This is a genomic window from Arthrobacter sp. NPDC092385, assembly GCF_044755105.1.
GTDB lineage: Bacteria > Actinomycetota > Actinomycetes > Actinomycetales > Micrococcaceae > Arthrobacter_D.
The window spans coordinates 1-57,671 of the sequence record NZ_JBIVQL010000008.1 but is presented as its reverse complement, the minus strand read 5'-3'; the positions used below and the strand labels follow the sequence as shown (position 1 = coordinate 57,671).

Annotated in this window: 46 protein-coding genes and 1 pseudogene (1 of these 47 running past the window's edge); 35 read left to right on the top strand and 12 right to left on the bottom strand. The window is 67.9% G+C overall.

Features of this window, described 5'->3' with window-relative positions:
- Positions 1–566: the 5' portion of an aldo/keto reductase gene (locus tag ACIQCY_RS11645; protein ID WP_400484050.1), read on the bottom strand. The gene continues 370 nt to the left of window position 1, outside the view; 566 of the gene's 936 nt are visible here — the first part of the coding sequence; it begins with the start codon at positions 564–566; the stop codon falls past the left edge of the window.
- A gap of 50 nt (positions 567–616) precedes the next feature.
- Here ACIQCY_RS11645 and ACIQCY_RS11640 point away from each other — a divergent pair, with 50 nt between their 5' ends.
- Positions 617–1,441, top strand: a complete 825-nt coding sequence (locus tag ACIQCY_RS11640; protein WP_400484049.1) for an undecaprenyl-diphosphate phosphatase — start codon at positions 617–619, stop codon at positions 1,439–1,441.
- Positions 1,442–1,464: 23 nt separating this feature from the next.
- Positions 1,465–2,739, top strand: coding sequence for a cysteine--1-D-myo-inosityl 2-amino-2-deoxy-alpha-D-glucopyranoside ligase (mshC, locus tag ACIQCY_RS11635; protein WP_400484048.1), 1,275 nt, complete (start codon positions 1,465–1,467; stop codon positions 2,737–2,739).
- A gap of 15 nt (positions 2,740–2,754) precedes the next feature.
- Here the strand turns inward: mshC and ACIQCY_RS11630 are convergent, their stop codons facing one another.
- Complete coding sequence (locus ACIQCY_RS11630) at positions 2,755–3,645, bottom strand: PAC2 family protein (protein ID WP_400484047.1); 891 nt, start codon at positions 3,643–3,645, stop codon at positions 2,755–2,757.
- Positions 3,646–3,750: 105 nt separating this feature from the next.
- Between ACIQCY_RS11630 and ACIQCY_RS11625 the strand changes: the two genes are divergently transcribed.
- From ACIQCY_RS11625 to ACIQCY_RS11540, 18 genes and pseudogenes are all read left to right on the top strand, one after another.
- Positions 3,751–4,575 carry an HAD family hydrolase gene (locus ACIQCY_RS11625; RefSeq protein WP_400484046.1) on the top strand — a complete coding sequence of 275 codons (825 nt, stop codon included), beginning with the start codon at positions 3,751–3,753 and terminating at the stop codon, positions 4,573–4,575.
- On the top strand, positions 4,572–5,726 hold the full coding sequence (locus ACIQCY_RS11620; protein ID WP_400484045.1) for a site-2 protease family protein: 1,155 nt from the start codon (positions 4,572–4,574) through the stop codon (positions 5,724–5,726). The genes ACIQCY_RS11625 and ACIQCY_RS11620 overlap by 4 nt, the downstream gene beginning before the upstream one ends.
- Before the next feature lie 156 nt (positions 5,727–5,882).
- Positions 5,883–6,968 (top strand): tRNA (adenine-N1)-methyltransferase, encoded by a 1,086-nt coding sequence (locus tag ACIQCY_RS11615; protein ID WP_400484044.1) that lies wholly within the window; start codon positions 5,883–5,885, stop codon positions 6,966–6,968.
- A gap of 240 nt (positions 6,969–7,208) precedes the next feature.
- Positions 7,209–8,894: pseudogene (gene arc, locus ACIQCY_RS11610) on the top strand (proteasome ATPase); the annotation flags it as partial.
- Entirely contained in the window at positions 8,894–10,537 is a 1,644-nt protein-coding gene (dop, locus tag ACIQCY_RS11605) for a depupylase/deamidase Dop (protein WP_400484043.1), read from the top strand. The pseudogene arc and the gene dop, both read left to right, overlap by 1 nt.
- 46 nt (positions 10,538–10,583) lie before the next feature.
- Positions 10,584–10,787 (top strand): ubiquitin-like protein Pup, encoded by a 204-nt coding sequence (locus tag ACIQCY_RS11600; RefSeq protein WP_400484042.1) that lies wholly within the window; start codon positions 10,584–10,586, stop codon positions 10,785–10,787.
- Positions 10,788–10,790: 3 nt separating this feature from the next.
- Complete coding sequence (prcB, locus tag ACIQCY_RS11595) at positions 10,791–11,618, top strand: proteasome subunit beta (protein ID WP_400484041.1); 828 nt, start codon at positions 10,791–10,793, stop codon at positions 11,616–11,618.
- A gap of 3 nt (positions 11,619–11,621) precedes the next feature.
- Positions 11,622–12,383 carry a proteasome subunit alpha gene (prcA, locus tag ACIQCY_RS11590; RefSeq protein ID WP_400484040.1) on the top strand — a complete coding sequence of 254 codons (762 nt, stop codon included), beginning with the start codon at positions 11,622–11,624 and terminating at the stop codon, positions 12,381–12,383.
- Positions 12,383–13,744, top strand: a complete 1,362-nt coding sequence (gene pafA, locus ACIQCY_RS11585) for a Pup--protein ligase (RefSeq protein ID WP_400484039.1) — start codon at positions 12,383–12,385, stop codon at positions 13,742–13,744. The genes prcA and pafA overlap by 1 nt, the downstream gene beginning before the upstream one ends.
- Positions 13,745–13,928: 184 nt before the next feature.
- A complete protein-coding gene (locus ACIQCY_RS11580; protein WP_400484038.1) occupies positions 13,929–14,825 on the top strand; it encodes an FKBP-type peptidyl-prolyl cis-trans isomerase in 897 nt (298 codons plus the stop codon).
- A gap of 46 nt (positions 14,826–14,871) precedes the next feature.
- On the top strand, positions 14,872–15,267 hold the full coding sequence (locus ACIQCY_RS11575; RefSeq protein ID WP_400484037.1) for an FKBP-type peptidyl-prolyl cis-trans isomerase: 396 nt from the start codon (positions 14,872–14,874) through the stop codon (positions 15,265–15,267).
- A 121-nt stretch (positions 15,268–15,388) separates the two neighbouring features.
- Complete coding sequence (locus tag ACIQCY_RS11570; RefSeq protein ID WP_400484036.1) at positions 15,389–17,377, top strand: helix-turn-helix transcriptional regulator; 1,989 nt, start codon at positions 15,389–15,391, stop codon at positions 17,375–17,377.
- A gap of 9 nt (positions 17,378–17,386) precedes the next feature.
- Positions 17,387–17,737 (top strand): hypothetical protein, encoded by a 351-nt coding sequence (locus ACIQCY_RS11565; RefSeq protein ID WP_400484035.1) that lies wholly within the window; start codon positions 17,387–17,389, stop codon positions 17,735–17,737.
- A gap of 37 nt (positions 17,738–17,774) precedes the next feature.
- A complete protein-coding gene (gene tatA, locus ACIQCY_RS11560; RefSeq protein ID WP_400484034.1) occupies positions 17,775–18,137 on the top strand; it encodes a Sec-independent protein translocase subunit TatA in 363 nt (120 codons plus the stop codon).
- Positions 18,138–18,200: 63 nt separating this feature from the next.
- Positions 18,201–18,986 (top strand): twin-arginine translocase subunit TatC, encoded by a 786-nt coding sequence (gene tatC / locus ACIQCY_RS11555; RefSeq protein WP_400484033.1) that lies wholly within the window; start codon positions 18,201–18,203, stop codon positions 18,984–18,986.
- Positions 18,987–19,108: 122 nt separating this feature from the next.
- Positions 19,109–21,934, top strand: coding sequence for a DEAD/DEAH box helicase (locus ACIQCY_RS11550; RefSeq protein WP_400484032.1), 2,826 nt, complete (start codon positions 19,109–19,111; stop codon positions 21,932–21,934).
- 47 nt (positions 21,935–21,981) lie between these two features.
- Complete coding sequence (locus ACIQCY_RS11545) at positions 21,982–23,622, top strand: amidohydrolase (protein ID WP_400484031.1); 1,641 nt, start codon at positions 21,982–21,984, stop codon at positions 23,620–23,622.
- 444 nt (positions 23,623–24,066) lie between these two features.
- Positions 24,067–24,789, top strand: a complete 723-nt coding sequence (locus tag ACIQCY_RS11540; RefSeq protein ID WP_400484030.1) for a polyprenol monophosphomannose synthase — start codon at positions 24,067–24,069, stop codon at positions 24,787–24,789.
- A 71-nt stretch (positions 24,790–24,860) separates the two neighbouring features.
- On the opposite strand, the gene ACIQCY_RS11535 is transcribed toward ACIQCY_RS11540, so the two are convergent.
- The 4 genes from ACIQCY_RS11535 to ACIQCY_RS11520 all read right to left on the bottom strand — a co-directional run bounded on the left by ACIQCY_RS11535 (position 24,861) and on the right by ACIQCY_RS11520 (position 27,895).
- Positions 24,861–25,208: an RNA polymerase-binding protein RbpA gene (locus ACIQCY_RS11535; RefSeq protein WP_043445375.1), complete on the bottom strand. Its 348-nt coding sequence runs from the start codon at positions 25,206–25,208 to the stop codon at positions 24,861–24,863.
- Positions 25,209–25,424: 216 nt separating this feature from the next.
- Positions 25,425–26,357 carry an SPFH domain-containing protein gene (locus tag ACIQCY_RS11530; RefSeq protein WP_400484029.1) on the bottom strand — a complete coding sequence of 311 codons (933 nt, stop codon included), beginning with the start codon at positions 26,355–26,357 and terminating at the stop codon, positions 25,425–25,427.
- Positions 26,358–26,430: 73 nt separating this feature from the next.
- Positions 26,431–26,919, bottom strand: a complete 489-nt coding sequence (locus ACIQCY_RS11525; protein WP_400484028.1) for an NfeD family protein — start codon at positions 26,917–26,919, stop codon at positions 26,431–26,433.
- A gap of 136 nt (positions 26,920–27,055) precedes the next feature.
- Positions 27,056–27,895, bottom strand: a complete 840-nt coding sequence (locus ACIQCY_RS11520) for a putative RNA methyltransferase (RefSeq protein ID WP_400484027.1) — start codon at positions 27,893–27,895, stop codon at positions 27,056–27,058.
- A 68-nt stretch (positions 27,896–27,963) separates the two neighbouring features.
- Between ACIQCY_RS11520 and ACIQCY_RS11515 the strand changes: the two genes are divergently transcribed.
- Positions 27,964–30,021: a S9 family peptidase gene (locus ACIQCY_RS11515; RefSeq protein WP_400484026.1), complete on the top strand. Its 2,058-nt coding sequence runs from the start codon at positions 27,964–27,966 to the stop codon at positions 30,019–30,021.
- 19 nt (positions 30,022–30,040) lie between these two features.
- Here ACIQCY_RS11515 and ACIQCY_RS11510 read toward each other — a convergent pair whose 3' ends face one another.
- Complete coding sequence (locus ACIQCY_RS11510) at positions 30,041–30,697, bottom strand: peptide deformylase (RefSeq protein ID WP_400484025.1); 657 nt, start codon at positions 30,695–30,697, stop codon at positions 30,041–30,043.
- A 164-nt stretch (positions 30,698–30,861) separates the two neighbouring features.
- On the opposite strand from ACIQCY_RS11510, the gene ACIQCY_RS11505 reads away from it, so the two are divergent.
- The 5 genes from ACIQCY_RS11505 to ACIQCY_RS11485 all read left to right on the top strand — a co-directional run bounded on the left by ACIQCY_RS11505 (position 30,862) and on the right by ACIQCY_RS11485 (position 37,586).
- Positions 30,862–33,249, top strand: a complete 2,388-nt coding sequence (locus tag ACIQCY_RS11505; protein ID WP_400484024.1) for an ATP-binding cassette domain-containing protein — start codon at positions 30,862–30,864, stop codon at positions 33,247–33,249.
- Positions 33,250–33,391: 142 nt separating this feature from the next.
- Positions 33,392–34,222, top strand: a complete 831-nt coding sequence (locus tag ACIQCY_RS11500) for an oxidoreductase (RefSeq protein ID WP_400484023.1) — start codon at positions 33,392–33,394, stop codon at positions 34,220–34,222.
- An 82-nt stretch (positions 34,223–34,304) separates the two neighbouring features.
- Positions 34,305–35,189, top strand: a complete 885-nt coding sequence (locus ACIQCY_RS11495; RefSeq protein ID WP_400484022.1) for an NAD-dependent epimerase/dehydratase family protein — start codon at positions 34,305–34,307, stop codon at positions 35,187–35,189.
- A gap of 85 nt (positions 35,190–35,274) precedes the next feature.
- On the top strand, positions 35,275–36,381 hold the full coding sequence (locus ACIQCY_RS11490; RefSeq protein WP_400484021.1) for a Gfo/Idh/MocA family protein: 1,107 nt from the start codon (positions 35,275–35,277) through the stop codon (positions 36,379–36,381).
- 647 nt (positions 36,382–37,028) lie between these two features.
- Positions 37,029–37,586 carry a PadR family transcriptional regulator gene (locus ACIQCY_RS11485; protein ID WP_400484020.1) on the top strand — a complete coding sequence of 186 codons (558 nt, stop codon included), beginning with the start codon at positions 37,029–37,031 and terminating at the stop codon, positions 37,584–37,586.
- A 231-nt stretch (positions 37,587–37,817) separates the two neighbouring features.
- Here ACIQCY_RS11485 and ACIQCY_RS11480 read toward each other — a convergent pair whose 3' ends face one another.
- Together ACIQCY_RS11480 and ACIQCY_RS11475 are read right to left on the bottom strand one after the other, a co-directional pair.
- Positions 37,818–39,155 (bottom strand): ferredoxin reductase, encoded by a 1,338-nt coding sequence (locus ACIQCY_RS11480; RefSeq protein WP_400484019.1) that lies wholly within the window; start codon positions 39,153–39,155, stop codon positions 37,818–37,820.
- Positions 39,156–39,229: 74 nt separating this feature from the next.
- A complete protein-coding gene (locus tag ACIQCY_RS11475; protein WP_400484018.1) occupies positions 39,230–40,534 on the bottom strand; it encodes an SRPBCC family protein in 1,305 nt (434 codons plus the stop codon).
- Between the two features lie 159 nt (positions 40,535–40,693).
- Between ACIQCY_RS11475 and ACIQCY_RS11470 the strand changes: the two genes are divergently transcribed.
- Positions 40,694–41,626, top strand: a complete 933-nt coding sequence (locus ACIQCY_RS11470; RefSeq protein ID WP_400484017.1) for a LysR family transcriptional regulator — start codon at positions 40,694–40,696, stop codon at positions 41,624–41,626.
- Between the two features lie 184 nt (positions 41,627–41,810).
- On the opposite strand, the gene ACIQCY_RS11465 is transcribed toward ACIQCY_RS11470, so the two are convergent.
- Positions 41,811–43,646, bottom strand: a complete 1,836-nt coding sequence (locus ACIQCY_RS11465) for a BCCT family transporter (RefSeq protein ID WP_400484191.1) — start codon at positions 43,644–43,646, stop codon at positions 41,811–41,813.
- Between the two features lie 527 nt (positions 43,647–44,173).
- Between ACIQCY_RS11465 and ACIQCY_RS11460 the strand changes: the two genes are divergently transcribed.
- Complete coding sequence (locus ACIQCY_RS11460) at positions 44,174–44,869, top strand: GntR family transcriptional regulator (RefSeq protein ID WP_400484016.1); 696 nt, start codon at positions 44,174–44,176, stop codon at positions 44,867–44,869.
- Between the two features lie 130 nt (positions 44,870–44,999).
- Here ACIQCY_RS11460 and ACIQCY_RS11455 read toward each other — a convergent pair whose 3' ends face one another.
- Both ACIQCY_RS11455 and purU read right to left on the bottom strand, forming a co-directional pair.
- On the bottom strand, positions 45,000–47,492 hold the full coding sequence (locus ACIQCY_RS11455; protein WP_400484015.1) for an FAD-dependent oxidoreductase: 2,493 nt from the start codon (positions 47,490–47,492) through the stop codon (positions 45,000–45,002).
- A gap of 54 nt (positions 47,493–47,546) precedes the next feature.
- Complete coding sequence (gene purU / locus ACIQCY_RS11450; protein ID WP_400484014.1) at positions 47,547–48,461, bottom strand: formyltetrahydrofolate deformylase; 915 nt, start codon at positions 48,459–48,461, stop codon at positions 47,547–47,549.
- Positions 48,462–48,585: 124 nt separating this feature from the next.
- Here purU and ACIQCY_RS11445 point away from each other — a divergent pair, with 124 nt between their 5' ends.
- The 7 genes from ACIQCY_RS11445 to ACIQCY_RS11415 all read left to right on the top strand — a co-directional run bounded on the left by ACIQCY_RS11445 (position 48,586) and on the right by ACIQCY_RS11415 (position 57,407).
- A complete protein-coding gene (locus ACIQCY_RS11445; RefSeq protein WP_400484013.1) occupies positions 48,586–49,263 on the top strand; it encodes a GntR family transcriptional regulator in 678 nt (225 codons plus the stop codon).
- A gap of 112 nt (positions 49,264–49,375) precedes the next feature.
- On the top strand, positions 49,376–50,674 hold the full coding sequence (gene glyA / locus ACIQCY_RS11440) for a serine hydroxymethyltransferase (protein WP_400484190.1): 1,299 nt from the start codon (positions 49,376–49,378) through the stop codon (positions 50,672–50,674).
- Positions 50,671–51,891 (top strand): sarcosine oxidase subunit beta family protein, encoded by a 1,221-nt coding sequence (locus tag ACIQCY_RS11435; protein WP_400484012.1) that lies wholly within the window; start codon positions 50,671–50,673, stop codon positions 51,889–51,891. Before glyA ends, ACIQCY_RS11435 begins: the two co-directional genes overlap by 4 nt.
- A gap of 14 nt (positions 51,892–51,905) precedes the next feature.
- A complete protein-coding gene (locus ACIQCY_RS11430) occupies positions 51,906–52,325 on the top strand; it encodes a sarcosine oxidase subunit delta (RefSeq protein ID WP_400484011.1) in 420 nt (139 codons plus the stop codon).
- Positions 52,322–55,264 (top strand): sarcosine oxidase subunit alpha family protein, encoded by a 2,943-nt coding sequence (locus ACIQCY_RS11425; protein ID WP_400484010.1) that lies wholly within the window; start codon positions 52,322–52,324, stop codon positions 55,262–55,264. The genes ACIQCY_RS11430 and ACIQCY_RS11425 overlap by 4 nt, the downstream gene beginning before the upstream one ends.
- The gene (locus tag ACIQCY_RS11420) at positions 55,257–55,892 is read left to right on the top strand and encodes a sarcosine oxidase subunit gamma (RefSeq protein ID WP_400484009.1); all 636 of its coding nucleotides are present in this window, start codon (positions 55,257–55,259) and stop codon (positions 55,890–55,892) included. The genes ACIQCY_RS11425 and ACIQCY_RS11420 overlap by 8 nt, the downstream gene beginning before the upstream one ends.
- Positions 55,893–56,009: 117 nt before the next feature.
- The gene (locus tag ACIQCY_RS11415) at positions 56,010–57,407 is read left to right on the top strand and encodes an L-serine ammonia-lyase (protein WP_400484008.1); all 1,398 of its coding nucleotides are present in this window, start codon (positions 56,010–56,012) and stop codon (positions 57,405–57,407) included.
- The last annotated feature ends 264 nt before the right edge of the window (positions 57,408–57,671 follow it).

The window sequence follows — 57,671 nt, the reverse complement described above, 5'->3', positions numbered from 1 at the left end:
GCCGGCAGGACGTCGCGCTCGGCGCCGCGGTTGACGAGGGAGTACTCGACGTCGTTGACGAGGAGCGGGAAGGACGCCGTCGCCGCGGCGCGTGCGAACTCCCACCCGGAGTAGTTGGACACGCCCACGTAGCGCGCCCGCCCGGTGGCATACGCGGACTCGAGGGCGCTGAGGGTCTCGTGGAGGGGCACGGCGGCATCGGGAGAGGGCGCGAGCCACACGTCCACGTGGTCGGTGCCGAGCAGCGACAGCGACGCGTCCAGCGAATCGAGCAGGCCACGCCGGGAACAGTCGAGCCGTCGGCTGCCGGACCGGGTGGTGCCGCCCTGCACCACGAGAACGAGCTCGGAGCGTGCCACGGTGTCGCCGATGAAGCTGCCGAGCATGGCCTCGGCCTGGCCCTCGCCGTAGCGGGCGGCGGTCTCGATGAGAGTTCCTCCGGCGTCGGCGAAGAGGCGGAGCTGCTCGCGTGCGGCCTCCTCGTTGACCTCCTGGCCCCAGTTCATGGTGCCGAGTCCCAGAGCCGAGACGGTCAGGCCGCTCGCTCCCACATTTCGCCGTTGCATACCGCCAAGCCTAAAGCCTGCCCCCGGCCGTATGGCTTAGGGTCAGAAGCGTGAATTGGATAGAAGCGATCATCCTGGGATTCGTCCAGGGCCTTACCGAGTTCCTACCCATTTCATCGAGCGCACACCTGCGCATCGTGGGTGAGCTCCTGCCGAATGCGCAGGATCCGGGTGCGGCGTTCACCGCCATCACCCAGCTGGGCACGGAGACCGCCGTCGTCGTCTTCTTCTGGCGTGACATCGTGCGCATCGTGAAGGCGTGGTTCGGCGCGTTACGGGGCAGGGTCCCGCGGAACGACCCGGACGCCCGCATGGGGTGGCTGGTCATTCTCGGCAGCGTGCCGATCGTCCTGCTCGGACTCCTGTTCCAGGACCAGATCGAGGGCACGTTCCGGAGCATGTGGATCGTCGCCACGATGCTGATCGTCTTCGGCCTGATCCTCGCGGTCGCCGACCACGTCGGACGGCAGGCACGGGACCTCCAGAGCCTCACCTACCGGCACGGCATCCTGTTCGGACTCGCGCAGGCGTTGGCCCTGGTCCCGGGCGTGTCGCGCTCCGGCGGCACCATCACGGCCGGCCTGCTGATGGGGTACACCCGCGAGGCTGCCGCACGGTACTCGTTCCTCCTGGCCATTCCCGCGGTGTTCGGCAGCGGCGTGTTCCAGCTCGCGAAGAGCTACGACGAGACCGGCCCCTACGCACTTCCGGAGACCGCCCTGGCCACGGTCGTCGCCTTCGTGGTCGGCTTCGCGATCATCGGCTGGTTCCTCAAGTTCGTCACGACGCGCGGGTACGGGCTCTTCGTGTGGTACCGCATCCTGCTCGGCCTCGCGCTCTACGTGCTTCTCGGCTTCGGGGTCATCAGCGCCTGACGCAGGGCCGTAAGGTAGAACGTGTGATTGCGTGGAATTCGACTCCTGTCCCAGAACTCGACGGCACCCAGTCGGGCATCAAGCTGTTCGACACGGCGCTCCAGGAGCCGGCACCGCTCGAGGCGCATTCCGAGCGCAGCCTCTACGTCTGCGGCATCACGCCCTACGACGCCACACACCTCGGCCATGCCTCCACCTACGTGGCCTTCGACCTCCTGAACCGCACCTGGCGCGACGCCGGATCGGCGGTGTCCTACGTGCAGAACGTCACCGACGTCGACGACCCCCTGCTCGAGCGGGCGACGGCGACCGGCGTGCGGTGGCAGGACCTCGCCGCCGAACAGATCGCACTGTTCCGCGAGGACATGGAAGCACTGAACGTCCTGCCGCCGGACCATTACATCGGGGCCGTGGAGGCCGTCGACTGGATCGTCCCCGCGGTGGAGGACCTGCTGGGCCGTGGCCTCGCCTACGTGGTGCCCGGTGAGGGGGAGGAGCCCGACGGCGACGTCTACTTCTCCCTGGACGCGGCCGCCGCCCTGCACGAGGACGACCCCGCGCGCTGGTTCCTGGGGCAGGTATCGCATCTGGACGTCGACGTGATGCTCGAGCTCTCGGCGGAACGCGGCGGGGACCCGGCACGGCCCCACAAACGCAACCCCCTCGACCCGCTGCTCTGGCGGGCGGCCAGGGTGGGGGAGCCCAGCTGGTCCGGAGCCTCGCTCGGGGACGGCCGTCCCGGCTGGCACATCGAATGCGCCGTGATCGCGCAGCGCTTCCTGCCGTCCCCGTTCACGGTGCAGGGTGGTGGCTCCGACCTCGTGTTCCCCCATCACGAGATGAGTGCCTCCCACGCCTGGGCGGCCGGCGGCACACCGCTGGCGCAGCACTACGCCCATGCGGGGATGGTGGGGTACGACGGCGAGAAGATGAGCAAGTCCCGGGGGAACCTGGTGCTGGTCTCCGCGCTGCGTGCCTCGGGCGTCGATCCTGCGGCGATCCGCCTCGCCATCCTGGCCCACCACTACCGCTCGGACTGGTCCTGGACGGACGGCGTGCTCGCGCAGGCGGTAGACCGCCTGGGTGCGTGGCGCCGGGCGGCGGAGCATGCGACGGCGGACGACGTCGTCAGGGTACGGGAGCGGATCCGCGCCTGCCTCGCCGAGGACCTCGACGCGCCGTCCGCACTCGCGGCCGTCGATGCCTGGGCTTCCGGGGTGCAGGATCGTGACGGAGATTCGACCGCGCGGCAGGGTATGGTCGACGTCCTCGACGCGCTGCTCGGCGTCAGGCTCTAGGACCCGCCCCCGGGCCTACTGCTCGCGCCGCCGCTTCTTGAGGTAGCGCTCGAACTCGCGGGCGATGGACTCACCGCTCGCCTCGGGCAGGTCCACCGTGTCCTTGGCCTCCTCGAGCTGGCGCACATAGGCCGCGACCTCGGGGTCCTCGGTGGCGAGCTCGTCGACGCCGCGCTCCCAGGCTTCCGATTCCTCCGTCAGGACGTGCGTGTCGACGGCGATCTGCAGGATCTCCTCGAGCTTGTTCAGCAGGGCGAGCTGCGCTTTGGGAGACGGCGACTGTCCCACGTAGTGGGGCACGGCGGCCCAGAGCGACATCGTGGGGATGTCCGCGAGCAGGCCCATCTCGGCCAGCACGCCCACGATGCCGATGGGCCCCTCGTAGGTCGAAGGCTCGACGTCGAGGCTCTCGCGGACGAGATCGTCGTCCGAGGTCACCGTCACGGGGATGGGGCGCGAGTGCGGGACGTCGGCGAGGAGTGCGCCGACCAGGACGATGCAGTCGACGCTGAGCTCCTTCGCCAGCGCGACGAGTTCGGCGGTGTAGGCCCGCCACTTGTAGGACGGCTCCACGCCGTTCACGAGGATCAGGTCGACGTTCGAGTTCGGCACCACGGCCTTGCTGATGCGGGTATTGGGCCACTTGATACGCCTCTGGCCCGAGGAGTTCCGCTTGATCATCGGGCGGGTGAACTGGAAGTCGTAGAACTCGTCGGCGTCGATGGTCGAGATCCGCTCGCTGCCGAAGAACCGGCCCATGTACTTCAGCGCGTCGCTCGCTGCCTCGCCGGCGTCGTTCCAGCCCTCGAAGGCCGCGAGCAGAATCGTGATGCGTCGCTCGGGCTCGGCGGCGTCCTGGAAAAGGTCCTGTACGCCGGTCGGCTGGTTCTCTTCGAAGCTATCCACGTTCTCACCCTAAACCCCGGCGCGCGGCGATGTCAGGCGAGGTTCCGGCGCTACGCGCAGAGCAGACGTGCGGGCGTGTCAAGGGGTCACCGTAGACTTGGAAGCATGGCCAACCACCCCACCGGCACCGTCCAAACCCTCTCCGATCCCGCATCCAGCCGCGACGCCTCCGCCCAGGGCGGGAACCTCCACGGGCTGCAGGGCGTGCTCTGGGACATGGACGGGACGATCGTGGACACCGAGCCCTACTGGATCCGCGCGGAGAAGGAACTGGTCGGGTCCCATGGCGGGACGTGGACCACGGAGCAGGCCACCGGCCTCGTGGGCCAGGCCCTCGAGTACTCCGCGGGGCAGCTCCAGCAGGCCGGTGTCGGCCTGAGCATCCGCGACATCATCGACCACCTCATCGATCGCGTCGCGGCGGACGTCCGGGCAGCGGTGCCCTGGCGCCCGGGAGCCCGGGAATTGCTTGCGGCACTGCGTGCGGCGGGCATCCCCTGCGCGATGGTCACCATGTCCGAGGGCCTCCTCGCCGGCGCGGTCGCCGCGCAGCTGCCGGACGGCACGTTCTCCCACCTCGTGACCGGTGACCGCGTGAGTGCCGGGAAGCCGGACCCCGAGGCCTACCAGTTGGGCTTCGACCTCCTCGCCGCCGACCACCCGGGCATCAGCAAGGACCGCGTGGTGGCCGTGGAGGACTCGCTGCCCGGGGTCACGTCGGCGCTGGCCGCCGGCCTCGTCACGCTCGCCGTGCCCCACTTCGTCCCGCTGCCGCCCGACGAGCGCCGCACCGACTGGCACACCCTCGAGGGCCGGACGCCCGCCGACCTCGCGGCGCTCCTGCCGACCCCGGGGCAGGACGCGTGGCAGGACCCGTGGCAGGACGCCGAGCAGGACGCCGGCTACGACCTGGTGCGTGACACGGCGTGAGCAACAGCCCGAAGCCTGCCCGCGCGGAGGCGAGCCCTGGCCTGTCCCTCGGCCGGATCGCCGGGATACCGGTCGTCCTCGCGTGGTCGTGGTTCGTCATCACCCTGTTCATCGTGGTGGTCTTCGGACCACGCGTGGGGGCCGCCTTCCCGGGCATCGGCCTGGGCGCCTACGCCGTCGCCCTCGGCTACGCACTGCTCCTGGCCGTATCCGTGCTGATCCACGAACTCGCGCACGCCCTGACGGCGCGGGCCTTCCGATGGCCCACCACCCGGATCGTCCTGAACCTCTGGGGCGGCCATACCCAGTTCGCGAGCTTCAACGCCTCACCGGGGAGGTCGCTCCTCGTCGCTCTGGCCGGACCTGCAGCGAACTTCGTGCTCGCGGGACTCGGCTGGGGCATCCTGCAGGTCCTGGCGCCCGGCACGGTCTCCTACCTCCTCACGACCATCCTCGTCTGGGCCAACCTGCTCGTCGCGCTGTTCAACGTGCTGCCGGGCCTGCCCCTCGACGGCGGACGCCTCGTGGAGAGCGCGGTCTGGAAGGCGACCGGCAGCCAGGAGAAGGGCACCGTGGCGGCCGGCTGGGCAGGCCGCATCATCGTGATCCTGCTGCTCGGGGTCGTCGTCGGCCTGCCGCTGCTCCAGGGCCGGGGTCCGGACCTCGCCGTCATCCTCATCGCCGTGGTCATGGGGGCCTTCCTGTGGATGGGCGCGACAACGGCCATCGAGAACGCGAGGATGCGCCTGCGCCTCCCCGCCATCAGCGCGGGCCGGTTGCAGCAGCGCGCCATCGGCCTGCCCGCGGGCACCACCGTCCTCGCGGCCCGCCGCCTGCTCCGCGAGAACCAGGGCGCCGCCGTCGTCGTGACCGGCGCCGCCGGAGTGCCCGAGGCCGTCGTCGACGAGGGCGCACTCCTCGCCGTCCCGGAGGAGGCGGCCGGGACGACGTCGGTCAATGCGACCGCACGGCGCCTCGCCGCGGGAGCGTACGTCCCCGAATGGGCGGAGGGCCAGGAGCTGGTGCAGTTCCTCGCGCGCCTCGAAGGCAGCGAGTACGCCGTCATCGACCGCCAGGGCGCCGTCACCGGCCTGCTCCACCAGCGGACGGTCGTCCAGGCCATCACGGGCAAGGGCACGCCCGAGTCCTGACGTGCCGTCGACCCCTCCTGCCAGGGCAGGCTCTCCCGACGGCGGCGACGCGGCGGATGCCGCGCCGTCTCGAACCTCCCCCCGACCGATCCGCCTCCCACCCCAGCTCCAGCCCCATCCATGCCGGTTCCGCCGGCCCGTGCCGAAGGACCACCCATGAGTACCCTCCCCACCCCCGACCCCACCACCTCCGCTACGGCTTCCGCCCCCCACGGCGCCGCCGCGCGCCGAGGGCCGTTCCGGCCCGGCGAGCGCGTCCAGCTGACGGACGAGAAGGGCCGGATGAACACCATCACCCTGACGCCCGGCGGAGCGTTCCACACGCACAAGGGCTTCCTGCAGCACGACTCCCTGATCGGCGCGACCGAGGGCACCATCCTCGAGAACACCAGCGGGCAGCTCTACCAGGCCCTGCGGCCGCTGCTGTCCGATTTCGTGCTGTCCATGCCCCGCGGGGCCGCCGTCGTGTACCCGAAGGACGCCGGGCAGATCGTGACCATGGCGGACATCTTCCCCGGTGCCCGCGTCGTCGAGGCCGGAGTGGGCTCGGGCGCCCTCTCCATCTCGCTCCTGCGGGCCGTGGGTGACGCCGGGTACCTCCACTCCTTCGAGCGCCGCGAGGAGTTCGCCGACATAGCCCGCGGCAACGTCGAGACGATCTTCGGCGGTCCGCACCCGGCCTGGCAGATCACCCTCGGCGACTTCCAGGAGCAGGTGGTGGAGCAGGAGGAGCCCGGATCGGTGGACCGCGTCGTCCTCGACATGCTTGCGCCGTGGGAGTGCCTGGACGCCGTCGCGACCGTGCTGGCCCCCGGAGGCGTCTGGATCAGCTACGTGGCCACCGTGACGCAGCTGTCCCGCACCGCCGAGGCCATCCGGGCGGACGGCCGGTTCACCGAGCCCGAGGCCTGGGAATCCATGGTGCGCGGCTGGCACCTCGAGGGGCTCGCGGTCCGGCCCGACCACCGCATGGTCGCCCATACCGGATTCCTGCTCACGGCCCGCAGGCTGGCCGACGGCGCCGTCGGGTTCACCCCCAAGCGGCGTCCGTCGAAGACGGGATTCAGCGAGGAGGACCTGAACGCCTGGACGCCGCAGGCCGTCGGCGAACGCGACGTGTCCGACAAGCGCCTCCGTCGAGTGGCGCGCGACGCCGCATCGACGATCCAGCGCGGTTCCCTCCCTCCGGAAGAGGCACAGGAGCGCCGCGATGCCATCGCGGACGGCGGCACGGTCGAATAGGTCGCGCCGGAAGAGTGGAGGCGGACGAGCCGTCGGCGGTGTGCGAAGAACGGCGCAGGGTACGGGGGAGAAGTCCGCGCACCGTGGGCGTTAAGACTGCACACCGCGGACGTGCGTCTGCGCTAAGGTCGAAAGACAGCTGACGGAAAGAACCTAAGGTGGCGAACCGACATGCCGGAATCCGAAGACAACGCTTCTTCCGCTGATCCGAGGGGCTTCACCCCGCCGGCCGCCGACCCCGTGGCCCAGCGCCAACTGAACGTGCTGCGCGACAAGCTCCGCCATATCGACCGCCAGCTGGCGTCGGCGACGCAGAACAACGGGAAGCTCGTCTCCGCCCTGGAATCCGCCCGCACGGAGATCGTGCGGCTCAAGGCGGCCCTCGAGAAGGAGGGCGCCGCGCCGTTCAGCTTCGCCACCGTGATGCAGGTGAACCCGAAGCGGCCGTCCGAGCCGGGCACCACCACCGAGGCGACGGTGCAGGACACCGCCGACATCCTGCAGTCGGGGCGGAAGCTCCGCGTGACCGTCAGCCCCCTCATCAATGTCCGCCAGCTCGCCCCGGGCCAGGAGGTGCTGCTCAACGAATCGCTCACGATCGTCGCGGCCCTCGGCTTCGAACGGGCAGGGGAGATCGTCACCGTCAAGGAGCTCATGGGCACCGACCGTGCGCTCGTCGTGGGACGCACGGACGACGAACGCGTCATCAAGCTCAGCGGACCGCTCCAGGCCGAGAGGATCCGTGTGGGTGACGCCCTCGCCGTCGACACGCGGTCGGGCTACGGCCTGGAGAAGGTGCCCCGGAGCGAGGTGGAGAACCTCGTGCTCGAAGAGGTGCCGGACATCGCGTACGGCGACATCGGCGGTCTCGGCCCCCAGATCGAGCAGATCCGGGACGCCGTCGAACTGCCGTTCCTGCACCCGGATCTCTACCGCGAGCACGGGCTCAAGCCGCCCAAGGGGATCCTCCTCTACGGCCCTCCCGGCTGCGGCAAGACCCTGATCGCGAAGGCCGTCGCCAACTCGCTCGCAGCCCGTGCCGCCGAGCGCGCGGGCCTCGAGCAGATCCGCAGCTACTTCCTCAACATCAAGGGCCCCGAACTGCTGGACAAGTACGTCGGTGAGACCGAACGCCACATCCGGCTGATCTTCGCCCGGGCCCGCGAGAAGGCGTCCGACGGCAGTCCCGTGGTCGTGTTCTTCGACGAGATGGACTCGCTGTTCCGCACGCGCGGGACGGGTGTCTCGTCCGACGTCGAGACCACCATCGTGCCGCAGCTGCTCAGCGAGATCGACGGCGTCGAGAAGCTCGAGAACGTGATCGTGATCGGGGCCTCGAACCGCGAGGACATGATCGACCCCGCCATCCTGCGGCCCGGGCGGCTGGACGTGAAGATCAAGATCCAGCGGCCCGACGCCGAGGGTGCCGCCGAGATCTTCGCGAAGTACATCACCGCGGACCTGCCGCTCCACGCGGAGGACCTCGCCGAGAACGGCAACGATCCCCAGGCCACCATCTCCGAGATGATCCGCCGCACCGTCGAGCAGATGTACTCGACCGACAAGTCCAACGAGTACCTCGAGGTCACCTACGCCAACGGGGACACCGAGATGCTCTACTTCAAGGACTTCAACTCCGGAGCGGTCATCCAGAACGTGGTGGACCGGGCGAAGAAGTACGCCATCAAGGACCTCCTGCTCGACGGCTCCAAGGGCCTGCGCATCGAACACCTGATGCGGGCCGTGGTGGACGAGTTCCGCGAACACGAGGACATGCCGAACACCACCAATCCCGACGACTGGGCACGCATCTCCGGCAAGAAGGGCGAGCGCATCACGTACATCCGCACCATCGTGCAGGGCAAGGCGGGCCAGGAGCCCGGCAAGTCGATCGAGACCACGGCGAATACGGGCCAGTATCTGTGATGGACACGGGCGGACGACGGACCGGCCCGCCGGGCGGGACACCGCCGGTCGGTGAGGGCATCTCCGTCCACCGCGTGATGGGCACGGAGACGGAGTACGGCATCATCGCGCCCGCCCTGCCGTCCGCGAATCCCACGCTGCTGTCCTCGCAGGTGGTCAACGCCTACGCCGCCACGCTGCGCGAAGGGCTCGGCAACCTCGCCGGGACGCGGTGGGACTACACCGACGAGACGCCGCTGACGGACGCGCGAGGCTTCCGCATGGACCGCGCCAGCGCCCATCCGAGCCAGCTGACGGACGAGCCGGCCGAGCTCAGCGCGGAACAGATCGCCCTCGAACGGGGCGAGCCCGCCGAAGCCGCCGTGCTCATGAACCTCGTGCTCAACAACGGTGCCCGGCTCTACGTGGACCACGCCCACCCGGAGTACTCGTCGCCCGAGGTGACCAACCCCCTCGACGCCGTCCTCTGGGACCGGGCGGGGGACCACGTGGCCGTCGCCGCGATGCACCGGATCGGTGCCACGCCCGGCTTCTCACCCGTGATCCTGTACAAGAACAACACCGACAACAAGAGCGTCTCCTACGGCTCCCACGAGAACTACCTCGTTCCCCGGAGCGTCCCCTTCTCGAAGCTCGCCGAGGCCCTGATCCCCTTCTTCGTCTCCCGCCAGGTCATCTGCGGCGCGGGCCGTGTCGGCATCGGCCCGCTGAACCAGGGATCCGGCTTCCAGATCAGCCAGCGCGCCGACTTCTTCGAGAACGAGGTCGGCCTGGAGACGACGGTCCGACGCCCCATCATCAACACCCGGGACGAGCCGCACGCCGTCGCCGAGAAGTACCGGCGGCTGCACGTCATCATCGGCGACGCCAACCTGAACGAGGTGTCGAACTACCTGAAGGTGGGAACCACCGCCCTCGTCCTCGCGCTCATCGAGCAGGGCCTGGCTCCGGTACCCGTGCTCGAGGACCCGGTCGAGGCGCTGCGCACCGTCAGCCACGATCCCTCCCTGAAAGCCACCGTCCGGCTGACGGACGGCCGGAGCCTGACGGGGCTCGAACTGCAGGAGCTGTACTGCGACGCCGTCTCCGCCGCACTCCCTGCGGATGCGGACCAGCAGACGCGCGACGTCGTCGAGCGCTGGCAGTCCCTGCTGGGCACGCTGCGCGAGGATCCGATGGGCGCCTCGCGCCAGGTGGACTGGATCGCCAAGCTGAAGGTCCTGGAGGCCTACCGAGCCCGGGACGGGCTCGCCTGGACGGACCCGCGCCTCGCGCTCGTCGACCTGCAGTACGCCGACCTCCGGCCGGACAAGGGCATCTACCAGCGGCTGGCCCGCCGAGGGGATGTCGAGCTGCTCGTGCCCGACGCCGAGGTGGCGCGTGCCGCCGTCGAACCCCCGCGCGACACCCGCGCCTACTTCCGTGGACGCTGCATCGCCGAGTACCCCGCGGAGGTGGTCGGAGCGAGCTGGGACTCGCTCATCTTCGAGCTCGCGGGGGAGCGGCGCCTGCAGCGCGTCCAGACACGCGAACCGCTCCGCGGCACGGCCGTGCTCACCGAGGAATTGTTCGACCTCGCAGCCGACGCCGGCGATTTCCTCGGCCGATTGTTGAGCGGGCCGGATCGCCGCGTGGCACCATAGGAACCAGATCACCGAAGTGGTCACGAACACGGAAAGGGCGGCCATCATGGCGACACAGGACCGCATCAACACCAGCGGGTCCTCCTCGAAATCAGAGGAGGAGATCCCCGAGCCCGCTCCCGCAGCTCCCGCGGCCCAGGACTCCACGCAGACGCAGGGAGTCGACGGCCTGCTCGACGAGATCGACGGCGTCCTCGAATCCAATGCCGAGGAATTCGTCCGTGGGTTCGTGCAGAAGGGCGGCCAGTAGCGGATGCTCCCGGACGATGCAGCAGCAGCGGTTCCGCGGGCGGCCTCCACGTCCTTCACCGACTACCTGGGCGCGCACCATCCCGGGTTGCTGCCGTCGAACCGGACGCTCGGCCCGGTGACCGCGTCCACCGACGCCTCGCACCTGGCACCGCATGCCACGACCATCGTCTCGCTGACCTTTCCCGGCGGCGTCCTGATGGCCGGGGACCGGCGTGCCACGATGGGCAACGTGATCGCGAGCCGGCACATCGAGAAGGTGTTCCCGGCTGACGTCTACTCGGTCCTCGGGATCGCCGGGAGCGCCGGCATCGGGCTCGACCTGACCCGCCTGTTCCAGGTGGAGCTCGAGCACTACGAGAAGATCGAGGCGACGATGATGAGCCTCGACGGCAAGGCCAACCGGCTCGCCGCGATGGTCCGGCAGAACCTCCCCATGGCGATGCAGGGCCTCGCCGTCGTGCCGCTCTTCGCCGGTTTCGACACGGACCGCCACGTCGGGCGGCTGTTCTCCTTCGACGTCACCGGCGGTCGGTACGAGGAGCACGAACACCACTCGGTCGGTTCCGGTTCGGTCTTCGCGCGCGGAGCTCTCAAGAAGCTCTGGAACCCGCGACTGGACGAAGCCTCCGCGGTGCGGGTCGCCGTCGAAGCGCTGTACGACGCCGCCGACGACGACTCCGCGACCGGCGGGCCGGACACGGTGCGCGGGCTGTGGCCCGTGGTCTACGTCGTGGACGGTGCAGGCGCGCGCCGGATCCCGGAGCGCGAACTCGAAGCCGCAGCGCACACCATCATCGATGCCCGCTCCGCGGCAGGCCGGGAGGCATAGGCCATGACACAGCAGTTCTACGTCTCGCCCGAACAGCTGATGAAGGACCGCGCGGATTTCGCGCGGAAGGGCATCGGCCGGGGCCGGTCCGTCGTGGTGATGAGCTGCAGGGACGGGATCGCGCTCGTCGCCGAGAACCCCTCGCCCTCGCTGCACAAGCTCGGCGAGATCTACGACCGCATCGCCTTCGCGGCGGTGGGCAAGTACAACGAGTTCGAGAGCCTGCGGCAGGCCGGCGTGCGCTACGCGGACGTCCGCGGGTACTCCTACGCCCGCGAGGACGTGACCGCCCGCGGACTGGCGAGCGTCTACGCGCAGAGCCTGGGCGCCGTGTTCACGGCCGAGAGCAAGCCCTTCGAGGTGGAACTCGTGGTGGCCGAGGTGGGCCGGACCCGGGACGCCGACCACCTGTACCGGCTGACCTTCGACGGCTCGATCGCGGACGAGTCCGGCTTCGTCGTCATGGGCGGCGCCGCGGACGCCGTCGTCGACGCGCTGCAGGGCACCTGGTCCGCCGACCTCAGCCTCCCCGAAGCAGTCCGCGCCTCGGCACGGGCCCTCAGGAGCGACGGGGGCGCAGCACCGGCACAGGCTTCCGCCGGTGCGAACGGGAAGCGTCCCGCAGCAGCGCCCCTGGATCCGTCCCTCCTCGAAGTCGCCTTCCTCGAACGGGACCCCGACACGCTGCGCGGGAGCCGACGAGCCTTCCGCCGGATCGGCGGCCCAGAACTCGAGAACCTGCTGCAGCACGAACAGGACACCTGATGGACCGCCGCATCTTCGGAGTCGAGACCGAATTCGGCATCTCCTACTCCGGTCCGAACTCCCGGCCGCTCTCCCCGGAGGAGGTTGCCCGCTACCTCTTCCGCAAGGTCGTCAGCTGGGGGAGGTCCTCCAACGTCTTCCTGACCAACGGCTCACGCCTCTACCTCGACGTCGGCTCGCACCCCGAATACGCGACGGCGGAGTGCGACGACCTCGCGCAGCTCATCGCCCACGACCGCGCCGGGGAACTGATCCTGGAGGACCTCGTGGCCGAGGCGCAGCGCAAGCTGGCGCAGGAGGGCTACGACGGCAAGATCTTCCTCTTCAAGAACAACACCGATTCCGCGGGCAACTCCTACGGCAGCCACGAGAACTACCTCATTCCCCGGAAGCTGGAGTTCGCGCGGCTCGCGGACATCCTCATCCCCTTCCTCGTCACGCGGCAGCTCCTCGTCGGGGCGGGCAAGGTCCTCAAGACGCAGACGGGCTCCATCTACGCGTTCTCGCAGCGGGCGGACCACCTGTGGGAAGGCATTTCCTCGGCCACCACCCGCTCGCGGCCCATCATCAACACCCGCGACGAGCCGCACGCCGACGCCGAGCACTACCGCCGGCTGCACGTGATCGCCGGGGACTCGAACATGTCCGAGACCACCACGCTCCTGAAGATCGGCTCGGTGGACCTGCTGCTGCGCATGGTCGAGGCAGGCGAGCTGATGCGGGACTTCCGCCTGGAGAACCCCATCCGCAGCATCCGGGAGATCTCGCACGACCTCACGGGGCAGCAGCTCCTCAAGCTCGCCAACGGCCGGCACATGACGGCCCTCGAGATGCAGCGCGAATACCTCGCCCGTGCCACGGCCTTCGTGGAGCAGCGCGGCGCGCACAACGCGCACGTCCCCGCGGTCCTCGGGCTGTGGGAGCGTGTGCTCGACGCCGTCGAGACCGGGGACACCAAGAGCATCGACACGGAGGTGGACTGGGCGATCAAGAAGAAACTGATCGACCGCTACCTCGCCCGCTCCGGCGGGGACCTCGATTCGGCCCGGGCAGCCCAACTCGACCTCACCTACCACGACATCTCACGGTCCCGCGGCCTGTTCTTCCTGCTGCAGGCCCGCGGGGAGGCTGCGCGCGTCGTCGACGACACCGCGGTGAAGGAAGCGGTCGACGTACCGCCGCAGACCACGCGGGCCCGCCTGCGCGGCGAGTTCGTCCGCCGGGCGAAGGAGGCGAACCGCGACTACACCGTGGACTGGGTGCACCTGAAACTCAACGACCGGGCGCAGCAGACCATCCTCTGCAAGGACCCCTTCACCTCGGTGGACGAGCGCGTGGAGGCACTCCTCCAGCAGCTGTGAGGCCGGAGGGTTCCGCCTCCGAGGCGGTGTGCCGGCGGTCAACAGGGTATTCCCAGGAGGAACCGCGGCTCCGCAGCCGTTAGGCTTGTCAGGGCCCTTTGTTCTGCGGGCAGCCTGGACTGGTCATCAATCTGAAAGAAGTTCTGTGCGAAAAGTACTAGCAATCCTCCTTCCGCTCCTGCTGTTGCTGACAGCATGCGGCGGCACGACGACGGGGAATTCGGCCGGTGCCGCCGAGGTCTTCGACACGGTCGAGGTGAGCGGCGGATCCGACGAGGAAGCACCGACCGTCGAATTCGAATCACCCCTGGACATCACCGACGTGGCCGCGAAGACGGTCGCCGAAGGCGAAGGCGACGAGGTTCAGGCAGGGCAGCAGATCCGCTACCAGCTCGTCTCGCTCAACGCCGAGGACGGGGAAGTCCTCGGTGACACCTACAGCCAGGGCGAGCCCCAGGTGCTGCCGGTCGACGACATGCTCAAGGAGCAGGACAGCGAACTCTACGAGGTCCTGGTCGGCACGAAGGTCGGCGCCCAGGTGGCCTACACGCGTCCCTCGCCCGAGCCCGCGGAGGGCCAGACCGCCGCACCGCAGCAGCTGATCGTCCTGAAGGTCATCTCGGCCGAGCAGCCTCCGCCGGAGCCGGAGGTCCTCTCGCCCGAGGACGTCAATAAGCTCGACGACGAGGGCCAGCTGCCCACCTTCACCTTCGGTGAGAACGGCGCCCCCGAGGTCACCATCCCCGAGAACGAGCCCTCCGACGACCTCGTCGTCAAGGTACTCGAGGAGGGCACCGGCGAAGTGGTCGGCGAGACCGACAGCATCACCGCGAACTACACCGGCTGGACCTACAGCGACGGCGAGAAGTTCGACTCGAGCTACGATCGCGGCGAGCCCGCCACGTTCCCGCTGAACCAGGTCATCACCGGATGGACCAAGGGCCTCGCCGGGCAGAAGGTCGGATCCAAGGTCCTGCTCGTCATCCCGGAGCCCTGGGCCTACCCCAACGCCTCGCAGGGACAGCCCTCCGGCACCCTCGTGTTCTACGTCGAGATCGTCAGCAAGGAAGCGGCCCAGTAGTTCCGGGCTCCTCCACCAGCCAACGAAAGCACCAGGAAAGGAAACCATGTCCTTCGGACAGCGCAACTTCGACCGGCAGAAGCCGGAGATCGACTTCCCCGCCCACGACGTCCCGGCCGACCTGGTCATCGAGGACATCATCGAGGGGACCGGCGACGAGGCGAAACCCGGCAACACCGTGTCCACGCACTATGTCGGTGTCGCCTTCTCCACGGGCGAGGAATTCGACGCCTCCTGGAACCGCGGCGCACCGCTCGATTTCAAGGTCGGCGTCGGGCAGGTCATCCAGGGCTGGGACCAGGGCCTCCTCGGCATGAAGGTGGGCGGTCGTCGCCGCCTCGAGATCCCGTCCCACCTCGCCTACGGACCCAGCGGCGCCGGGTCGGCCATCGGCCCCAACGAGGCGCTGATCTTCGTGGTGGACCTGCTCGGCGTCCGCTAGCACTACCTCCCGGACCCGCAGGGTCCGCGCGGTTCCCCGCACCATCGTCCGGAAGGGACGCAGGCCGACCACCGGTTGGCGTGCGTCCCTTCTGCCGCTTCCGTGAAGGTAGGGTTTTCCCGTGTCCGCAAAACGTACCGAACGCCTCCTCACCCTCGTGATCATGCTCCTTTCGAGCCGCCGTGGGTACACGAAGGAGGAACTGTTCGAGGAGATCGACCTGTACCGCGAGGCGACCTCTGTAGCCGCACGCGAGAAGCTCTTCGACCGGGACAAGGCGGCACTGCGCGAGCAGGGCATCCCCCTGGAATCCTTCAGCGAGGACACGCTCTTCGACAACGACAACACGGTGCAGCGGTACCGCATCAATGCCGAGAACTATCGCCTCGGCGGCGTGAGGTTCCAGCCGGAGGAGTACGCGGTCCTCAACCTGGCCGCCGGTGTCTGGGACCAGGGGTCCCTCGACGCCGCCGCCTCGCGGGCCCTGCGGAAGCTCAGTTCGCGCAGCACCGACGGCGGTATCGAACTGACACCGCTGATCCAGCCCCGTATCACCACGGATGCGCCGTACTGGGACATCGTGTGGCAGGCCCTGACCACCCGCACCCCCCTCCGTTTTCCCTACCGAGCGGCCAGCACGGGGCGCGAGGAGGTCCGGACCGTGCATCCGTGGGGAATGGGTGCCCGCTTCGGCCACTGGTACGTCGTCGGATACGACACCACCCGCAAGGCAGAACGCTTCTTCCGGCTGTCCCGCATGACGGGCGAGCCCGTGCTGGTGCGCGGCACCTTCGATGTCCCTGCGTCCTTCGACATGAACCGGACGCTCTCCTCGCTGTCGCGGAGCGAGCCCGACCGCACCGCCGTCGTCGCCGCCCGTCCCGGATCCTGCCAGGTGCTGCGGGTCCGGAAGGACGCCGAGGTCCTCGAGACAGGGGAGGAGTGGGACATCCTGCGGGTGCCGTATGCGGCGTCGAGCCCCATGGCGGCGACGATCGCTGGGCTGGGGACCAATGCGAGGGTCGAGGAGCCGGCAGAGCTGGCAGCCCAGGTGGCGCGCCTGCTGGAGGGGGCCTACGCCGCGGCCGTCGCGGCGCCGCAGGGCCTCGAGATCACCGGTGCGGTGCGGCCCGCGCCGCGCCGGAAATCCTCCTCGCAGGATCATCTCCTGCGCCTGCTCGACCTCGTGCCCTATCTCCTGGCCAACCCCGGGGCGGAAGTGGGGGAGACGGCGCGGAAGTTCGAGGTGACGGAGAGCCAGCTCACCAAGGACCTCGACCTGCTCTTCGTCAGCGGCCCCCGGCACTATCCCGATGCGCTCATGGATGTGAATATCGAGGACGGCAGGATCTACCTGACCAACGCCCGCGACCTCGCAGAGCCGGTCAAGCTGAGCATGGACGAGGCGTGCTCCCTGATCGTGGGGCTCCAGGCCCTCCGGGAACTGCCCGGCATGAGGAACAACGAGGCGATCGTCAGCGCCCAGACCAAGCTGACCGCTGCTGCCGGCGACGCGGCCCGGATCGGGGCCGCCGTGGCCACGAAGCTCACGGAGGACGACATCGATCCGACCCTCGAGGTGCTGCAGGCCGCCCTGCAGTCGGGAGTGCGGGTGGCAGTGGACTACTTCGTGCCGACGCGGGACGAGATCACGCACCGCCTGCTCGAGCCGCTGCGCATCTTCCTGCACCAGGACACGTGGTACCTGGAGGCATGGAGCGTCGACTCCGACGGGCTGCGCAACTTCCGCCTCGACCGCATCCAGAGCGCCACCCTGACGGACCAGCCGGCCACGGCCGCCGTCGACGAGGAATCCCTCGCCCGCGACCGGCGGACCGCGGCCCCCTACCGCTCCGGTGAGGCGGACCAGGCCGTCACGCTCCTGCTGGAACCCCGGGCGCGGTGGATCGCCGCACAGTACAACGCCGACGCCGTGCAGGAGCTCGGCGAGGACCGCCTGGCCGCGCGCCTGAGGGTCGCCTCGAGCTCCTGGATCCCCGGCCTCGTCGCCGGCCTCGGAGGATCCGCCGCCGTCGTCGCCCCCGCCCAGGTGCGCGAGGAGACCCTCCGCTGGCTCGAGGCAGCCCGCGCGCACCAGGCGCTGGCCTAGACTGGCACCATGCTCTGGTGGATGTGGATCGTGCTGTGGGTTGCGCTGGTGGCCGTCAGCGTGATCTTCCTCGTCGCGGTCGGATTCGGCGTGTTCCGACGGGGAATGCGAACTCTCGGTGAATTCGGGGAAGCGATGGACCGCTTCGACGTGAACGTCCGGGCCGACGGCGACAGCGCTCCGGCGGCCGTGGGCGTGCCCGGAATCCCCGTGCCGGCCGTATTCTCCGCGCCCGTGGATGTCCGCGCGGCACGTGAAGCGGCGAAGCTCCGACGGATCGCCGACCGGCGCGGCAGGCGGGTCGCCCGGCGTGACCGCCGCGGGCAGCCCCAACTCCTGCAGGACATGCCCCACCTGTGACCTAAACTGGTGGAGGGATCAACGAGAGGAATTGGGCATGAGGCTCGAAGGCTGGCATATCGTCATCATCATCGTTCTTGCGATCGTTCTGTTCGGCGCTCCGAAGCTTCCCGGGCTGGCGCGCAGCGTGGGCCAGTCGCTGCGGATCTTCAAGTCCGAGGTGAAGCAGATGAAGGACGAGAACAATACCGGCGAGCCCGGCACGGATCCCGTGGAGGGCCGCGTTGTCAACAACCCGGGCCCGCAGACCTACACTCCCACCCATCAGGTCCCGGGTCAGCCGGGCCACCAGCAGGGGACCCCGGTGAGTCATGTGCAGGGCGACGCGCGGGCCGACGTCCGTGGCGAGGGCCAGGCGGGGCCGTCGCAGCAGAGCGGTTCCTCGCACACCAGCCAGTAGGGCCTGCCGGTGTCACCCGCGAAGGTCCGCCAGCGTGGCAGGAAAGCGAACCCCGAAGGGCGTATGGCCCTGAAGGAGCACCTGCGTGAGGCCCGCAACCGCCTGTCCAAGTCCGCGATCGCCGTCATCCTCGGCACCGTGGCCGGGTTCTTCGTGTACGAGCCGGTGCTGCGGGCCCTGGCCGCGCCGATCATCGCGATCAACGCCCAGGACGGCCGGACGGCGTCGCTGAACTTCGACAGCGCCGCGTCCCCGTTCGACCTGCTCATCCAGGTCTCGGTGTTCCTGGGCCTGGTCCTCTCCAGCCCCGTGTGGCTGTACCAGCTGTGGGCATTCATCACCCCGGGGCTGAAGTCGAAGGAGCGCCGGATCGCCCTGGCGTTCATCGCGGTCGCGTTCCCGCTGTTCCTGGCCGGTATCGCCCTGGCGTGGCTGATCCTGCCCAACGCTGTGCGGGTCCTGACGGAATTCACACCCGAGGACTTCTCCAACTACATCAGCGTGTCCGTGTACTTCACGTTCGTGCTCCGCCTGATGCTCGCGTTCGGCATCGCGTTCCTGCTCCCGGTGGTCCTGGTCGGGCTGAACATGGTGGGCCTGGTCTCGGGGAAGCAGATCCTCAAGGCGTGGCGTATCACGGTGTTCCTGGTGTGCCTGTTCGCGGCGATGGCCGCCCCGGGCGGGGACGCGCTGAGCATGTTCTACCTCGCGGTGCCCCTGCTGCTGCTGTTCTTCCTCGCGATCGGACTGTGCCTGCTCAACGACAAGCGGCGGGCCCGCCGCACCGCGGCCCGCGAAGCCGCCGTCGAGGCCACCGCGGACACGGCAACGCCCCTCGACGCCCTCTGACAGCTGCCGCGCGACCGGCAGGATCAGCACGATCACGACCCGTCCCGCAAGCACCACCGATGACCGGAGGCCGTGCGCCGGGACGGCGTGCCCGGCCCGGGCGGAGCGTCTAGGGTGGAAAGATGAGCACCCCCGCCGAGAGATACGCAGCTGCAAAGGCACGCACCGAACACTCGCGGACGCAGCTGTCCCATTTCGAGCAGACGCTGGACTTCGAACTCGATCCGTTCCAGCGCGAGGCGTGCACTGCGCTCGAGGCCGGCAGGGGCGTGCTCGTCGCGGCACCCACCGGCGCCGGGAAGACGGTGGTCGGCGAGTTCGCCGTCTTCATGGCGCTGCAGAACGGCCTCAAGGCCTTCTACACCACGCCCATCAAGGCGCTGAGCAACCAGAAGTACTCCGAGTTGGCTGCCGTGCACGGCAACGACCGCGTCGGCCTCCTCACCGGCGACACGAACATCAACGCCGACGCCGACGTGATCGTGATGACCACCGAGGTCCTGCGCAACATGCTGTACGCCAATTCGGACGCCCTCGACAACCTGGGCTACGTGGTGATGGACGAGGTGCACTACCTGGCCGACCGGTTCCGCGGGGCGGTGTGGGAGGAAGTCATCATCCACCTGCCCACCGAGGTCAGGCTCGTGTCCCTCAGCGCCACGGTGTCCAACGCCGAGGAGTTCGGTGCGTGGCTGGACACCGTGCGCGGAGACACCGACGTCGTCGTGTCCGAGCACCGCCCGGTCCCGCTCTGGCAGCACGTGATGGTCGGACAGAGCCTCATCGACCTGTTCGCCGGCGATGTCGCGTTCGACGAGGCGGCGCCGGACGGGGCCGGAAGCGGCGCCCGGAACCAGTACGACGTCAATCCCGAGCTGCTCGAACTGGCGAGCAACGAGATCCGGCTCAACCAGCGCGCCAACTGGGGCGGTCCCGGCGGGCGGCGCGGCAAGCCCCGCAACGGGCGCGGAGGACCCCCGCAGACCACGGCGGTGCGCCGCGCCACGCGCCCCCAGGTGATCAGCGCACTCGACCGCTCCGACCTCCTCCCGGCCATCACGTTCATCTTCTCCCGGGCGGGCTGCGAAGCGGCCGTCACGCAGTGCCTGCACGCCGGGCTGTGGCTCACCACGGAGGAGGAACGCGATGAGATCAGCGAGACCATCGACGAGGCCACGATGGACATCCCGCGCGACGACCTCGAGATCCTCGGATTCTGGACGTGGCGGGAGGGCCTCATCCGCGGCTTCACGGCGCATCACGCCGGAATGCTGCCGACCTTCAAGGAGATCGTCGAACGGCTGTTCGCGGCAGGACTCGTCAAGGCGGTCTTCGCGACCGAGACGCTGGCCCTCGGCGTCAACATGCCCGCCCGGACGGTCGTCCTCGAGAAGCTCGACAAGTTCAACGGCGAGGCGCACGTCGACGTGACGGCGGGGGAGTACACCCAGCTCACGGGCCGTGCCGGGCGTCGCGGCATCGACGTCGAGGGGCACGCCGTCGTCCTCTGGCAGCCGGGCACCGATCCCGGCGCCGTGGCCGGCCTCGCCTCCCGACGCACCTACCCGTTGAACTCGAGCTTCCGGCCGACCTACAACATGAGCATCAACCTGATGGCGCAGTTCGGCCAGGAGCGTTCACGGGAGATCCTCGAGACGTCCTTCGCCCAGTTCCAGGCGGATCGTTCCGTCGTCGGGCTCGCGAAGCAGGTGCGCAGCCGCGAGGAATCCCTCAAGGGATACGAGAGGTCGATGACGTGCCACCTCGGGGACTTCCGCGAGTATGCGAACCTGAGGCGCGAGCTGTCCGAGCTCGAGTCGCGGGCGTCCCGGGACCGGTCCCGCACCCTGAGGTCGGCCGCCGAATCCTCCCTGGAATCGCTGCGGCCCGGTGACGTGATCGACGTTCCCGGCGGGAGGAGCCAGGGTTATGCCGTCGTCCTGGACAGCGACACCTCCCGGGAGCCCCGGCCCACGGTGCTCACCCTCGAGACGCAGATCCGCCGGGTCGGCGTGCAGGACCTCGACGGTCCCGTGGAGGTCCTCTCCCGCATACGGATCCCGAAGCACTTCAGTGCCCGCAGCCCGAAGGACCGCCGGGACCTGACGTCCTCGTTGCGCAACGCACTGCAGGAGAAGCGGCCGCCGCGGCGCGGGGCCGACCGGGTGGCGGCCGGCTACTCGGCGTCGGCGGCCGAAGAGGAACGTGCCATCACCGAGGTCCGTCGCCGCCTCCGTGCGCACCCCTGCCACGGGTGCAGCGAACGCGAGCAGCACGCGCGCTGGGCCGAGCGGTGGTTCAAGCTGCGCCGGGAGACCGATCAGCTGGGGGGCCAGATCCGCGGGCGGACCAACACGATCGCCAAGACCTTCGACCGCGTCTCCGAGGTCCTCGGGCACTACGGGTACCTCGAGTACACGGACGACGGCGTGTCCGTCAGCGCCGCCGGGCAGAAGCTGCGCCGGATCTACGGCGAGAAGGACCTCCTGATCGCCCTGTGCGTCGAGGAGGGCGCCTTCAGCGACCTCGACGCGGCGGAGCTCGCAGCCGTCGCCACGGTGCTCGTCTACCAGGCCAAGCGCGAGGAGCGCGGGGTGCGCCCGGTGATGCCGAGCGTGTCCCTCGAGGGCTCTGTGGAGACGATCATCCGGCAGTGGTCCCAGCTCAACGACGTCGAGGAGCAGCATCGGCTTCCCGTCACCGGTGAACCGGAGCTCTCGCTCGTCTGGCCGATGTTCAAGTGGGCCCAGGGCCGGTCCCTCCAGGCGGCCCTCAGCGGGACCGAACTCGCAGCGGGAGACTTCGTGCGCTGGTCGAAGCAGGTCATCGACCTCCTCGACCAACTGGCCAAGGTGCCGGACCTCCCGGGCAGCCTGCAGCAGACGTGCATCCGGGCGATCAGACTGATTCGTCGTGGCGTGGTGGCATACTCGAACATCAGTGAATAGTCCCCGTTCGGGGACACACCGGCCACAGAAAGTCTCCCAGCCTCGCCATGCCCAGCACTGAACGCCCCCAGCCCGTCCTGTACCGCAACGGCTCCGTCTACAGCCCTGCCGATCCCTTCGCAACCGCCCTGCTCATCGACGGCGGTACCGTGGCATGGGTGGGCACGGAGCACGCCGCGGCCAACCTCACCGGACCGGGCGTGCGCACCGTGGACCTGGACGGCGCGCTGGTCACGCCCGGCTTCGTGGACGCCCACACGCACACCACCGAGACGGGTATCGCCCTCGGCTCGATCGACCTGACGGCGTGCCGCTCACTGGGAGAACTCCTGGATTCCGTCGCGGCTGCGGCGTCCTCGGGGGCTTCCACCGTCCTCGGGTTCGGCTGGGACGAGTCGTCCTGGCCGGAGCAGCGCGTGCCGACGGCCTCGGAGCTCGACCAGGCCGGCAACGGCGCGCTCGTCTACCTCGTCCGGGCCGATATCCACTCCGCGGTGGTCTCGGGTAGCCTGGCGGCCGGCCTCGGCCTCGCGGGCATCGACGGCTGGGACGACGGCTTCGTGGTCCGCGCGGCGCACGAGGCGGCCCGACAGGCCACCCGCAACCTCAGCCCGGGCCAGCGACGCAGCTACCAGCAGGCGGCCCTGCTCCACGCCGCATCACGGGGTTATGTCGCGCTGACCGAGATGGCTGCCCCCCATATCGCGCCGCGGGAGGACCTCGAGGCCCTGCTGTCCATCGACGGTCCGCAGTCCGGGCTGCCATTGCCGGAGGTCATCCCGTACTGGGCGCAGCTCACGGCATCGCGGGAGGACGTGCGCTCCGCCATGCGGGGCTTCGGAGGGCGGCTCGCGGGTCTCGCCGGTGACCTGAACGTCGACGGATCCATCGGGTCCCGCACAGCGGCCCTCCGCGAGCCGTACAGCGACGATCCGGGCAACCGCGGGAGCCTCTACCTGAGCGAGGACGACGTCGCCGCCCATCTCCTCGCCACGACCGCGGAGACGGTCCAGGCCGGGTTCCATGTCATCGGCGACGCCGGTCTCGACGTCGTTCTGAGCGGTCTCGAGGCCGCGGCCAGGGAGCTGGGTGTGGACGAGGTGCGCCGCTCACGCCACCGCCTCGAACACGTAGAGCTCGCCGACGACGCCGCCATCGCGGCGCTCGTGCACTACGGCGTGGCCGTCAGCGGACAACCTGCTTTCGATGCCCTGTGGGGCGCCGAAGGCGGCCTGTACGACCAGCGGCTGGGGGAGCGGAGCACCGGGATGAACCGCTTCGCCTCGTTCCTGTCCGCGGGGGTCCTCGTGGCGCTCGGATCGGACAGCCCCGTGACGCCGCTCGATCCCTGGGCCTCCGTCCGTGCGTGCCTCCAGCACAGCAACGCGGCGGAGAACATCTCCGCGCGGGCTGCCTTCATAGCGCACACCAGGGCGAGCTGGCGGCTCTCGGGCCGTAGCCCCATGATGGGGCAGCTGGCGCCGGGTACCCCCGCGTCGTTCGCCATCTGGAAGGTCGACGAACTGATGGTCCAGACGCCCGACAACCGGGTCCAGTCCTGGAGTACGGACCCCCGTGCCGGTACGCCCCTGCTGCCCGCACTCGATACCGAGAACGCCCCCCTGTGCCTCGAGACGGTGCACGACGGCCACCGGCTGTACGTCGCCGACGGCTTCGCCGCAGCGTAGGCCGCGGCCCTGCCCGGCTGGATCTTCTTGGCAGAAATCGACAGCACCCTGACCTGCACCGAAGCACGTTTCCGCAGGTCAGAGCGCTGTTGACACCTCCTCCACAGCACGTAAGCTTTTGCCCTACGGGTTAGAGGAACTCCTGAGGGAGCAAACCTGGCTGGTCTCCGAAAGCGCAACGCATCGGCCTTACGAATGGCGCGTGTTGCCCATCCACAGGGAGTCAGTACTCATCAAGGGCAGGTCCACACATCAGTAGAAAACGATGTCGGCACGCGTGCGGGCATCGGTACGAAGATGTGTGGATCTGCCCGAGTGCCCGTCCGCCGCCGTCCCGGCGGGCCCTCCCGCGCGGCACCCTGACCGTTCGCCTATACTGCAGACTGGCTCCGCGTGCGGAGCAGTCCCTGCGCTATGCGCTCCCTGACGGAAAGGTCCCCCTGCGTGCGAGTCGTCACGATCATCCCCACCTACAACGAGATCGAGTCACTCCCGCTGACCCTTGCCCGGTTGCGGGCTGCCGTACCGGCCTCGGACGTCCTCATCGTCGATGACAACAGCCCCGACGGCACGGGCGACTTCGCCGATCGGGCCGCTGCTGCCGACGGCCAGGTGCACGTACTGCACCGGACCGGCAAGGAAGGGCTGGGAGCGGCGTACATCGCCGGGTTCCGGTGGGCCCTCGAGCGCGACTACGACGTGCTGGTGGAGATGGACGCCGACGGCTCCCACAAGCCGGAGCAGCTGCAGGGCCTGCTGGACGCCGTGGACCGGGCCGACCTCGTGATCGGCAGCCGCTGGGTTCCCGGTGGCGGCGTGGTGAACTGGCCCGCGCATCGCAAGTTGCTCTCCCGCGGGGGCAGCACCTATTCACGGCTCATGCTCGGACTGCCGGTGAGAGACATCACCGCCGGCTACCGTGCCTTCCGCCGCTCCACCCTGGAAGCACTCGATCTCTCGGCGGTCGAGTCCGTCGGCTACGGCTTCCAGGTCGACATGACCTTTCGGGTCGCCCGCCTCGGGCTGACGATCGTCGAGGTGCCCATCACCTTCGTGGAGCGTGAACTCGGGGTGTCGAAGATGAGCGGGAACATCGTCCTCGAGGCGATCGGCAATGTGACCCGCTGGGGTCTGGCTGCACGCTGGAAGAAGCTGGCCGGGCGCTGACCCTTTCCGCCGCAGCATGAGAAAGGCACCCGCCGCGGCGGGTGCCTTTCTTCTTACGGCCTGGGTCTGGTTCAGGCCGAGCGGCGCTCTCCGCGGCGCTCACGCAGGATGGTCAGGCGGTCCTGCAGAATCTGCTCGAGTTCCTCGACGGAGCGGCGCTCGAGGAGCATGTCCCAGTGCGTACGCACGGGCTTGTCGTTCGAGGTGTCGGGCTTCTCGCCGTCGACGAGGAGAGCTTCCTTGCCGGTCTTCGAGACCCAGGTCGCCGGGATGTCGGCCTCGGACGAGAAGGTCACGAAGACCCGCTCGCCGTCCTCGCAACGGTACTCGACCCGCTGCCGGGGAGCCGGCTCGACGCCGGATTCCGTTTCCATCGACTGCGCACCGAGGCGCATGCCCCGCAGGCTGCGATCGCTCATGTTCTTCTCCTAGTCACCGTGGCCCCTCGTCTGCCGGGGGACCGTTGCCGCTGTTCTTCACCGAGAGTGCCAGGCGTGCCGCCGACACACCCTGTATCTGTCACCCGAGGGCGAGAGGAAGGCTCTGTGTGTAACACCGCACGCTGCAGGGATGTTCCTGCGGACGGGTAAACACCTAAGTATACAGACCGGCCGGGGCGACGATTGCGGGCGTGGTCAGGTGCGCGTGACCATCTCGGGACCATCGGACGGGGAGTCCGGGGTCGTGGTGCCGAGCACGTTCCCGATGCCTTTCAGTGCCTCGCCGACCTCGCTGGGGATGATCCACAGTTTGTTCGCCGAGCCCTCCGCAAGCTTGGGAAGGGTCTGCAGGTACTGGTAGGCGAGGAGTTTCTGCGTCGGATTGCCCTTGTGGATGGCATCGAACACCTTGTGGATGGCCTGGGCCTCACCGTCCGCGCGGAGGATCGCCGCCTTGGCATCACCTTCGGCGGCGAGGATGGCGGCCTGGCGCTGGCCTTCCGCGGTGAGGATCTGCGACTGCTTGGTGCCCTCGGCGGTGAGGATGGCCGCACGGCGATCCCGCTCCGCGCGCATCTGCTTCTCCATGGAGTCCTGGATGGAGTGGGGAGGATCGATGGCCTTGAGCTCCACCCGGCCCACCCTGATGCCCCAGCGGCCCGTGGCTTCGTCGAGGACCCCCCGGAGCTGGCCGTTGATCTGGTCGCGCGAGGTCAGCGCCTCCTCCAGGTTCAATCCACCGACCACGTTCCGCAGCGTGGTCGTGGTGAGCTGCTCGACGGCCTGGATGTAGTTGGCGATCTCGTAGGTCGCGGCGCGGGGGTCGGTGACCTGGAAGTAGACCACCGTGTCGATCGACACCACGAGGTTGTCCTCCGTGATGACGGGCTGGGGCGGGAAGGAGACGACCTGCTCGCGCAGGTCGAGCAAGGGCAGGAGCCTGTCGACGAACGGGATCAGGATCGTCAGGCCGGGGTTCAGAGTCCGCTGGTACTTGCCGAGCCGTTCGACGACCCCTGCGCGCGCCTGCGGGATGATCCTGACGGACTTCACGAGTACGACCAGGACGAAGATGATCAGGACTATCAGGACCAGGGTGAGCCCGATCGTTCCAGCAGAGCCGTTCATGGATCCCCTTTGGGTGTGGTGGGTGCGCCCCGCCGATGTGCGGCCGGGGCGCGGGAAAGCTGTGGATGCGCGGCTACGGCTCCTGAGGAGGAGGAACGGGCCGGTCGCCGGGAAGTGCTGCGACGGGTCCGACGAGGGCGGTCGCGCCGTCGATCCTCGTGACGGACAGGCGGGCGCCGGCGGGCAGCGCCGCACCGTCGGCAGAGCGCGCGGTCCAGGTGTCGCCGCCGATCTTGACCGTCCCGGAGTGCGCCGTGACGGGCTCCAGGGCGAGGGCTGCCGCTCCGACGAGGCGGTCGATGTTGTTCAGCTGATCCGCCGGTCCCTTCTGCAGGTGCCGGACGGCCACGGGCCGGATGAGCAGGATCATGAGCAGGGACACCACCGCGAAGACGACGATCTGGACGGCCGGCCCCGCGCCGGCGAGTGTCGCCACCAGGGCGGCCAGCGCTCCGACCGAGAGCATGATGAAGAACAGGTCGAGGGTGAGGGTCTCCACGGCGGCCAACCCGAGGAACAGGACGAGCCACAGGACCCAGCCGTTCGCAAGCAACCAATCCATCGGGCATCCCCTCCGTGTCCGCGCCGCATGCAGAGGCGCTTGCTCCCCATGATGGCAAACGGCACCGACATAACCTAGGGCAGTGCGGCCGCCAGGCCCGAGTTGTTATCCTTCCGTGCCGTTCGACGGTCCCTGGCTAGGCTCGCGCCGACAGCACCTGCACGGTGAAGCGCGCAGCCACCTCCAGCGGCGCGAGGGACCGGTCTTCCGCCGTCGCGCCGACGGGCGCAGGTGTGTGGCGCGCTGCGGGGCCCATGACCAGGGCCGAGCGGGCGAGGCCGGGTGGCAGGACCATGGCATAGTCGAGCTCCTCGCGCGCGGTCTCCACCAGCCGGCCGCCGAAAGCCGCCAGGACGTCGTCGGCCTTCTGCGCCGGTACGGACAGCAGGGGTCCCACCGCCTCGAGGCCGGAGAGGTGCCCGGGGCGGGGGGTCACGGCGACGATGCATCCACCGGGTGCGAGCACCCGCAGGAATTCCTCGGGATTCCTGGGTGCGAACACGTTCAGGAGGACGTCCACCGAGCCGTCGGCGAGAGGGAGCGGACGCCAGAGGTCCCAGACGAGGCTGATTCCGCCCGGTAACCTCCGCGCGGCGCGCCGCAGCGCCACTTTGGAGACGTCGATCGCGAGGGGGAGGACCTCCGGGAGCCGCGCGACCAGTCCCTGCAGGTAGTAGCCCGTGCCTGCCCCGGCGTCGAGCACCACGGCCGGTGCTCCGGCGTGCCGCAGTACGGCGTCGACCACCGCCTCCCGCAGGGGCTCGTAGTGTCCCGATCCGAGGAAGGACTCCCGCGCGTCCACCATCTCGGCCGAATCGCCGTCGAAGGGCGACCCCTTCCCGGTCAGCAGGTTGAAGTAACCCTGGCGCGCGGCGTCGAAGCGGTGCCCGCGCTCGCATGCCAGTGTTCGGCCGGTGTGGTCCAGGGGTTGCCCGCAGACAGGACAGAGCAGGAGCTGGCGGGGGAGGGCGGGCATCCACCCATCCTAGGGAGTGTTTGCCGCGCACCGTTGACTCAGGCCACTATTTCGGGTCTAGTCGGAGGGTGAAACCAGACCAGATCGAACTCCTGACCACCACGGGCGCCCCGACACTCCACCCGGACGGCTCCCGTCTCGTCGTCGCCGCGACCCGGCCCGACCTCCGCGCCGACTCGTATGTCGGCCAACTGTGGGAGGTCACGCTCGACGGCGGACGACGTCGCCTCACGCGCGGCTTCCGGGACACCGCTCCTCGGTATTCGCCCGACGGCGAGCTGCTCCTGTTCCTCCGGGCGGCCCCGGGCGGCAAGCCCCAGCTGTTCGCGGTGCGCGCTTCGGGCGGTGAGCCGGTGCAGGTGACCGACCAGCCGCTCGGCGTCGCGGGCTTCGACATCTCGCCCGACGCGCGGACGATCGTCTTCGCGGCCCGGGTGCCCGAGCACGGCCGCTACGGGACGCTCGACGGCGTCGGTGCCGGCCTCGAGGATCCGCGCCTCATCACGCAGTACAAGTACCGGATGAACGGCCTCGGCTACACGACGGACAAGCGCTCGCAGCTGTTCACGGTGGCCGTGCCGGACCTCGAGGCGGAGCCCTACATCACGGCCGTCGGCCGCCTCAAGCAGGAGCAACCGGAGGGCCCGGGTGCCCTCGAGGAGCAGGGCGCCGTGCCGGCGGCGGTGCAGCTGACGACGGCGGACGCCGACCACCTCGAGCCGGTCTTCTCCACGGACGGCCGCCGCATCCTCTTCACCGCCGCCCTCGGGCCCGACGCGGACGCGACCCTCGTGTCCGACATCCACTCGATCGCCCTGGACGGCAGCGACAGCCGCCGGCTGACGAACCAGGGCGGGGACACCCGGCTGGGCTGCGAGGCGCCACGGCCGAGTGCCGACGGAGCCTGGCTGTTCTTCCTGGCCTCGGACCTCTCGCCCTCGGGCCTCGATTTCGTCGCCCGCAACACAGCCCTGTACGCGCTCCCGCTGAACGACCCGCAGGACGTACGGCGCCTGAGCGACCCGGAGACCGTGGACTTCGGCGACGTCCAGGAGATCGTCGCCGACGGCCCTGATTCCGTCCTCGTCTTCAACCGCGCCCGCGGCATGGGTGAGCTGCTCCGTGTCTCGGCGGCGGGGGAGACCGACACGCTGGTCACGGGTCCCACCGTGGTGACGGGTGCCGCGTCGTCGGGAGGCGCGTCGTCGGGAGGCGCCGTCGTCGTGTCCTACACGGATCCCACGACGTCGGGGGATGTCGCCGTCGTCGACGGCGCCTCGCTGCGTCCGCTGTCCGACTTCTCCGCCGCCCTGCGCACGGAGACACGCATCGGCGACCTGCAGGAGCGCACGTACACGGCCCCGGACGGCACGCCCGTGCACGGCTGGGTCGTCCTGCCCGAGGGCAGCGGACCGCACCCGGTCCTGCTCGTCATCCACGGCGGGCCCTTCGCCCAGTACGGCTGGGGGTATTTCGACGAGGCCCAGGTGTACGCCGCGGCGGGGTACGCAGTGCTGCTGTGCAATCCGCGCGGAGCCGCCGGCTACGGGCAGGCCCACGGACGGGTCATCAAGGAGGCGATGGGAACCGTCGACCTCGACGACGTCCTCGCCTTCCTCGAGGGCGCGCTCGCCGACTTCGGCGGCATGGACAGCGAGCGGCTCGGAGTGATGGGCGGCTCCTACGGCGGGTACCTGACGGCCTGGACGATCGCCCACGACCACCGCTTCCAGGCGGCGATCGTCGAGCGGGGCTACCTGGACCCGCCGTCGTTCGTGGGCTCGTCCGATATCGGCTGGTTCTTCTCCGAGCAGTACACGGGGACGGATCCGGCGCACGTCCAGGAACAGAACCCCTTCGCGAAGATCGGGAGCGTGCGGACCCCGGCGTTCGTCATCCACTCGGAGGAGGACCTCCGCTGCCCCATCGAGCAGGCGCAGCGGTACTACACGGCCCTGAAGAAGCAGGGCGTGGAGACGGAGATGCTCGTCTTCCCCGGCGAGACGCACGAACTGTCGAGGTCGGGCTCTCCGTGGCACCGCAGGCAGCGCTTCGACCACATCCTGCGCTGGTGGGCGAAGTACCTGCCGACCGAGGCGAACCCGTCCGGCACCGCCGTCGAGTAGGAGCGCCGCGCGGCGGGGCTCAGAAGCCGAGGCCCCGCCGCGCTTCGTCGACGGTCGGTTGCGCCCACCGCCCGTGCTCCGCGTCGGAGGCCAGGGAGCGCAGGATCGCCCGGTCCAGATACAGCCTGCCGTTCAGGTGGTCGGTCTCGTGTTGGACGATCCGGGCAGGCCAGCCCTCGAAGCCTGCCGTGACGGCGATGCCGTTCGGCTGCGTGTAGGTCGCCGTGATGCTGTGGTGGCGTTCGACGACGGCCTGGTAGCCGGGCACGGAGAGGCAGCCCTCGTAGAACGCGTCGACGGCGTCGGTGGCGGCTTCGTAGCGGGGGTTGATGATCACGGTGAAGGGTAGCGGAGTGCGGAAACGGGCTTCGGCCACCGCCGGATCGGGAACGCCCTGGTCCTCGAGGACGGCGATCCGGAGGGGGATACCGATCTGCGGCGCGGCGAGGCCGACGCCCGGGGCCCCGTGCATGACCCGACGCATCGCCGCGATGAGCCGCCCCAGGGTGTCGTCGTCGAGCTGTCCGTCGACATCCTGTGCGGGCCGGCGGAGGACGGGATCACCGGCGGTCACGATCGCCGGCAGGTCCGCGGAGAGAATGCCCTCCACCCGTTCCACGATGGCGCCTGGCGTCAGCGCTGCCCGGTCATTGTTGCTTGAAGCATCGGCACTCATCCGTACAGGAAACCACATCTGCGGACAGGGACGGGTGCGGGTGGCATTGCCGGAGGTACCGGGAGGACGGACAATCAGACGTGCCGTGCGGGCCGTGCCCTTCCGTCGCGGCCCAGGACGAGCGAGACGGGAGCCTCAGTGGCGGCCCGAGGGATGGAGACACGATGACCACGGCCGCGACGGACGTCCAGCAGGCAGGACCGCACGAGGCGGACAGCCACGACCTGATCCGGGTCCAGGGTGCACGCGAGAACAACCTGAAGGACGTCACGATCGACATCCCCAAGCGACGGCTGTCGGTGTTCACGGGCGTCTCGGGGTCCGGCAAGAGCTCACTGGTCTTCGACACGATCGCCGCCGAGTCGCAGCGCATGATCAACGAGACCTACAGCGCGTTCCTGCAGGGCTTCATGCCGACGCTCGCCAGGCCCGAGGTGGACGTCCTCGAAGGGCTCACCACCGCGATCATCGTGGACCAGGAGCGGATGGGCGCCAATCCGCGGTCCACGGTGGGCACGGCGACCGACGTCAATGCCATGCTCAGGATCGTCTTCTCCCGCCTCGGGCAGCCCCGGATCGGTTCCCCCCAGGCCTATTCCTTCAACGTCGCCTCCATCAGCGGGGCAGGTGCCGTCACCATGGAGCGTGGCGGCACCACGGTCAAGGAGCGGCGCAGCTTCACCGTGACCGGCGGCATGTGTCCGCGCTGCGAGGGCATGGGCTCCGTGACGGACGTCGATCTCACGCAGCTCTACGACGACACCAGGTCGCTCAACGCCGGAGCGCTGACCATCCCGGGCTACAGCATGGACGGCTGGTACGGCAGGATCTTCGGCGGCTGCGGTTTCTTCGACGCGGACAAGCCCATCCGTGACTTCACCGAGCGCGAGCTGCAGGACCTGCTGTACAAGGAACCGACCAAGATCAAGGTCGACGGCATCAACATCACCTACGAGGGCCTGGTGCCGAGGATCCAGAAGTCGATGCTGTCCAAGGACCGCGAGGCGATGCAGCCGCACATCCGCGCGTTCGTGGACCGAGCCATCACCTTCACCACCTGCCCCGCGTGCGACGGGACCCGCCTGAGCGAGGCGGCCAGGTCCTCGAAGATCGCGGGCCTCAGCATCGCCGACGCGTGCGCACTGCAGATCAGCGACCTCGCCGTCTGGGTACGGAACCTGGTGGAGCCTTCGGTGGCACCCCTGCTGGCGGCACTGGGGGAGACCCTCGACTCGTTCGTCGAGATCGGGCTCGGCTACCTCAGCCTGGACCGCCCGTCCGGCACGCTGTCCGGGGGCGAGTCCCAGCGCACCAAGATGATCCGCCACCTCGGGTCGTCACTGACCGACATCACCTACGTCTTCGACGAACCGACCATCGGCCTGCACCCCCACGACATCCAGCGGATGAACACCCTGCTGCTGCGCCTGCGGGACAAGGGCAACACCGTGCTGGTCGTCGAGCACAAGCCCGAGATGATCGTCATCGCCGACCATGTCGTGGACCTGGGTCCGGGTGCGGGCACCGCGGGTGGCACGGTCTGCTTCGAAGGCACCGTGGACGGACTGCGCCGCAGCGGCACCCTCACGGGCCGCCACCTCGACGATCGCGCGGCGCTCAAGGAGACGGTGCGTCGACGCAAGGGTGCGCTGGAGATCAGGGGAGCGACGGCGCACAACGTACGCGACGTCGACGTCGACATCCCGCTCGGTGTGCTGTGCGTGGTCACCGGAGTGGCCGGATCCGGCAAGAGCTCCCTGATCCACGGCTCGGTGTCACACCGGGAGGGCGTCGTCGCGGTGGACCAGACCGCGATCAGGGGCTCGCGCCGCAGCAACCCGGCGACCTACACCGGCATGCTCGAGCCCATCCGGAAGGCCTTCGCGAAGGCCAACGGCGTCAAGCCTGCCCTGTTCAGCGCCAATTCGGAGGGCGCGTGCCCCACCTGCAACGGCGCCGGGGTCATCTTCACGGACCTCGCGATGATGGCCGGCGTCGCCACGACGTGCGAGGTCTGCGGCGGCAAGCGGTTCCTGGCCGAAGTGCTCGAGTACCGGTTCGGGGGCAGGGACATCAGCGAGGTCCTGTCGATGCCCGTCAGCGAGGCGGCGGCTTTCTTCGGGGCGGGCGACACGAAGGTGCCTGCCGCGCATGCCATCCTCGGCAGGCTGTCCGACGTCGGACTCGGGTACCTCAGCCTCGGGCAGCCGCTGACGACGCTGTCCGGCGGCGAGCGGCAACGGCTCAAGCTCGCCACGCACATGGGGGAGAGAGGCGGGGTCCTCGTGCTCGACGAGCCGACCGCCGGCCTCCACCTCGCCGACGTCGAGAACCTCCTCGGCCTCCTGGACCGGCTCGTCGACGCCGGGAAGTCCGTTCTCGTGATCGAGCACCACCAGGCCGTCATGGCGCACGCCGACTGGATCATCGACATCGGGCCAGGGGCCGGCCGCGACGGCGGGAAGATCATCTTCGAGGGAACGCCGGCGGAACTCGTCGCGTCCCGGTCCACGCTGACCGGCCGGCATCTGGCGGAGTACGTCGGGGCCTGATCGCAGGGTCGACCCCGCCCCTTGCACGGCGGACCCCTGGCCGGGGCGGATCTCCGGTTCCGCGTCGGTTTGCCCGAGATGGGCGCTCATGGCGTTGACTGGTGTCGAGACCGGTAGGGCGCCGGCATGTGGAGGAGACACCATGACTACCTGGCTGATCACCGGCTGTTCGACAGGCCTGGGCCGCGCGCTGGCAGAAGCTGTTCTTCAGCGGGGCGACTCGGCGGTCGTCACGGCGCGTGACGTCGCGACCGTGAGCGACCTCGCGGCCACCTACCCCGGCACAGCACTGGCCCTTCCGCTCGACGTCACCGAGACCGGCCAGGTGCGGACGGTGGTCCAGCGGGGGACCGAGGTGTTCGGCGGCATCGACGTCCTGGTCAACAACGCCGGCTACGGCTACCGTGCCGCCGTGGAGGAGGGCGACGACGGTGACGTGCGCACGCTCTTCGACACGCACTTCTTCGGTTCCGTCGACATGATCAAGGCTGTCCTGCCGCAGATGCGCGCCCGCCGTTCCGGCACCATCGTCAACCTGTCCTCGATCGGCGCGAAGATCACCCCGGCCGGCTCCGGCTACTACGCGGCCGTCAAGGCCGCCATCGAAGGACTCACCGGATCGCTCCGCAAGGAGGTGGAACCCCTGGGTATCACGGCGATGGTCGTCGAGCCCGGCGGATTCAGGACCGACTTCTCCGGCCGGTCGCTCCAACAGTCCGTGGAAGCCATCGGCGACTACGCCGAGACCGCCGGGAAGCGGCGGAAGGAGAACGACACCACCCACGGCACCCAGCCCGGGGACCCGGCCAAAGCCGCAGCGGCGATCATCACCGCGGTGGAATCCACCGACGCGCCCGAGGTGCTCGTGCTCGGCTCCGACGCGATCGACGCCCATACCGGAGTCCTTCAGGCACAGCTCGATTCGCTGGAAGCCTGGCGGCCCCTCGGCGAGAGCACCGGAGTCGACGCATAAGCTTCCCAGCGGATTCCACCGCTACTTCACTTCCCGCGTTGCCCGGAAACACGGTCAGCGCTCCCGACTCGAAGGAGACACCATGAAAGTCCTGATCACCGGAGCCCACGGCAAGGTGGGCCGCGCGGTCACGCAGGCCATGAAGGAGGCCGGTCACGAGGTCCGCACCACGGACCTCACGCGACCCGGCTTCGAGCGCAAGCCCGAGGGCACGCTCAAGTACACGATGGCCGATCTCACGGATGCCGGCGAGGCCTACGCCGTCGTCCGTGACGTGGACGCAGTCGTCCATATCGCTGCCATTCCCGAGCCGACCGGCAACCCACCGCATGTGGTGTTCCAGACCAACCTCATGGCCACGTTCAACGTCCTCGAGGCGGCCATACGCTTCGGCGTGAAGCGTTTCGTCAACATCTCCAGCGAGACCGTCCCCGGTTTCTTCTTCCCCGAGCGGGACTTCCTCCCCGACTACGCACCCGTGGACGAGGAGCACCCGATCCGCCCGCAGGACCCGTACGCACTCTCCAAGCACTTCGGCGAGCAGCTCATGGACGCGGCGATCGCCCGGTCCGACATCCAATGCATCACCATCCGCCCCAGCTGGGTCCAGTTCGAGGGGAACTACGAACACAACCTCGGGCCGCAGGTCCGCGACGCGTCGGTGTTGAGTGCGAACCTGTGGAGCTACATCGACGTCTACGATCTCGCTGACGCCATCGTGCTGGCCACCGAATCCGACCTGCCCGGACATGAGGTCTTCTACATCGCGTCCCCGGACAACGTCGGCGGGCACGACTTCGCCGAGATCCTGGCGAAGCACTACGGGGACGCCATCGAACTACGCGAGCTCGACCGCAGCGATGCTTCCGGCATCACCAGCGCGAAGGCCCAGAGGATGCTCGGGTGGAAGCCGAAGCGTTCCTGGCGCGACTACCTCGATGCGGACGGACACGCGCTCAGGACCTGAGACCCCGGACGCGATCGTCGACGCTCCGGCTCACGGGGCGCCAGCAGCATCCGGGGATACGGATCACGACCTGCAAGGAAGCACCATGAATGCATTCAGCGATATCGCGGACGGTCCGAGGGACAGAATCCGGTTCGGGATCGTCGGGAGTGGATGGAGGAGCGAGTTCTTCCTTCGGGTTGCCCGGGAACTGCCCGACCGCTTCGAGGTGACGGGACTGGTCACACGGGACGAGGCGACCGGTCGCCGCATCAGGGGCGAATGGAACGTGCGACCCTTCGCATCCGTCGACGACCTCGTGGCGGGCACTTCGCCGTCGTTCGTCGTCGTATCCGTGCCCCGAGACGTGGCGCCCCGAGCGATCCGGCACCTCGCCGGGCTGAACGTCCCGGTCCTCACGGAAACACCTCCTGCGCCCGACGTGGAAGCGCTGGCCAGCCTGTATCCGCTGGTCGGACGAGGAGCCATCATCCAGGTGGCGGAGCAGTACCATCTCTCCCCGCTCCTGCGCTCGCAGCTGCGCGTGGCTGCGTCCGGGCGACTCGGAGACATCAGCCAGGTGCTGGTCGCCCAGTGCCACGACTATCACGCGGTGAGCATCATGCGTCGGGCTCTCGGCGTAGGGTTCGACGACGTGTCCATCACGGCGGCGAGGTTCCGATCGCCGCTCGTGAAAGGGCCCGATCGTGAGGGGGACCCCCGAGAGGAGGTCACCGTCACCGCGGATCAACTGTCCGCGCGTTTCGATTTCGGCGACCGGCTGGGTGTCTACGATTTCGCCGAGCAACAGTACTTCTCATGGATCCGCGCGAACCGGCTCCTGATCAGGGGTCACCGGGGAGAGATCAACGACGCCGAGCTGCAGTACCTCGACGATGCCGGCTATCCCGTCGCGACGACGTTCCGGCGTGTTGCGGCGGGGGAGGGCGGCAACCTCGAAGGCTTCTTCCTGCGAGGCATCATGGCCGGCAGCGAATGGGTGTTCAGGAACGGATTCATCCCCGCCCGGCTGAGCGACGATGAGCTCGCGATCGCCGAATGCCTCCAGCGGATGAGTGACCGTGTGCAGGGCGGTCCCGACCTCTACAGCCTTGCCGAGGCGAGCCAGGACCATTACCTGTCCCTGCTCATGCAGGAAGCGGCGATCACGGGTGAGGCGGTCCGGTCCCGACGGCAGGTCTGGTCCCGCTGAGGTCCTTTTCCACGGGTCCTCAGCACTCGGTGCGGTGGGCGCATTTACCGGGCGCCCCTATTACTACTAGATATATCGTGTGGTCATCGGACGTTGTATCTAATAAATACACAAGCACATCGCGCCGCAAGCGCGTCTGCCCACTACCTAGCCGAGGAACGCTGATGACACGGACAACGCCTACTGACCACCCACCCGCAAGCACGGCTGGAAAGGTCGCCGCCGGTCTCCTTCTGGTGGTGGCGGGCTTCCTCACGGCGCTGGCCGCCGGCGCACCATAGGGTGCGGCCGCGCTCGGAGGGTCCAATCCCGGCGTGCTTCCGGATGCTCTTCGGGTGAGCAGTGCCGTCCAGGGAGTGGTCTATGTCCTGCTCGCAGCGGTCGCCGGCACGGGTTGGGCAAGAACCACGCTGCGTCGGCGCCTGCTTCACGTCGTGACCGCACTGATGGTCGTCGGGATCATCATGAACATCGCGTCCACATCCTTCGTGGAGCGGATGCTCTGGGTACCGGTGTCAGTCGCTCTCCTCATCGCATCATGGCGAGCAGCTCGACACGCCTCGCTTTCCGGCGGGCCGCGACCACTCGTTTGAACCGCGCCATATCGGGGCGTCCGTTCCAGGAGCGCCCGATGCTATCGGAAGGGAATGACAGTGCCACGTTCAGAACAGTCACAGACTGCCATACTCGGCGCTCTCAGCATCACGCCGATGACCGGATACGCAGTGCGGGAGGAGATCAGGGATACCCTGGGTCACTTCTGGAGCGAGAGTTTCGGCCAGATCTACCCGGCACTGGCTGAGCTCGAACGAAACGGGCTGGTTGAGAGACGGCAGGCCGAAGGATCGCGTTCCGGCATATTCAGCATCACCCGCGCGGGGATCGTTCGGCTCCGGGAATTGCTCGCTGAAGCGCCCCAGCCGTCGAAGCCGCGGAACGGACTGATGCTTCGCTTGTTCTTCGGCGCTCAGCTCGGGCCCGAAGCGTGCAGGCAGCTCGTGCTCGACGCCCGCGAGCAGGCCGAAAGCACCTTGATGCAGATGGAGGCAGCACGCTCAGAAGCCTCGCATGATCCGGGTCTTGTCCAGGCCGCTCCGTACATCCTCCTCACGATATCTGCGGGGGAGCACTCCGCACGAGCCACGATCGCCTGGGCGAACGAAGCACTCGCACAGCTTTCCGACCTCGAAGCTCCGCGCCTCTGACAGCAGGTGCAGCAGCGGGTGGGCCCGTACGGGGGGCCGTCAGCCGCCTCAGCACCCTTCGGAGGGCCTGATGAACCGCCGATCCGACCATGGGTGCCCTGTTCTACAGCAAGGAATCCTTCAAGGAGTGCGCACCATCACCCGCCGAGGCGCTGCACCCGAACTCTCCTGGCCGACGCATCGCAAGGTCACGATTTCCGATGCTGCCCAGCCTCGACCCGCTGAAAGCGGCTAGGCATCGATCACCAGATCGGTCCGTGCGGTGGAGCAGCAGGGCAGGAACTTGCCTGCATCGATTTCTCGTGCCCGGATCCCGCCCTGGTGGTTCATGTCGACCTCCCCGGAGAGCTTGACAACCTTGCAGGAGCCGCACATGCCTTCCTTGCAGTTGGCTCCGATCCTGACGCCCGCGCGCTGGGCCACCCCGAGGATATGTTCGGCGGGGTCGATGCGCACATTGACGCCGGTGCGCAGAAAGGCCAGGGTGAGGCTTCCCGTTCCGACCGTGTCGAAGCTCGAGGCTTCGGGTGACCCGGCCCCCGCCCCTCCGTGGGAACTGCCCGCGGAGGTTTCGGGGCGGGACGCGTCCGGGTCGACGGTTTCCAGCGGCAGACCGGCGGCCTTCAGGGTTCCCCCGCCGTCGTAGCCGGGCTCGTAGAGCTCGAACGCGGTGGGCTGGCCTTCGTAGTAGTCCTCGGCGGAATCGGCGATCTCCCCGGCGATTCCCTCCGCGATGTCCACGGCATGCGCGAGCTCGACCTGGTACTCGAGGAGCGTCTGGCGGTCTCCCGAGAAGAATTCCATGTGGATGGAGGTGTCGTCGACGCCGACCTTCTCGAGGAGTTCGGCGGCGGTGTTCAGATAGGCCTCGGGGCCGCAGGCATAGACCTGGCGGCCATTGGCGTCGGGGGCCACCTCGTCGAGCATGGCCGCCGTCAGCCTTCCGGTAAGCCATTCCCACCCCTCGGGTCCGCTGCGGTCGCCCAGGGAGTAGAAGACCTTGATGCGCGAATCCACTGAGGCGATGTAGGCCAACTCCTGGTGGAACGCATAGCTTCCCGCCGCCGCTCCGTGATACAGCACCACCACATCGGCCTGTCCGGGCAGGGAGTGGATGGTCCGCACCATCGACATGATGGGAGTGATACCTGCGCCGGCAGCCAGCAGGAGATATCGAGCCCGCCGGTCGACGTCGGGCAGATGGAAGGCCCCGACCGGTCCGAGCATCTCGAGGACGGTGCCGGGTCGAACGTTCTCGTGCACCCACGGTGAGACCAGTCCGGTGGGATCGCGCTTGACCGTGATGTCGAAGGTCCACGGCTTGGTGGGTGAGCTGGACAGCGAGTAACTGCGGTCCACCGCGTCCTGGTCCTCGCCGTTCACGGGGAAGGCGACGTTCACGTACTGACCCGGACGGAACGCCAGGGGCGCACCGTCGGAGCGGCGGAACACGAAGGTCATCATGCCGCCCACCTCGGGAACGATCTCGACACACTCGGCCAGGAACTCCTGCGGATGCCAGGGGCCCAACGCGCGGGCGGCGCCGGCGGGTCCCTCGGTGCTGCTCATCACCCTGTTCCACGGCATCTCGAGACCACGAATGCGCTGTGGTTCCTGGGTTTCCGCGACGGTGCGCCGTTCGATCATGCCAAGTGCTCCTGCACGCGTTGCACGTACCAGTTGATGAACGCCTCGACCTGGTATTCGCTCTTCATGTACGGGCCGGGCTCGTAGGCGGGGCTGCCGGCGCCCTTCTGACACAGCTCCACGAACGCCTTGTCCTGCAGATTGGTCTGCTTCCAGGTGTGGGTCAGTTTCTCCAGGTCGTAGTCCACGCCTTCCTCGGCGTCGTCAGCGACCAACCAGGTAGTACGTACCAGTGTCTGGTGTTCGTTGACGGGGAAGACGGCGAACGTGATGACGTGGTCCCCGAGGAAGTGGAACCAGCTGTTGGGCTGCAGGTGCATCGAGCAGCGGCCGAGGCGGAAGTCCGGCAGGTCGCCGAGCAGCTTCTTGGAGAGCCGGCGTCCATCGGGGGAGAACGATTCGCCGTCACCGTCGAGTGAGTCCCGTGAGATGCGGATCCCCGCTACGCGGGTGTCGAGTTCCTCGACGATCTCATAGGGAAGGCCATAGCGGCGGCAACGGTCCTCGAGCGAGGACTGTGCTGCCTTGTTGCGACCCCACACCTCCTCGAGATGGAGCGGGATCAGGCCCTCGGTCAGGCCCCAGGTGGGGAAGAGGGAACAGGCGAGTTCCGGGTGGCCGTCGCAGTGGTAGCACTCACGGTTGTTCTCCATGACGAGCTTCCAATTGCCCTCCTCGATGATGTTCTGCTGGTAGGCGATCTTCGTCTTCGACAGATCATGGGGCGCGAGGTAAGGCTCGAAGATCTTTCCGGTTTCGTCGAAATCCGTCGGCGGTTCGTCCGCGATGCAGACGAAGATGAGTCCGGCGACCACTCGGCTGTGGGCGCGCTTGAGGCCGAAGCAGCCCTTGTCGAACTTCGTTTCCCCCGGTGCCGAGGCATGGATCAGGTTGCCGTCGGGGGAGTAGGTCCAGGAGTGGTAGCCGCATACCAGGTTCCCCGTTGTCCCGGCCGGTTCGGTCAGAACGCGGGCTCCGCGGTGGCGGCACACGTTGTGCAGGACATTCACGCCCCCGTCGTCGTTGCGCAGCACGATCAGGGAGTAGGGCCCGTAGTCGACGGTGACGTAGTCACCCGGCTCCGGGAGCTCGGCGATGCTGGCAGCGAAGACCCAGTGCTGGCCGAAAATGGCCTGCATGTCGATGGTGAAGATCGTCGGATCGGTGTAGAAGGGGGCATCGAGGGAGTACCCCACGCGTCGGAGATCGAACAACTGCGTGATTTCCTCCAGCTGCTCGGCAGGCAATGAGGAAACGAGCCTTCCGCGTGAGTTGAGGGGCGCATTCACTGGAGCAGACAAGGGTTTCCTCCCAAGAGGGCCGGGTAAGGGAGCTATGAGTGAAGGACGCCGGCCGGCGGGTTCGACCGGCGCCGCCACAACACGGTTGTTAGGAGGCTAGTCACAACTTCTCTGCGAGAAAAGCGCAACATTCGAGAGATAACCGTGCAGAATAGTTGCATGCTCGATCCGAGGCTCACAACCCTTCGCGTGTTCGCCCAGTGCGGCACCGTCGGCGCCACCGCGGAGCTCACGGGGTATTCTCCCTCCGCCGTCTCCGCACAATTGCGGGAGCTCCAGCGCGTACTGGGGATGCAGCTGCTGACGAAGGACGGGCGGGGTCTGCGGCTGACGGCCACCGGTCGTTTCCTCGTGGCGGGCTCGGACACCCTCATCACGGAATGGGAGTCCCTGCGAGCGGCGGCCATGGAGGCCGGCGATCAGGTGCAGTCCAGTTTCGGCCTCGGCGGATTCTCCACGGCGGCCGCCCAGTTGCTCGCGCCGCTGGCCGCCACCCTGCGCTCAACACGCCCCCTGCTGAAGGTGCAGGTACTCGAGGCTGATCCGGCCCGCTGCTTCGACTTGTTGGTTGCCGAGCGACTCGACCTCGCGGTCATCGTCGCCATGCAGTCCGACACCCTTGTCGAGGACGATCCACGCTTCGAGCAGACCGTTCTGCTCGACGATCCCCTGGACGTGATCATCCCCTCCGATCATCCGTTGGCATCGCGGGAATCGGTGACGCTCGAAGAACTGGCGTCGGAACCCTGGATCACCGAGGCCGCCGGGTCCACCTACCATTCCCTCTTCACCGCGGCGTTCACGGCAGTCGGGGTGACACCGCGGATTGCCCATGAGGCCGTTGAATGGGAGACCCAGATCGCCTTCGTCGGTGCGGGGCTGGGCGTGGGCCTGCTGCCGCGACTGGCGCCCCTGAATAGTGCCGAGAAAGTGAGTCGGCTGCGCATCACCGGCAGGGGGAAGCCCTCCCGGCGCATCGTCGCTGCGGTGCGGAGGGGCAGCATCGCCTCGCCCCTGATCCAGGAGTCGCTCGGCATCCTGCAGGTTCGCGCCCAACGGATACTGAACGCCCGTCCCGACGACGATCCCTGATATACGGCACGATTCGTTGCCGACGGGTCAGCAGGTCCAGGAGGTCATCGTGGAGGCGGCAGGAGGCGACGGCGTGTTTGCCCGCTGGGAGTCTCCGCGCTTGCCCTGGACGTGGCTCTGCCTCGGCGGCACGGGCCGGAACACGCTACGTGCCGCCGAGGTGGGTTGCTGGTCGGGTACCCAGCTATTGACCGTCCGGGTGCGAATGCTGGGACCCGACGGTTGGGATAACCGCTGTCGCGGGTCCTCCGGGACAATCCGAGTCGGAGCACTTCTCGGCGCATTCGTGCTTCGTCACGAGGTCGAACTGCACGCCGCCGTGTTGCTCCACGCCGGTGCGTATGGCCCGTTCCACCACGGATGTGGCGAGGCGACGCCGCAGCGAGAGGGGATCGCGGCGCAGGTCCTTGGTGAGGGCGACGCAGGGCAGTACCATGACGATGACGAACGGTAATGCTGCCACGATGGTGATCTGCTTCAGACCGGTCAGAGCTTCCGATGGTTGATCGCCGCCGGCCAGGAGCATGACCGCCGCCACGGTTCCGGTGAGGCAGCCCCAGAAGATGATCACTCCACGGCGGGGATGCTCGGCGCCATTGGAGCTGAGTGACCCCATCACGATGGATGCAGCATCGGCGCCGGTGATGAAGAAGATGGCGACCAGAACCATGGCCAGCACGATGACGGCAGTGGTAGCCCAGCCAGGCATGCTCAGGTTCTTGATCAGGTCGAAGAGCGCTCCGTCGAAGTTGATGGACGGTGTCCCGTCCACCATGGTGACCAGGCCCGGGGTGCTGGCCGCATCGGCTTCCTGCTGCACCTGGAAGGCGGCGCCTCCGAAGATGGCGAACCAGATCACGCTGACGACGCTGGGCACCAGCAGCACACCGGTGACGAATTGCCGGATGGTGCGGCCACGGCTGATGCGGGCGATGAAGAGGCCGACGAAAGGCGTCCAGGACACCCACCAGGCCCAGTAGAAGATCGTCCAGCCGGACATCCAGCTGCGCAGTGACTCATCGCCGACCGCTTCGGTCCGGGACGACATCTCGGCCAGATCGCGGGCATAGTCGCCGACCGCGGAGGGAATCAGGTTGAGGATGAAAAGGGTGGGGCCGACGACGAAGACGATCAGCGCGAGGACGACGGCCAGGACCATATTGATGTTGGAGAGCCACTGGATGCCGCGGCTGATGCCGGAGACGGCCGAAGCGACGAAGCACAGGGTCAGGACGGCGACGATCACCACGAGTACGGGGGTGCCGATCTCGCCGAACCAACCGTTGGAGGTCATGCCGCTGCCGATCTGCAGGGCGCCCAGGCCCAACGAAGCAGCGGTGCCGAACAGGGTGGCGAAGATGGCCAGGATGTTGATGAACTTCCCGATCGGACCCTCGACCGTCCTGACGCCGAGTAGCGACGTGAAGGCGACGGAGATCAGTTGCCTGCGACCCAGGCGGTAGGTCCCGTAGGCCATGGCGATACCCACGACGGCGTACATGGCCCATGGGTGCAGGGTCCAGTGGAAGATCGAGGTGGCCATAGCCGTCTGGATCGCTGCGGGCGTCCTTCCATCCACGGTTCCGGGCGGGGGAGAGATGTAGTGGTAGAGCGGTTCGGCCACACCGTAGAACATCAGACCGATACCCATACCGGCGGCGAACATCATCGAGACCCAGGAGACAGTACGGAATTCGGGCTTCTCACCGTCCTTGCCCAGCGGGATGTCGCCGAACTTACCCAGGGCCAGCCACAGCACGAAGATCACGAAGAGCGATGCCGTGAGCATGAAGAACCATCCGGTGTACTCCATCACCCAGTTGAGGGCACCTGCGGACGTGCTGGACAGGCTGTCGCGTCCCACGAAGCCCCAGATGACGAAGGCGATGGCGATGGTGCCTGTGATCCCGAAAATAGTCTTGTCGAGAACGAGCTTATGGCTCCGGCGGTCCGCAACTGCTTGCTCGGTCCTGGCATGACGCAGTTCGTCGAGAATCTGTTCGTACTCGGCGTCGGGCATGGGCGGTGCGGCTGTTTCCTCCGGATCGGGGGCAGCAGGGTTCGTGTCTCCTCCGACGCCGGGAACTGCCGCACTCCTCCTCCCCCTGCCGGCATCTCGGTGGAGCTGCCCCTCTGCCGCCCCTTCGTCAGCAGGCACATCCTCGGGTACGTGGGATTTCAAGTCACTATCAAAAGCCATGAGCGGGTCCTTTGCTCGGTGAGGCATGAGTCTGCGATCGGCCGCGGCCCTCGGGAGTTGGACCGAGCGGAACGTTGCGGCCTCGTCGGATGCGACGGTCACGATGGTGCCGTCGACGATGGGAACTTCGTGGGTCCGCCCCTTCCACCTTCAGGGGTTCAGGTCTGCTGAACACTCCTTTTCCGTGATGGGTGGATCAACGCTGATATGCTCCGCACACGATGCTTGATATATCAGTGATAGCCTAGCCTCTCGTGGGGTGTGCGTCCATAGATCAGGCGCGGGAATAGGATGGGCCAGGAGCTGAGGCGTCGAGGCCCGGGGGCACATCGGGAGGAGACCTGAACATGGCACACGCTGGCGGATCACCGGAGGAGGCGGAGGTTACGTCGACGCCGCTGAGACAGGACGACGAATCCTTCGCCGACTTCGCCTACAGGATCTTGTGCGACGAGTTGATCGTCCTCGACATCACGCCGGGTGAGCCCCTCAATGACGAGGTGATCTCCCGGCGCCTCGGCGTCGGCAGGACCCCGATCCGCGAAGCCATGAAGCGGCTGGAGAGTGACCGTCTGGTGGTGGCCTACCCCCGGCGCGGAACGTTCGCCGCTGGTGTGGACATCAAGGATCTGGCTGAGATCTCCGAGATCCGACAACTTCTCGAGCCGGCGGCAGCCGCACGGGCTGCGCGGCTCGCATCGCCGCAGCTGCGGAGCGAGCTCCGCGGCTTTGCGCGGGAGGTCGGGCACGTGTTGCCAGGGATGCAGTCGCAGCAGGATCTGATGCGTCTGGACATGCGGGTCCATCGGATGATCTACCGGGCCACGGGGAGTAGGCATCTCGAAGACATCCTGATTCGATACGACAACCTCGCCACGCGGATCTGGAGCCTCGTGCTCGAAAAGCTCCCACCGGTGTCCGAGCACATCGCCCAGCACATCGAGCTGCTCGATTGCATCGCGGACGGGGACTCGGAAGCCGCTGCGCGGCTGACCACCCGGCACGTCACCGATTTCGAGAACCACATCAGGGCTGTGCTGTAGCTCGGGCAGGTACCCCCGGATCCACGATGCTGCCGGCGGGCAGGGTTCGGAAGATGGCATGGGAGAGCACGCGGCCCGGACCCGGCTTGCGAGGGAACGAGTCCGGGCAGCGTGCTCATCAACGGGTGGTTCAGCCGCGGAGCCTGGTCATCGTGGGGTCGTAGAGCGGGTCCGCGGTGACTGTGGCCTCGAGGCGCCGTCCGAAGTACTCGATCTCGACCGAGTCCCCAAGGCTGACTTCGGCAGGAAGGTAGGCGTAGGCGATCGGTTTGGCGACGGTGTAGCCGTAGGCGGCACTGGTGACGTAGCCGACCGCCTGGTCCTTGTAGAAGACCGGCTCCTTGCCCAGCACGATGCTCCGGCCATCGTCGACCGTCAGGCAGCGCAAGCGGCGGGCGGAGTTCTCCTCGGTGCGGCCTTCGAGGGCGGCCTTCCCGACGAAGTTCTCCTTGGTCATCTTCACGGCGAATCCGACACCGGCTTCCAGGGGGTCGTGCTCGGTGGTCATGTCGGTGCCCCACGAGCGGTAGCCCTTCTCCAGACGCAGCGAGCTGAAGGCGGCCCGGCCCGCGGCGATGACGCCGTAGGGCTGGCCGGCCTTCCACAGGGCGTCCCAGAGGCGCTGGCCGTTGTCTGCGCTCGCGTACAGTTCCCAGCCCAGCTCGCCGACGTATGACAGGCGCATCGCGGTCACGGTGACGCCACCGATGACAACCTGCTTGGTCCGGAAGTACCGGAGACCGTCGTTGGAGAAGTCGTCGCTGCTGACAGTGCTGATCAGGTCCCGGGCGAGGGGGCCCCACAAGCCGATGCAGCAGGTGCCGCCTGTCGTGTCGCGCACCTGTACCCAGTCGCCGGCGGTTCCGCTTTCGGTCTGGTGACGTGCGGCCCGCTCGAAGTAGGCGGTGTCGATGTTCCCGTTGGCTCCGAGCTGGAAGGTGTCTTCGCTCAACCGGGCCACGGTGATGTCGCTTCGGATGCCGCCCGCGTTGTCCAGCAGGAGGGTGTAGGTGACCGCCCCGGGCTTCTTCGCCATGTCCGCTGTTGTCAGCCCCTGCAGCAGCTTCAGTGCTCCCGGACCGGAGACTTCGAGGCGCTTGAGCGGGGTCATGTCGTACATTGCCACCGCGGTGCGGGTCTTCCAGGCCTCGGCCGCTGCGATGGGCGAACTGAACATTCCGGACCAGGCGTCACGGGCCGGGGGCTGCCACTCGGCCGGCATCTCCTTGAGCAGTTCCGCGTTGGCTTCGAACCAGTAGGGGCGCTCCCATCCACCGGACTCCAGGAAGTACCCTCCCAGTGCCTTGTGGCGGGCGTGGAACGGGCTGACGCGAAGGTTGCGGGGGGAGAGCTTGGGCTGCAGCGGGTGCAGGACGTCGTAGATCTCCACGAAGTTCTGCTGGGACGTCTCGCTGACATACTCAGGGGTGAGCTGGACCTCCTCGAAACGGTGGATGTCGCATTCGCCGAGGTCGATCTCGGACTTGCCGGTGGTCAGGAGCTCGGCAACGGCGCGGGCGATGCCGGCCGAGTGGGTCACCCACACGGCTTCCGCCACGAAGAAGTTGTCGAGCTCCCTGGACTCGCCCACCAGGGCCCCGCCGTCTGGGGTGAAGGAGAAGATGCCGTTGAAGCCGTCCTCGATATCGCTCTCCCGCAGCGCGGGGAGCAGCTGCTTGGTGTCCTCCCACGCCGGGAGGAAGTCCTCCAGGGTGAAGTCGAGACGGGAGGGCATGTTGTGATCGCTGATGCTGTCGGCGTCGTAGGAGCCCAGGTCCGCGAGGTCCACGGGCATGGGACGGTGCGCGTAGGAGCCGATGCCGTAGCGGTCGCCGTGTTCGCGGTAGTAGAGGTCCCGGTCCTGGTGACGCAGGATCGGCAGCGACGCTCCATCGGGAAGTTCATTGTGGCCCTTCCGGGCCGGCACCGGCGTCGTCTTCACGTACTGGTGGGCCAGGGGGAGAAGGGGGACGACCATGCCGATCATCTCGCCGATCTTGGCGCCCCAGAAGCCTGCGCAGGAGACCACGATGTCAGCGGGGATGACACCTTCGGAGGTCTCGACGCCGGTGACGCGACGGTCGGACTGCTCGATGCCCGTGACCGTGGTGTTGCCCAGGTAGGTGACGCCTGCAGCCTCCGTGCGCTTGATCAGCAGCTGGACGGCCCTGGCGGCACGCGCCAGGCCGTCACTGGGCACATGGAGCCCGCCCAGGATGTCTTCCTCGTTGAGGAGCGGGTAGAGCTCCTTACACTCGGTGGGGGAGAGGATCTTTCCACTGATTCCCCACGAAGCGGCGTATCCGAGCTTCCGCTTCAGATCCGCCAGACGGGTCTCGGTGGTGGCCACTTCGAGGCCGCCGACCTGGTCGAAGCAACTGACGCCGTCCTCGGTCAGGGTGAGGAACTTCTCGACGGTGTACTTGGCGAATGCAGCCATGGTCTTCGAAGGGTTCGTCTGGAAGACGAGACCCGGGGCGTGGGACGTGGAGCCCCCGGGCATGTTCAGTGGTCCCTGGTCCAGGACAGTGATGTTGTTCCAACCCCGGGTGACCAGTTCGTCGGCCAGGTTCGTGCCGACGATTCCAGCTCCGATGATGACAATGTTTGGCGTCGATGCCATGTGGCTTCTCCTGCTGATCTTCGTGGGGGTCTCTGCTGGTCTGGTGGTTCTTGCCTACCGGAACACGACGGTGCTGGTGCGATCCAGCAGCACGCGGTGCTCGCAGTGCCACCGCACCGCGCGTGAGAGTGCCAGTGCTTCGGCGTCCTGGCCGACAGTTGACAGGGCGGTCGGTCCGTAGCTGTGGTCGACCCGAATGACTTCCTGTTCGATGATGGGCCCCTCATCCAGTTCCGCCGTCACGTAGTGGGCCGTTGCGCCGACCAGCTTGACGCCACGATCGTAGGCCTGGTGGTAAGGGCGTGCACCCTTGAATCCCGGGAGGAAGGAATGGTGGATGTTGATCGCACGGCCTTCGAGTGCGCGGCAGAGGTCGTCGGACAGTACCTGCATGTACCGGGCGAGAACGACGAGGTCGATGTCATGCTCGTCCACCAGTTCCAGCAGCCGCCGTTCGGCATCCACTCTCGTCTCAGGGGTCACCGGGAGGTAGAGGAAGGGGAGGCCCGCGGCCTCGGCCATGGCCCGGTGGGTCTCATGGTTGGACACCACAAGGGCGATGTCGCCCCCGAGGCTGCCGCCCCGCCAGCGGAAGAGGAGGTCGTTCAGGCAGTGGCCGAACTTGGACACCATCACGAGCACCCGTTGCTTCGTCTGGTCGTGGAAGCTGAACTTCATGTCGAAGCGGCCCGCGATGGAGCGGAATTCCTCCTGGAGCCTCTCCGGCGTGTAGGCAGAGGATCCCGAGAAGGCGGAGCGCAGGTGCAGTGTCTGGCGGAGGCCGTCATCGAACTGCTGGTGCTCGTCGATGTTGAAGCCACGCTCGAAGAGAAAGGTGGTGACCGCCTGGACGATGCCCGCCCGTTCCCCGCACGACAGCGTCAGCACGAACTTCTGCGTCTGGTCTTGCATGTGGGCCTCCGACTGAGGCAGCGTGCTGGTCGATGGATCTGTCGCCACTAGGGTCATGTCCCCTCCTTTTGAATATATTCGAACATTCAATACTGATATATTAGGTCTGCGAAAGAGCGTATACTGGTGGTGCAGTGAGGGTCAAGAGCCCTCCCGGCTCACAGGGAAAGGGGTTCGCGCCATGGCCTTCGAAGTTCTGGCAATCGCCGATACGGCCAAGAGGTCGTTGGCCGAGGTGGCCTACGAGCGCATCCGGGACAGGCTGCTGATGCTCGACATCAGGCCTGGCGACCTCATCAACGACGACGACCTCGCCAAGGATCTCGGCGTCGGTCGGACCCCGGTGCGTGAAGCGCTGAAGCGCCTGGAGTTGGATCGCCTCGTCGTCTCCTATCCGCGGAGGGGTACTTTCGCGACGCGGGTGGAGGTCACTGATCTCGCGTTCATCTCCGAGATCCGCATCCAGCTCGAGCCTCTTGCCGCCTCCCGGGCTGCGCGGGTGGCGACGGAGGCGACGAGGGAGCAACTGCGGGCTGTGATCCGCGCTGTCCAGTCCTTCGACACGAGTGCGGCTCTAGTCGTCGAGACCCTGCGCCTCGATGCGCGTGTGCACCAGGGCATCTACGCGGCCGCCGGCAATCCCCACCTCGAAGACGTCCTGATTCGCTACGACAATCTCGCGACACGCATCTGGTGCATGGTCCTGGACCGCCTTCCCGATCTCTCCCGTCACGTGCATGAGCACGTGGACCTGCTCCAAGCGGTCATCGATGGAGACGAAGCCCGGGCTGCGGAGCTGGCGCGGATCCATGTCAGCGGCTTCGAGCACGCCGTGCGTGAGGCTCTTTTCGCCGCCTAGTCGGATCTCCACCTCGCCACACCTCTGTTGACACTCTCCCTGGTCGGTAGAATACTTGTTGCAGATTACTAATATATCAACGGGATATTACGTAGCAGACTTAGGAGAAATGATGGTCGACGTTCTGACCCGCTCGCTCGCGGAGACCGATCCCCTGATCCACGCCGCTGTGCAGCAGGAACTGCTGCGCCAGCAGGGCACGCTGGAGATGATCGCCTCCGAGAACTTCGCGCCGACTGCGGTCATGGAGGCGCAGGGATCCGTTCTGACCAACAAGTACGCCGAAGGCTATCCGGGCAGGCGTTATTACGGCGGCTGTGAACACGTCGACGTGGTCGAGCAGCTGGCCATCGACCGTCTCAAGGCGTTGTTCGGCTCCGCGTTCGCCAATGTGCAGCCCCATTCGGGCGCCCAGGCCAACGCGGCTGCGATGTTCGCCCTCATCCAGCCCGGCGACACCATCCTGGGGCTGAACCTCGCACACGGTGGGCATTTGACCCACGGGATGCGCATCAACTTCTCCGGCAAGCTCTACAAGGTCGTGCCGTACGGGGTGCGTGAGGACGATCTCCTGGTCGACATGGCCGAGGTCGAGCGGCTGGCCGTGGAGAACAAGCCGAAGCTGATCGTCGCCGGCTGGTCCGCTTACTCCCGGCAGCTGGACTTCGCCGAGTTCCGTCGCATCGCGGACCGGGTAGGTGCCTATCTGATGGTGGACATGGCGCATTTCGCAGGCCTGGTGGCCGCAGGGCTTCACCCCAGCCCCGTGCCTCATGCCCACATCGTCACGAGCACCACCCACAAGACCCTGGGTGGCCCGCGCGGTGGTGTGATCCTGACCAACGACGCCGGCATCGCCAAGAGGGTCAACTCCGCGGTGTTCCCCGGACAGCAGGGTGGCCCGCTGGAGCACGTCATTGCCGCGAAGGCTGTTGCGTTCAAGCTCGCTGCTGAACCCGAATTCCGCGAGCGCCAGGAACGCACCCTGGAAGGCGCCCGCATCATCGCAGGACGCATGCTGTCCGCCGACGTCGCAGAGTCAGGCGTGACCGTCGTCAGCGGTGGTACCGATGTGCACCTGGTCCTGGTGGATCTGCGCAACTCGGAACTGGACGGCCAACAGGGCGAAGACCGCCTGCACCGGATCGGCATCACCGTCAACCGCAACGCCGTGCCCTTCGACCACCGTCCGCCCATGGTTTCGTCCGGCCTTCGTATCGGCACGCCGGCGCTGGCCACGCGCGGCTTCGGAAAGGCAGAATTCACCGAGGTCGCGGACATCATCGCCGCAGCACTCAAGCGCGAGTTCAGCGACGAGACCGTGGCGGAACTCCGGCAGCGGGTCGAGAACCTGGCCGACAAGTTCCCCCTCTACCCCAACCTCTCCTCCGACGCGACAGAGGTGGCATGATGGCCGATCTGCTCCCGGAACACCCTGAATTCCTCTGGCGCAATGCCGAGCCCAAGAAGAGCTACGACGCCGTGATCGTCGGCGGCGGCGGGCACGGCCTGGCCACCGCCTACTTCCTGGCCAAGAACCACGGTATGACCAACATCGCGGTCCTGGAGAAGGGGTGGCTAGCGGGCGGCAACATGGCCCGGAACACCACCATCATCCGCTCCAACTACCTCTGGGACGAGAGCGCGGCCATCTACGAGCACGCCCTCAAGCTCTGGGAGATCCTGCCCGAGGAACTCGAATACGACTTCCTGTTCAGCCAGCGCGGCGTGATGAACCTGGCTCACACCCTGGGGGATGTCCGAGAGAGCATGCGCCGGGTCGGAGCGAACAAGCTCAACGGCGTCGACGCCGAGTGGCTCGACCCCCAGCAGGTCAAGGAACTGTGCCCCATCCTGAACATCAGCGACAACATCCGCTACCCGGTGATGGGCGCTACCTACCAGCCGCGCGCCGGCATCGCGAAGCATGACCACGTGGCCTGGGCCTTTGCCCGCAAATGCGACGAGCTCGGCGTGGACATCATCCAGAACTGCGAGGTCACGGGTTTCCTGAAGGACGGAAACCGCGTGGTGGGCGTCAAGACCAACCGGGGGACCATCGCCACCGAGAAAGTGGGGCTGTGCGCGGCCGGCCACAGCTCGGTCCTGGCGGAGATGGCCGGTTTCCGGCTGCCCATCCAGTCGCATCCCCTGCAGGCCCTGGTCTCCGAGCTGCACGAACCGGTCCATCCCACCGTGGTCATGTCGAACCACGTCCACGTCTACGTCTCCCAGGCCCACAAGGGCGAACTCGTCATGGGCGCCGGCGTCGACTCCTACAACGGGTACGGCCAGCGTGGCTCCTTCCACGTGATCGAACACCAGATGGCTGCCGCCGTCGAGCTGTTCCCCATCTTCGCGCGGGCACACGTGCTGCGGACGTGGGGCGGGATCGTCGACACCACGCTCGACGCCTCACCCATCGTCGGCACCACCCCGGTGGACAACATGTTCGTCAACTGCGGCTGGGGTACCGGCGGATTCAAGGGAACCCCGGCAGCAGGGCTCACCTTCGCCCACACCATCGCCACGGGAACGCCGCACGAACTGAACAGGCCGTTCGCCCTGGAGCGGTTCGAGACCGGCGCCCTGATCGACGAACACGGCGCAGCCGCCGTGGCCCACTAGAAGAGAGTCCGGACATGCTCCTCATCTCCTGCCCCAACTGCGGCTCCCGCGACGAGACCGAGTTCCACTACGGCGGCCAGGCCCACGTGGCCTACCCGGAGAACCCGAACGAGCTGAGCGACCGCGAGTGGGCCGAGTTCCTGTTCTACCGCGACAACACCAAGGGCTCCTTCGCTGAACGCTGGCTCCACAGCACCGGCTGCCGCCAGTGGTTCAACATGCTCCGCGACACGGTCACCTACGAGATCCAGGCCGTCTACCCGATGGGCACGCCCCGCCCGGACAGAGCCGCCGCGGCACCGGAGTCCGGCACCGCCAGCACCGCCCCGGACAGCACCACCACCGGGACGGCGGCTCCGGACATCTCCGGCACGAGCACAATTCCTGCCGCCTCAGCAGCCGTCACCATCGCCCCGGAAGGAGCATCCAAGTGACTTCCCAGAACGCCCGGCTCGCCGCCGGCGGGCGCATCGACCGCACCATCTCGTGGCGTTTCACCATGGACGGCGAGGAGTTCACCGGCCATCCAGGCGACACCCTCGCATCGGCGCTGCTCGCCAACGGCCGCATCGCCGTCGGCAACTCGCTGTACGAGGACCGCCCCCGAGGCATCATGTCCGCCGGGGTCGAGGAATCGAACGCCCTGGTGAAGGTGCAGCCCCGGTTCCCCGGCCACGTGGCCGAGTCCATGCTCCCGGCCACCACCGTCACCCTGGTGGACGGCCTGAAGGCAGAGCTGCTCAACGGACTGGGCAAGCTGGACCCGGACGATGACCGCGCCGAGTACGACAAGAAGTACGTCCACACCGACGTCCTGGTGATCGGCGGCGGTCCCGCCGGTCTGGCCGCCGCCCGCGAGGCCGTCCGGACCGGTGCCCGGGTCATCCTGATGGACGACCAGCCCGAGCTCGGCGGATCCCTCCTCTCGGGGTCCACCGCTCCCGGCCTGGCCGAGACCATCGAAGGGAAGCCCGCCCTGGAATGGGTGGCGGACGTCGAAGCCGAACTGGTCTCCGGTGCCGAAGCCACTGTCCTCAACCGGACCACTGCGTTCGGCGCCTACGACGCCAACTACGTCATCGCCGTCCAGAACCGTACCGACCACCTGTCCAGCCCCGCAGCGCCCGGCGTCTCCCGGCAGCGTATCTGGCACGTGCGTGCCGCGCAGGTGGTGCTGGCCCCCGGCGCCCACGAACGCCCCCTGGTCTTCGAGAACAACGACCGCCCCGGGATCATGCTGGCCTCCGCCGTCCGCAGCTACCTCAACCGCTACGCCGTCGCGGCCGGCCACCGCGTGGTGATCAGCACCACCAACGACAGCGCCTACGCCCTGGCCGTGGACCTGCGCGCCGCCGGCGTGGAGGTGGCCGCCGTCGTCGACGCCCGCCCGAGCCTCACGATGGTGGCTGCCGCCGCCCTCGAAGCCGGCACCCGGGTGCTGGTCGGGAGCGCGGTGGCCGACACCGCCGCGGACGGCACCGGCCGCCTGAATGGCGTCGCCGTCCGCACCATCAACGACGACGGCGAACTCACCTCCGGCGTCGAGGACATCGCCTGCGATCTGCTGGCAGTCTCCGGTGGCTGGAGCCCTCTGGTCCACCTGCATTCCCAGCGGCAGGGCAAACTGCGCTGGGATGACGAGCTGGCCGCTTTCGTGCCGAGCACCGTGGTCCCGAACCAGCAGGTCGCAGGCTCCGGTCGCGGCAGCTTCCAACTCGCGGACTGCCTCGCCGAAGGCATCTCCGCTGGAGCTGCGGCCGCCACCGCCGCCGGTTTCGAGTGCGCCACGCGGCCGTCCGTCATCAGCGAGCCGGAGTCCTCCGCCCCCACCCGCCAGCTGTGGCTGGTCCCGGGACAGGCCGGCACGCCGGATGAATGGCACTCCCATTTCGTGGACTTCCAGCGCGACCAGTCCGTGGCCGACGTACTGCGCTCCACCGGGGCCGGCATGCGCTCGGTAGAACACATCAAGCGTTATACCTCCATCAGCACCGCCAACGACCAGGGGAAGACCTCCGGAGTGAACGCGATCGGCGTCATCGCCGCCGCACTTCGGACAGTGGGCGAAGCCTCCCGCGGCATCGGCGACATCGGCACCACCACCTACCGTGCACCGTTCACCCCCGTGGCTTTTGCGGCCCTCGCCGGCCGCCAGCGCGGCGAATTGTTCGACCCCGCCCGCAAGACATCCATCCACCCGTGGCACGAGGCCAGGGGCGCCCTGTTCGAGGACGTGGGACAGTGGAAGCGTCCCTGGTACTACCCGCTCGCCGGCGAGGACATGGACGCAGCCGTGTTGCGCGAGTGCGCCGCAGTCCGCCACTCCGTCGGATTCATGGACGCCACCACCCTCGGAAAGATCGAGATCCGAGGCAAGGACGCCGGTGAATTCCTCAACCGGATCTACACCAACGCCTTCAAGAAGCTCGCCCCGGGTTCTGCCCGTTACGGCGTCATGTGCATGGCGGACGGCATGATCTTCGACGACGGCGTGACCCTCCGGCTCGATGACGACCGCTACTTCATGACGACCACCACCGGCGGCGCCGCCAGGGTGCTGGACTGGCTGGAGGAATGGCTCCAGACCGAATGGCCCGAACTCGATGTGCACTGCACCTCGGTCACCGAACAATGGAGCACCATTGCCGTCGTCGGTCCGAAGTCCCGGGCGGTCATCGCCAAGCTGGCACCGGACCTGGCAGCGGATGGCGGGCTGGAGGCAGAAGCCTTCCCGTTCATGACCTTCCGCGAGACGACCCTCGCCTCCGGCGTGCAGGCCCGGGTCTGCCGGATCTCGTTCTCCGGCGAACTGGCCTACGAGATCAACGTGCCGTCCTGGTACGGGTTGAACACCTGGGAGGCAGTGGCAGCCGCGGGCGCCGAATTCGACATCACCCCCTACGGCACCGAGACCATGCACGTACTCCGCGCCGAGAAGGGCTACCCGATCGTCGGCCAGGACACCGACGGCACCGTCACCCCGCAGGACGCGGGCATGGAATGGGTGGTCTCCAAGGCCAAGGAGTTCATCGGAAAGCGTTCCTACGGCCGGGTCGACGCCCAGCGCGGGGACCGCAAGCATCTGGTGAGCGTGCTGCCCGTGGACCGTTCCTTCCGGCTCCCGGAAGGAACGCAGCTGGTGGAGCGGGGCGTCGACGTCGACCCTGCCTCCGGCCCCGTCCCGATGCAGGGTTTCGTCACCTCCAGCTACCGGAGCGCCGCCCTGGGCCGGACCTTCGCCCTGGCGCTGATCAGGAACGGCCGCAACCGCATCGGCGAGACCCTGGTGGCGGCCGCAGGCAACCAGTTGGTCGACGTCGTCGTCGCCGAAACCGTACTTTTCGACCCCGAAGGGACCCGCAAGGATGGCTGATACAGCAGCACTCAACGGCATTCACGGACTCCGGGAGATCCGGCGCAGCCCCGCTTCCCACCTGACCGCCGCGTTGGAGGCCGGCTCCGTCGAGGGGACGGTAAACCTCCAGGAGGGCCCGTTCCGGACCATGGTGGGCCTCCGCGTTGACCCTCGCTCAGAGGGAGGCGCACGGGTCGCCGCCGTGGCCGGCGGCCTGCCGTCCCGCTGCGGCGAGGTGGGCGGCGCCGACGGTGTCAGCGTCCTCTGGCTGGGACCCTCCGAGTACCTGGTGGTCGCACCCGAAGAGGCCCACGACTCGCTCGGTGGCGACCTCATCGGTTCCCTCACCACCGCACTGGGCGGCGCCCCGGGCCAGGTGGTGGATCTGTCCGCCAACCGCACCACCTTCGAGCTCTCCGGCCCCCGGGCGCGTGCCGTGCTGGAAAAGGGGTGCTCCCTGGACCTGCACCCCCGCAGCTTCCCCCCGGGAACGGCCCTGAACACCGAGGTGGGCAACATCCCGCTGGTCCTCGAGAAGACAGGGGAGGAGGGTTTCCGGCTCTTCCCCCGCGCCTCCTTCGCGGACTTCCTGGGCCGGTGGCTCCTCGACGCGATGCGCGAGTACGCCTCGCCCGAGGTCCCCTGATGGCCGCTGGCGTCTAGGACCCGCCTGCCCGGTTCGTCCGAACCACCAGCGGCGGATCCCCGACGCCCTTTCGACAGGATCGTCTGCCGGGCCCCCAGAACACGAAGGAACGACAACATGGCTGTAGGAGTTTTCGACCTCTTTTCCATCGGGATAGGACCTTCGAGCTCGCACACCGTCGGACCGATGCGGGCCGCCGCGGTATTCAGTGGAGAACTGAAGGCCTCCGGGGTCCTCGCCGAGGTGGAATCCCTGCGGGTGGACCTCTACGGTTCCCTTGCTGCGACAGGGCATGGGCACGGAACGATGACGGCGATCCTGCTCGGTCTCGAGGGCTTCCACCCGGAGCTGATCCAGCCCGAGGAAGTAGAGGAGCGGCTGGCACTCATCGCCCGCACCGGCATCGTGCGACTCGGAGGATGCCTGTCCCTGCCCTACGGGGTGAAGGACATGGTCCTGCGCCCCCTGACGATTCTGCCGCGTCACACCAACGGCATGACCTTCACCGTTTACGGCCCGGCCGACCAGGTCCTCCATACGGCCACCTTCTTCTCGGTCGGCGGCGGCTTCATCGTGAGGGACGGGGAGGAGGACGCCGCCCGGCAGGAACTCGAGGGCTCCAGGAAGGAGCTTCCGCTACCGTTCCGTACCGCTGCGGAGCTGCTGGAACACTGCCGTCGGACCTCCCTCGGTATCAGCGACGTGATGCTGACCAACGAGAAGGACGACCGCACGGAGGAGGATATCCGGCAGGGCCTGCTCCACATCTACTCGGTCATGGAGAGCTGTGCAGAGGTCAGCCTCACCCGCGAAGGACTGCTGCCCGGCGGGCTCAAGGTCCGTCGGCGGGCCCCCGACTGGCATGATCGCCTGCTGAAGGAGGACAAGGACGGCGACCCCAGGTACTGGCAGGAATGGGTGAACCTGATAGCTCTCGCCGTCAACGAGGAGAACGCCTCCGGGGGGAGGGTCGTCACCGCACCGACCAACGGAGCGGCGGGTATCATCCCCGCCGTGCTCTACTACGCCCTGCATTTCGCGCCCGGCATGCAGGACGCCGGCCAGCAGGATCGTGACGACGTGGTGGTCAGGTTCCTGCTGACCGCCGGTGCTGTCGGCGTCCTCTACAAGGAACAGGCCTCGATCTCAGGCGCGGAAATGGGCTGCCAGGGCGAAGTGGGCTCTGCGTCGTCCATGGCTGCAGCCGGTCTGGCCGAAGTGATGGGTGGCAGCCCGTCGCAGGTCGAGAACGCGGCCGAGATCGCGATGGAGCACAATCTGGGTCTGACCTGCGATCCCATCGGCGGCCTGGTCCAGGTGCCCTGCATCGAACGCAATGCCATCGCCGCGGCGAAAGCGATCAACGCCGCCAAGATGGCGCTCTGGGGAGACGGCGTCCACCGGGTGTCCCTCGACGAGGTCATCATCACCATGCGGGAGACGGGCAAGGACATGAGTTCCAAGTACAAGGAGACAGCCATGGGCGGTCTGGCCGTCAACGTCGTGGAGTGCTGAGCAGCAATGACAGGGTCTGAGGATTTCGACGCTCGTTGTTCTGAAGTTACGCGTCCTCCGGACCACCGAAGAGCTGCGCGAAACGGTCTGCAAGGACTGGTGAACAATGGATCAGCACCCCTTCCAGGCACATTCTCTAAATCGCCGATAATCTACATTATGTAAGGTAGAACCCGGCGAATCGCGTCTGGTGCGAACTCGACGGACTGTGATACCTCTCCCCTGCAGGTGGTTCGCGAGGCCCGGGATGTCGTTGGTTGGTGA

What these genes read in the sequence shown, in the direction of transcription:
- ACIQCY_RS11625 (WP_400484046.1), top strand. Translation starts at nt 3,751, where the DNA reads ATGGCCAACCACCCCACCGGCACCGTCCAAACCCTCTCCGATCCCGCA.
- ACIQCY_RS11615 (WP_400484044.1), top strand. Translation starts at nt 5,883, where the DNA reads ATGAGTACCCTCCCCACCCCCGACCCCACCACCTCCGCTACGGCTTCC.
- dop (WP_400484043.1), top strand. Translation starts at nt 8,894, where the DNA reads ATGGACACGGGCGGACGACGGACCGGCCCGCCGGGCGGGACACCGCCG.
- ACIQCY_RS11600 (WP_400484042.1), top strand. Translation starts at nt 10,584, where the DNA reads ATGGCGACACAGGACCGCATCAACACCAGCGGGTCCTCCTCGAAATCA.
- prcB (WP_400484041.1), top strand. Translation starts at nt 10,791, where the DNA reads ATGCTCCCGGACGATGCAGCAGCAGCGGTTCCGCGGGCGGCCTCCACG.
- prcA (WP_400484040.1), top strand. Translation starts at nt 11,622, where the DNA reads ATGACACAGCAGTTCTACGTCTCGCCCGAACAGCTGATGAAGGACCGC.
- pafA (WP_400484039.1), top strand. Translation starts at nt 12,383, where the DNA reads ATGGACCGCCGCATCTTCGGAGTCGAGACCGAATTCGGCATCTCCTAC.
- ACIQCY_RS11575 (WP_400484037.1), top strand. Translation starts at nt 14,872, where the DNA reads ATGTCCTTCGGACAGCGCAACTTCGACCGGCAGAAGCCGGAGATCGAC.
- ACIQCY_RS11565 (WP_400484035.1), top strand. Translation starts at nt 17,387, where the DNA reads ATGCTCTGGTGGATGTGGATCGTGCTGTGGGTTGCGCTGGTGGCCGTC.
- tatA (WP_400484034.1), top strand. Translation starts at nt 17,775, where the DNA reads ATGAGGCTCGAAGGCTGGCATATCGTCATCATCATCGTTCTTGCGATC.
- tatC (WP_400484033.1), top strand. Translation starts at nt 18,201, where the DNA reads ATGGCCCTGAAGGAGCACCTGCGTGAGGCCCGCAACCGCCTGTCCAAG.
- ACIQCY_RS11550 (WP_400484032.1), top strand. Translation starts at nt 19,109, where the DNA reads ATGAGCACCCCCGCCGAGAGATACGCAGCTGCAAAGGCACGCACCGAA.
- ACIQCY_RS11545 (WP_400484031.1), top strand. Translation starts at nt 21,982, where the DNA reads ATGCCCAGCACTGAACGCCCCCAGCCCGTCCTGTACCGCAACGGCTCC.
- ACIQCY_RS11535 (WP_043445375.1), bottom strand. Translation starts at nt 25,208, where the DNA reads ATGAGCGATCGCAGCCTGCGGGGCATGCGCCTCGGTGCGCAGTCGATG.
- ACIQCY_RS11530 (WP_400484029.1), bottom strand. Translation starts at nt 26,357, where the DNA reads ATGAACGGCTCTGCTGGAACGATCGGGCTCACCCTGGTCCTGATAGTC.
- ACIQCY_RS11525 (WP_400484028.1), bottom strand. Translation starts at nt 26,919, where the DNA reads ATGGATTGGTTGCTTGCGAACGGCTGGGTCCTGTGGCTCGTCCTGTTC.
- ACIQCY_RS11520 (WP_400484027.1), bottom strand. Translation starts at nt 27,895, where the DNA reads ATGCCCGCCCTCCCCCGCCAGCTCCTGCTCTGTCCTGTCTGCGGGCAA.
- ACIQCY_RS11510 (WP_400484025.1), bottom strand. Translation starts at nt 30,697, where the DNA reads ATGAGTGCCGATGCTTCAAGCAACAATGACCGGGCAGCGCTGACGCCA.
- ACIQCY_RS11505 (WP_400484024.1), top strand. Translation starts at nt 30,862, where the DNA reads ATGACCACGGCCGCGACGGACGTCCAGCAGGCAGGACCGCACGAGGCG.
- ACIQCY_RS11500 (WP_400484023.1), top strand. Translation starts at nt 33,392, where the DNA reads ATGACTACCTGGCTGATCACCGGCTGTTCGACAGGCCTGGGCCGCGCG.
- ACIQCY_RS11495 (WP_400484022.1), top strand. Translation starts at nt 34,305, where the DNA reads ATGAAAGTCCTGATCACCGGAGCCCACGGCAAGGTGGGCCGCGCGGTC.
- ACIQCY_RS11490 (WP_400484021.1), top strand. Translation starts at nt 35,275, where the DNA reads ATGAATGCATTCAGCGATATCGCGGACGGTCCGAGGGACAGAATCCGG.
- ACIQCY_RS11485 (WP_400484020.1), top strand. Translation starts at nt 37,029, where the DNA reads ATGACAGTGCCACGTTCAGAACAGTCACAGACTGCCATACTCGGCGCT.
- ACIQCY_RS11480 (WP_400484019.1), bottom strand. Translation starts at nt 39,155, where the DNA reads ATGAGCAGCACCGAGGGACCCGCCGGCGCCGCCCGCGCGTTGGGCCCC.
- ACIQCY_RS11470 (WP_400484017.1), top strand. Translation starts at nt 40,694, where the DNA reads ATGCTCGATCCGAGGCTCACAACCCTTCGCGTGTTCGCCCAGTGCGGC.
- ACIQCY_RS11465 (WP_400484191.1), bottom strand. Translation starts at nt 43,646, where the DNA reads ATGCCCGACGCCGAGTACGAACAGATTCTCGACGAACTGCGTCATGCC.
- ACIQCY_RS11460 (WP_400484016.1), top strand. Translation starts at nt 44,174, where the DNA reads ATGGCACACGCTGGCGGATCACCGGAGGAGGCGGAGGTTACGTCGACG.
- ACIQCY_RS11455 (WP_400484015.1), bottom strand. Translation starts at nt 47,492, where the DNA reads ATGGCATCGACGCCAAACATTGTCATCATCGGAGCTGGAATCGTCGGC.
- purU (WP_400484014.1), bottom strand. Translation starts at nt 48,461, where the DNA reads ATGACCCTAGTGGCGACAGATCCATCGACCAGCACGCTGCCTCAGTCG.
- ACIQCY_RS11445 (WP_400484013.1), top strand. Translation starts at nt 48,586, where the DNA reads ATGGCCTTCGAAGTTCTGGCAATCGCCGATACGGCCAAGAGGTCGTTG.
- glyA (WP_400484190.1), top strand. Translation starts at nt 49,376, where the DNA reads ATGGTCGACGTTCTGACCCGCTCGCTCGCGGAGACCGATCCCCTGATC.
- ACIQCY_RS11435 (WP_400484012.1), top strand. Translation starts at nt 50,671, where the DNA reads ATGATGGCCGATCTGCTCCCGGAACACCCTGAATTCCTCTGGCGCAAT.
- ACIQCY_RS11430 (WP_400484011.1), top strand. Translation starts at nt 51,906, where the DNA reads ATGCTCCTCATCTCCTGCCCCAACTGCGGCTCCCGCGACGAGACCGAG.
- ACIQCY_RS11420 (WP_400484009.1), top strand. Translation starts at nt 55,257, where the DNA reads ATGGCTGATACAGCAGCACTCAACGGCATTCACGGACTCCGGGAGATC.
- ACIQCY_RS11415 (WP_400484008.1), top strand. Translation starts at nt 56,010, where the DNA reads ATGGCTGTAGGAGTTTTCGACCTCTTTTCCATCGGGATAGGACCTTCG.